Below are 56,806 nucleotides of genomic sequence, written 5' to 3'. Positions count from 1 at the left end.
CGAGAAGATCGCCAAAAATTGAGGGTTCGAGCGAATCCACGGCCGCATCGATCGCGCTGTCGGATTTCTTGTCACCAGCCGATGCGCTGGATCTGTCCGCCTCCGTCTTGGCGGCGGTTTCATCGCTTGCGGCGGGTGTTTGATCCGCCGTGTCATCGGCTGCCGCGTGGCTCGCATCGGCTTTGGAGGGTTCGGTCTCCGGCTGGCCGGTCTCTGAGGCGGCTTCGTCGTCCGCGTTAGCCTCTTCAGATTCGTTCTGAGTTGCTTCGCCTTCGGGGCGGGCCGGCCAGGTGAATTCGAATTCCTGTGCGCTGTTGGTTTCGGACAGAACGAGAGCCGTGTCGCTGGCAATTCGGGCGACCAGATCGGCTGCGATCGTAAGCGTCACGCGATCTTCGGTTCGCTCGATGATTGCTGGCAGGGCGGTCGCGTTCTTATTCCAGCCGCGACGGCTGAGATATTTGCCGCTTTCCTTGTCACGCAACTGAAAGACAGCGCCTTCCGGAATGTCGCCGGATATCTCGATTGTGGCGTTCTCGCCTTCGGGGTTACGCCTGATGCTCGCCTGGATCACGACTGATCGCCTCCGAAATTACCAAAATTTAACGAGCGTTAACGAAGCAGCTTGTCAAGAATTGGACCGCATTGGCGCAAAAATCGGGCGATGTTGACCGTCAGCCGGCCGAACTCTTCCATTTCATATATTCGGCGATCGTTGTGACGCCGATGCCCTGCATCAGTTCGGCGGGAATGGCCGACCAGGGATCGTCCCCGGAAGCCGGCACGCTTTCCTGTCCCTGGATGCGGTGAAGCCGGTTGCCGGCATCGTCCAGCACATCCCAGACATAGGTCACGGTCACATTCTTGCCATCGACGAAAGCGGAGAGATAGCCTTTCAGCACATGCTGGGCGCTGTGATCGCCCGAACTCTTGATCGTCAACCCGTTCGATCGGGCGGCATTGCCGAGCTCGCGCGACAGCGGCGTGACCGCCTGAACCGGTGCACCGATGATCGGCAGGAAGCGGATCGTTCCCTGAGCGGCGATGCGATTGGTGGAATAGATGCTGCTCGACGGTTTCGTTTCGGTGGTCTTGTAGAGATTGGCGCCCAGACCGCCATTGTCTTCGGGCGGCGTTGCAGACGGGTTCGGCTCGCCCCGTTCGAGCGCCTGCGCCTGCGCCTCGAACGTGTTTTGCGGCGGCAGACTGTTGGTGGGCGGATCCTCGCCAAGCGTCGCATTGTCTTCAGCAAGAGAAACCGGTTCCCGTGCCGGTGCGACGGGCTGGTTCTCCGTCACCTGCTTTTCGGCCTTGGTGTCCTGGCCGGGGATTTCGGCCTGCGGCGTCAGCGCGTCGGTGCTGTTGCAGGCACCCAGCACGGTCAGAGCCAGTATCGCGACGAGGTGGCGGATGCGCAGCATGGATCCCTCACTCCCCGGCGACGGATTCGCCGCCGATGACAACTTTATGAAAGCGGTGCGCGGATCCTGTCAATTCCTCAATTCTCGGTGTCAGACGGTTATCATGTCGAGGGGCAGGGCCGAGAGCCGGCGGGCAGCGTCATCGGTTGTCAGATAGGTCTGGCCAAGCGTCATCGCGGTTCCGGTTTCTGAATCCATGATGATCATATGCACGAACAGCGACATGCCGGGCAGGATCGGCTCGGGATTGCCGGCATAGAACATCTGGTGTTCCATCCATGACGGCGAGAAACGGGCGCCAAGAGAATAGCCGCAGGCATTGAGACGATGACGGGCAAGGCCGCGCTCGTCCATGATGCGGGCGTGTGTATCGAAGACCGTGCCGAACGTATTGCCGACGATCAGCACCTGTTCGATCGCCTCGATCGCGTCGCGTGCCGCAGCGTAGAGCTCCTTCTGGCGATCGGTCGGTTTGCCGATCACGATCGTGCGCATCATGGCGGCATGATAGTGCGCATAGGTTCCGGCCCATTCGAGCGTCAGCTGATCGACAGGATCGAGCTTCCGCCTTCCGGCCTTGTAGCGGCAGAGAAGCGCATCGGCTCCCGAGCCGATGATGAATTCGTTGGCGGGATAATCGCCACCGCCCGAAAAGATCGCACCCTGCATGGCGGCCAGGATATCAGCCTCGTCGGCACCGGGCTTGACGAGTGGCAGTGCTGCGGTCAGGGCCGCGTCAGCCAGTTCGGCGGCTTTGATCACATAGTCGATCTCCGCCGGGCTTTTAACCAGTCTGAGGGCGCTCACGATGTAGGATGCATCCACAGCCGTGCCGAACGAGGCCAGCTGGTGATCGAGAAGCCGCGCATTGCGGCCAGTCAAGCCGTGGGTGTCATATTCGACGCCGATGCGGCAGCCGAGAAGATCGAGATCGACCAGCAGGTTCTTGAGGTCGATGGAGGGATCGGCATTGGTGCGATCGACCCAGATACGGATATCCTCGATGATCGATGTCTGGCGCGCCTGCCGGAGATCGGCCGAGCGCGTGAGCAGCACCAGCTGCCCGTCCGCCTTGACGACGAGGGTCTGGAAGAAGCAGTAGCCGAACGTATCGTAACCGGTCAGCCAATACATGCTTTCCTGCGCGAAAAGCAGCATGGCATCAAGTTTCTCCTCCTTCATCCGTGCCGTCAGAAGGTTCAGCCGGGCCGAATATTCGTCGCGCGAGAAATGGAGTGCCATTCACGCCTCCCTGATCATGATTGCGGAGATCTGTCGTCCATAATCGGGTTCGCCCCGATGGGTGGTCCGGCGATAGGAATAGAACCGAGCTTCGTCGGCATAGGTGCAGGTATCGAGATGCTCGGCCGAAATGCCCGCCTTTTCGAGGCGCCAGATGGTGAGTGCCGGAAGATCGAACATCTTGTGGCCCTCCTTGTCCGATGGGGTGAAGAAACGTTCGAGTGACGGATCGGCTTCGATGAAGCGGGCGAAGAATTCCGGGCCGACCTCGTAATTGTGGCGAGTGATCGACGGGCCGAGCGTTGCGACGATATTGCCGCGATCGGCGCCGAGAGCCACCATGGCTTCGATCGTATTCTCCAGGACACCGCCGAAGGCGCCCTTCCAGCCGGCATGGGCGGCGCCGATGATGCCCCGTTTGGGATCGGCAAACAGAACCGGTCCGCAATCGGCAGTCAGCACACCCAGCACGATGCCGGGACGGTCGGTTACCTGGCCATCAGCCTTCGGTCTGTCTCCGGTCGGTTCCGTTACGGTCACCACATCGTTTGAATGGATCTGGTGCAGGGTTGCGAGACTGTCGAGTTCGCGACCAAACCAGCGTGCAACACGGGTGCGATTGGTTCGGATATGGTCTGGGTGGTCGTCTGAACCAAGGCCGACATTAAGGCCGGAATATATCCCTTCCGATACGCCACCCTCACGGGTGAAAAAGCCATGCGCGATGCCATTGTCGACAGTCTGTTCGAGAAGGGAGCCGCGAAGGGGCGAGAGCCCGGACGGGTTGCCGCTGTCCATAAATCCGTATCCCCATTCCATTGATTCGCGCCGAGCGGCCGGGTTCCATCGGTCCGTCACGGCAGCAGGGCGGATGATGGCAGGGCTATGCGCGCCATGTCAACCGCCGTCCCCGGTGATCAGCTTTCGAAGGGCTGCAGCTTCACAGCCGGACTGGAAACCGAAAGCACCTTGAAGAGTTCGCCCATGCCGCCATTGTCGGGAGAGACGAGCCGCATCACATCATGACGGATGGCCTCCTGTCGTTCCGCATCCTTGCCTTGCCCGAGGCGTCCGGCGCGTTCGGCGATTCCAAGCGCGATCAGGAATTCGCCCTGGCTCATGGCGCCGTTGACATGGATGGAGCGGGCAAGGGCGATTTCGGCCAGCGACTGGAAATCGACATGGCTGGTCAGGTCCGCCTCGCCGGGATGGGCAAGCGGCGGATCGAATTCATGGCGGTAGACGGCCTGTAGCGTATCGCCGAAACCGGTCTGCAGATGGCCGTAATCGATGAAGAGGGCGCTGCCGCCCGAGTTGAACAGCCGGTCGGCAATCATCTGCATGATCGCAAGCCGCGCCGGCGCCACTTCGAAGACGGTTCCGTCCGGCATATGGCGCCAGTTTTCCGGCAGGTAGGACGGATCGATGCCGGCGGCGCCAACGGCAAAGGTCAGCCGGTCGGCCTCATCGAGCCCGACGAAGCGCTCGCGGAAAGTCGCGCCGAGCTTGACGAACTGGCGGATCGGTACGGCATCGAAAAACTCGTTGGCCACCAGAAGCAGAAAGCCGTTCGGCAATTCATCGAAACTGTCGTGCCAGGTCACACGGCCCGCATGGTTCGCAAGCGTCTCGGACTGGATCTGGCGCAGGCGAGGGCTGGTCTCGACCAGATGAACGCTCGCGATTTCCAGAAGCTCGGGTGCCAACCGGGCGATGGTCCTCAGAATGTCGGCCATCATCGTGCCGCGACCCGGTCCGATCTCGGCGATCCGCACATCGCGCTTCGGCTTGAGATGCTGCTGCCAGGCATGGACGAGGTAGACGCCGATCATCTCGCCGAACAGCTGGCTGATTTCGGGAGCGGTGACGAAATCGCCGCCGCGGCCGAATGGATCGCGCGTCTTGTAATAGCCGTGATCGGGATCGGCGAGGCAGAGCGCGAAGTAATCGGTGATGCCGATCGGACCATTGGTCCGGATCAGCGCCTTGATCCGGGTTGCGAGTGGCGTCTCCTGAGCGCCGATCTCGTTTCTCGTCGCTTCACTCATGCCTGCGATACCGTCGCTCGTTTCGCCCGCCAGATTGCCCAGAGGCCGAGAAGCAGCATGGGCACCGAGAGCAGCATGCCCATGGTCAGCCAGTCGCCTAGGAGATAGCCGAGTTGCGCATCCGGTTCGCGAACGAATTCGACCAGGATGCGCGAGGCGGCATAGAGGCTGACGAAAACGCCGGTGACGAAGCCGGGTGTCTTCAGTCCGCCGCGGCGGAACACCAGCCAGGCGAGGACGAGGCCGGTCAGTAGCCCTTCCAGTCCGGCTTCGTAGAGCTGGCTCGGATGGCGGGCGAACGGGTCCTGACCCGGAAAGATCACGGCCCAGGGCAGGTCGGTGACCTTGCCCCAGAGTTCGCCATTGATGAAATTGGCAATCCGGACGAGGAAGAGGCCGGTCACGCAGACGGCCGAGACGACATCGAACAGCGACCAGACCGGCAGGCCGCGCTTGCGGGCAAACAGGATCATGGCGATGGTGGTACCGGTGATGCCGCCATGGAAGGACATGCCGCCATTCCAGATTTCGAGCGCGCGCAACGGATTGGCGGCATAGACCGGCAGATCATAGAACAGCACATAGCCGATGCGGCCGCCGAGCACGATGCCGATGGCAGCCCAGAGCACGAAATCATCGAGGTCGGTGACGCTGATGGGGGATTTGCCATCGCGCCACAGCGACGGGGCCGTGACGATGCGCCGCGCATAGAGCCAGCCGAGCGTGATCGAGACGACATAGGCAATCCCATACCAGCGGATGTCGATCGGTCCGATCGAAAAGGCGATCGGGTGAATGTCCGGGAAGGGCATCAGGGCGAGCAGGTCTGCAATAGGTGGCACGACGATCTCATCGGTTTTCAAAAGACGGGCGCTTATACCACGGAAGTCAATCGAGGACAGGGTAGAGCGTGTTTCGGGGCGGAAAATCGTCGCGGCGCGGGGATTTTTCTTGCAACCGGGCCTGCAAGCTCCTACCTCGAAAGCCATATCCAACGCATCCCCGGAGACCGTCATGACCACTGGCCCGAACCGCATTCTCGATGATTTCGCAAAACTGATGACTGACGCTGCCGGAGCCGTGCAGGGCGTCGGTCGCGAATTCGAAACAGCCTTCAAGGCGCAGGCCGAACGCTGGCTGAATGGCATGGATCTCGTCAAGCGCGAGGAATTCGAAGCCGTCCGCGAAATGGCGGTCAAGGCACGTGAGGAAAACGAAGCGCTTCAGGCAAGGCTTGCTGCGCTTGAGGAAAAACTCGCGGCTTCGGCCAAGTAACCGGCCTGCGGAATGGGGCCTGGCGTTATCCACAGCCCCATTTTCTTCGTTATGCACATGCAATGCGGGCCTGTGGAAAGGCCCGAAAAACCATTGTGGCGGAGTCATTTAACATTCGCTTTTGAATCGAATTATGAGAGGCGTCCCAGGGTCGGACACAGTTTTTTCCGTCCGCGCTACTGTTATCCTGAATCCGCCGTTATACACTGATTTTACAAGATGATTCGAAGCGGATCACGCAAGTTCCGGGCATGCTAGAGCCTCTATCATGTCCAAGTCGATACGCGGATCATTCCAGTTCAGTTCCGGGTTCGCCGGTCGCGCTCTATTTTCATGGTGCGCGATGGTGTTGGATTCCGTTTTTTAGGTGGTGCATGAGCCTTTTTGACTTGAAAGCCGAGCGACAGTCCCATCCCGTGGACATGATCGAATTCGTCGCCGACACCAACGACTGGACATTTGAACGTTCCGCGGACGATGAAATTTCCATGTCGGTCGAAGGCAAATGGGCCGATTACCATGTCTCCTTCTCCTGGATGGAAACGTTCGAGACACTTCATCTGTCCTGTGCCTTCAACCTCAAGGTTCCGGATGCGCGCCTGAATGAGGTGATCAAGCTGATCGCTCATATCAATGGCGAGATCCTGATGGGTCATTTTGATGTCTGGCCGCGTGCCGATACCGTCATTTTCCGGCAGTCGTTGCTTCTGAGTGGTGGCGTCGAACCGACTGGCCGCCAGGTCGAAGTGCTGCTGTCGTCGGCGCTTGATGCCTGCGAAGCCTATTTCCAGGCATTCCAGTTCGTTGTCTGGTCCGGCATGGATTGCGAATCCGCGGTTGGTGCCGTGATGTTCGAGACCGTGGGGGAAGCATGACGATCGTCCTGACCAATCCGATCATTCTCATCGGCGCTGGCAATATGGGTGGCGCCATGGCTCTCGGATGGATCAAGGCGGGCGTTCCTGCGGACAAGATCATCGCTATCGATCCCAACGCGTCGGGTCCGATGCAGTCGCGTCTCGTTGATGCCGGCGTGACTGTCGTCGCCGAGCTGCCCGAAAATGTGACAGCCTCGGTTCTCTTCGTTGCCGTCAAGCCGCAGATGCTCGATGCGGTGCTGCCATCCTATCGTTCGGCCGTCGGGGCGGAAACGGTTGTGGTTTCGGTCGTCGCCGGCAAGACGATTTCCTCCTTCCAGTCGCATCTCGGTCCGGTGCCGATGGTCCGGACCATTCCGAACACGCCGGCGATGGTCGGGCGCGGCATTACCGGTGCTTTTGCGAGTGCCGGTGTGGATGCGGCGCGCCGAACGCTTGTCGATACGTTGCTCAAGGTCACGGGTCCCGTCGAATGGGTTGACGACGAGGCTCTGATCGATGCTGTGACCGCCGTTTCCGGTTCGGGTCCAGCCTATGTGTTTTACCTCGTCGAGTGCATGGCGGAGGCAGGCCGAAAACTCGGTCTGCCGGCGGACCTCGCCATGCGTCTCGCACGGGCCACGGTGTCGGGCGCTGGTGAATTGCTTCACCAGTCGCCCGACGACGCCGCGCAATTGCGCAAGAATGTGACGTCGCCGGCCGGAACAACGGCGGCCGCTCTCGCTGTGCTGATGGCAGAAGACAACGGCATCCAGCCTGTCTTCGATAAGGCGATCGCTGCGGCGCGCACCCGCGCACAGGAGCTTGCGAGCTGATCCCATGGCAGAGGAGATAACCTACGCCGATTTCGAGCGCGTCGACATTCGTGTCGGTACAGTGGTGGAGGCAATGCCTTTTCCGGAAGCGCGCAAGCCGGCGATCAAGCTGGTGATCGATTTCGGGCCCGAGATCGGATTGAAGAAATCCTCGGCTCAGATCACCGTCCATTACACGCCGGAAAGCCTGGTGGGCCGTAAAGTGCTGGGTGTGGTGAACTTTCCGCCCCGGCAGATTGGGCCGTTCCGGTCCGAAGTGCTGACTCTGGGCTTTGAGGATGCCGACGGTGCCATCGTTCTGGCGCGACCGGATCAGGATGTCCCGAACGGGCGCAAGCTGATCTGACTCAATTTCGGCCAATTCGGCTGGCTATCCTGTCCCGGGATGAAGAGGGGGCTTGATCAAATGCCGATCAGAACGATTTCCGAACGCATCCGGGTATCCTGTCTGCCGCGCGCTTCCGATATTGCGACCGAATGGCGAGCGACCCACGTCGTCTCCCTGCTCGATCCGGAACTGGATGATTGCCATATTCCGGCGATCATGGGTGCCGAACATATCGTTGCGCGTCTGCGCGATCAGGAAAACCGGGAAGCGACCGGGCATTTCCCCAGCCTGATCGAAAGCCTGTTTGAAACCGTCCGCCCGGCGCTCGATCTGCAGACCTCAAGGATTCTCGTTCATTGCCATGCCGGCGTTTCGCGCTCGACGGCATTTGCCTATGCGATGGCGGCCTATCTGGCAGGTGAAGGGCGGGAAGACGAGGCTTTTTCGGCCTTCATGAGCATCGTCCGCAAACCCTGGCCCAACCGCCGGATCATCGAGATCCTCGATCAGCACTGGGAGCGAAACGGCGCTTTACTTCAGCCTCTGGACCGGATGCGGGCTCTCTATCCGCGCCGGATCGAAGCCTGGCGGCGGTTCAATGAGCGGCGACGTTTCCACGAGCTGGTTCCCTCCAGCCGGTATCAGCGCTAGCGTTTCCGATCAGATCGGGATGCGGATAATGGCGCGAAGGCCGCCGAGCGGACTGTCGGCAAGGGTGACGTTGCCGCCATGGATGCGGGCAATGTCCCGGGCGATCGCAAGGCCGAGCCCGGTTCCGGTATCATCGAGATTGCGTGCTTCGTCGAGGCGGAAGAACGGCTTGAACACTTCCTCCCGCATGGATTCCGGAATGCCGGGCCCATCGTCATCGACGGTGATCGTCAGGAAACGGTCGGTCCGCCGGGCCTCGACCCGGATATGGTCGGCATAGCGCCAGGCATTGGCAACGAGATTGGTGACCAGACGACCAAAACTGTTGGGGCGGACGATGATCTGCGTCGGTCCGTAGATCGCGCTCTCATAAGTCTTGCCGTGCAGTTCCGCGCCTTCCCTCAGCTGGTCCAGAAGGGCGGCGAGATCCAGCATACCCTGCTGTTCGTCCACCTGTCCGCGGGCAAAGGCCATATAGCCATCGAGCATCTGGTTCATGTCATCGACATCGCGGTTGAGGTTCTCGATGTCTTTGGGCGTCTCGGCGATCGCGAGCTGCAGCCGAAAGCGCGTCAGCACCGTTCGGAGATCATGGCTCACGGCCGTCAGCATCGCGGTGCGCTGCTCCATCTGGCGTTCGATCCGTTCGCGCATCTGCAGGAAGGCCAGACCCGCGCGACGAACCTCGTCGGCCCCGCGCGGAACGTAAGGCGTTTCCGGCTTCTGGCCCTTGCCGAAACTTTCCGCGGCTTTGGCCAATGCCAGAATGGGTCGGATCTGCCCGCGCAGGAAGAGAATGGCAATCGCGATCAGGACCAAAGAGGCGCCGACCATCCAGATGAGAAAGATATGGGTGTTGGAGGCATAGGTCCGGTCGCGGCGGGTGACAACCGTCATGACCCGGTTGTTGTTGAGCTGGATCCGGATCTCGACAAATTTCGATTCATCGCTGGTGTTGAGCCAGAACGGACGTTTGATCTGTTCTGTAATCTGGCGGGCCAGCGTCGTGTCGAGAATGGAAAAGGGCGGGACCGGCTTGGGGGCGGGAAGGGTTGCATTGTCGGTCAGCGTCACGGTCAGGCCCATGCGTTTCTGGGCAATCGAAATCAGTTCGGCCTCATCCACCGGCGTTGTCTTGGTGTGCAAGAGATCGATCAGGGCGCCGATGTCGCTGGTCACGGCCCAGGACAGGCGCGTGGTGACCATCTGCCAGTGGCGTTCCATGAAGACTGCTGCGACGATCGTCTGCAACAGGATCATCGGCAGGATGACGATCAGCAGCGAACGGCCGAACAGGCCGCGCGGCAGGTTGCGCCGCATGATGCGGGTGAAAACGGAATAGCGGCTGGGTCCCTGACGTTCCTCCTGGATGTCCTGGGGATCGAGGCTCATGCGCTCTGGTCCAGCGACAGTTTGTAACCGATACCGCGCACGGTCTGCAGCCAGACCGGATTGCCGGGATCGTCCTCGATCTTGCGCCGCAGCCGGTTGATCTGCACATCGATGGTCCGTTCGCCCACATCCGCGCCGCTGCCGGACAGCTCATGGCGCGGAATGGTTTCGCCGGCCTTTGCCGCGAAGATCATCATGATGTCCTGCTCGCGGCCCGTCAGCGGAATGAGCGTGGGGCCCTTGCGAAGCTCGCGCCGCACGAGGGAAAAGGTGTAGGGACCGAAAATGAGCTGGTCGATCTTCGGCTTGGACGCGTTGATCGAACGCTTGAGAATGTTGTTGATCCTGAGCACCAGTTCGCGCGGATCGAAGGGTTTCGGCAGATAATCGTCGGCGCCGGCTTCGAGCCCGGTGATGCGCGATTCCGCTTCGGCCAGTGCCGTCAGAAGAATGACGGGAATAGCGCGCACCTCACGGAGTGCGCGGGTGAGCGAGATGCCGGTTTCGCCGGGCATCATCACATCGAGTATCAGCAGGTCGAATTCCAAACCTTCGAGCTTGCGCCGCGCTTCCCCTGCATCAGCTGCGACGGTAACGCGAAACCCTTTTCCGGTCAGGAATTTCTGCAGCAGTTCGCGAATGCGTCTGTCATCATCGACGACCAGAAGGTGTGGCGCATCATCCTCCGTAGCCACGATCTCATTCATTTGTCTCCTCCATCGCGCATTCCACCCAGAAAACCGAGAACGGTTTCGCGCATATCCTTTTCGCGGCCCGACATTGCTTTTGCAATACGGCGCGATTGCGGCTTGGCGAGTTCAAGTGCGAGCGCTCGGCCGGCTTTCGTCGGATAGAGCCGTCGCTGCCGGCGGTCTTCGGGACCCTCAAGCTGGCAGATATAGCCGCTATCGATCAGTTGCTTGAGGACACGCGCCAGCGACTGTTTGGTGATCCGCAAAGTCTCCAGCAGATCCGCCACCGTCATTCCGGGATTGCGATTGACAAAGTGCACGACCCGGTGATGGGCGCGGCCAAACCCTTTCTTGAACAGAATGGCATCCGGATCGGAAATGAAGTCGCGATAGGCAAAGAACAAGAGCTCGATCAGTTCAAAATCGATCTCCTCGCCGCCGGTCATGCGGTCGCGGACGATCTCCTGTTCGCTCGATTTTCCGTCTGCCATGGCTGCCACGCGTCAAAAGCCTTCCGTTGCGGCGGAGCCTTCCGCCCATTCCGTCAATGCGTCAGTCTTGCTGACCTATCTTTAGGATAGATAGCGGCAAATGCAGTCGGAAAACAGCGTTCTCCTCAGAAATATTCCTCCCATGCCCTCTTCGCTTCCGTGGGTTAGCCGAACAGGGCTCATAATCCCATTCAGTGAACGATTTTACGGATTTCGCAACCGGGAAAGCGTTTCCGAGTTCCCTCGGGAACATCCTGGCGGGCCCATTCGTTATAGACCGGACCAATCAACACAGTTCACTCGGGGAACCATCATGCAAGCCAACGTCACCGCACATCCGCTCCGTCCCGTCGCCACGCTCGTGGTCTGCTGTTCGTTGGCTGTTGCCGGATTGCTTATCGCGACGGTCAGCGTCGGCGCCTCGCCCTCGCAGGGCCAGCAGTATGCCAGCCTCAGGTAATACCAAGCGTCAATGATAGAAACCGATTGCGTGGGACCGGACGCCGTCATCCGACGAGGAGCATACCGGAGAGCGATGCCGGGGCATCGGTCGAGGATTGCGACAAAGTCGGGGACGGATGTCCGGCCCATCCGGAGGACCGGGCGCTTTTGCCCTCCGGACATCGTCGAAAATCCGCGCCGGACCTTCTGGTCCGTCTGTGGTTTTCTCCTCGCCGGAAACCAAAATCGCTTCGGCGCAATCGGCTCCTATCATCGACGCTTGGTATAAGTGCTGCCCATAGGAAACGGTTCGTTGCCCAATGATGGCGTGACAAGGCACTCCGATTCACTATGATCCGGCCCATCTTTTGTGACAGGACCAAGGATCAGGACATGGCCAGACTGCAGGCGGGGATTATTCCCGTCACCCCTTTCCAACAGAATTGCACGGTGCTTTTCGATCCCGACACGATGGAAGGCGTCATCGTCGATCCGGGCGGGGATGTGGAAACGATCCTTCAGACCATTCGTGAAAACAACATCGTTCTCAAAGAGATCTGGATCACCCATGGTCATCTCGACCATGCCGGCGGCGCCATGGAACTCAAGGACGCTCTTGGTCTTGAGATCGTCGGACCGCACAAGGCGGATCAACCGATCATGGATCAGATCGAGGCGCGCTCGGGTGCTTTCGGCGCCAGCGGCATGCGCAACTGCACGCCAGACAAATATCTCGAAGACGGTGACCGCGTATCGTTCGGCGAGCATGTGTTCGAGGTGTACCACACGCCCGGCCATTCCCCCGGCCATGTTATCTTCTTCAACCGGGAACAGAACTTCGCCCATCTTGGCGATGTGCTGTTCAACGGTTCGATCGGCCGCACCGATCTGCCGGGCGGCAATCACCAGCAACTGCTCGATTCGATCCGCGACAAGGTGTTTCCGCTTGGCGATGAGGTCGGTTTCATCTGCGGTCATGGTCCGGGTAGTCGGATTGGCGACGAGCGCCGCACCAATCCCTTCCTGCGCGGACTTTGAAACGAAACGGCCGCCCTCGCAATGGAGGGCGGCCGTGTTCCTTGATCGATGATCAGCCGGCGGTGCAGAAATGATCGCGGCTGTCATAGCCACGATAGGTCCCAGTCGACGGGTTGAAGGAGCGATAGCGTTCCGCACACCAGGCGCGCCAGCCCGGCGTCCATGGTTCGAGCGCGTTGCTATCCGCAACATTAGTGCGGGTCATGCGTTCGCGGGCAGGGGCTTCCGGAAAGTAATCACGGGCCTGATCCTGTCTTTCGACGATCGGGGCTTCATCGCTGTCAAAATCCTCAACAGGTCCTTCAAGTCTTGCCTCCGGCTCGACATAGACCGGTTCGACCTCATCATAGACCGGTTCGACCTCATCATAGACCGGGCCTTCATCGACGATGACGGTGCGGGGTCTGTAGACCGGGCGCGGCCGGTAAACCACACGCGGTTCCGATGCAATTGCATTGCCGATAATGACGCCCGCCGTTAGGCCGATAACGCCTGCGGCAATCGCGGTATTGTTGACATGGCGGCCATGCGGGTGGCGCCAGTAGCGATCGCGGGCGGAGGCAAATTCAAAGGACGATGCCAGGACGGCAATCGATGCGGCGGACAGAATGAGGGTCTTGCCGAACGCGTTCATGATCTTTCCCTGTTCTCAGCCGGTTCCATCTGCCGAAACGGCCGGTCCGATGGTGCCGGGTTCAACTCGATAGACCTGGACTGGCCAGAATGACCGGTCTCGAGATCTGATGCCGGACGCTAAGACCGGCTGCCTGAATGTCATCTGAACGGAAGAGGGCGACAATGTGGCATGCGCCGCGGTCGCTGGTGTGTCATTCCGCGCTCCGCGCTTCGGACGCGGGCGTAGCGCAGGCTTTGGCAATGTGCAGCAAGAGAAAGCAAATAAAAAACCGCTGCTGGCAAGCCAACAGCGGCCAATACTTCAAACTGTCAAGAGATCAACCAGTGACCTGCAGATTAACAGCCTTGGGACCCTTGCCGCGACGATCCGGTTCGGTGTCGAACGAGACCTTCTGGTTTTCGGTCAGGCCGGTCAGGCCGGAAGCCTGCACAGCGGTGATATGTACGAAGATGTCGGAGCCGCCCTTGTCCGGCTTGATAAAGCCAAAGCCCTTGTCGGCATTGAAGAATTTTACGGTGCCCGTTTCGGCCATAGTCGATTCCTTTCCTTGCCGCCAACCGCGGCTCAGTGTCGTCAGTTATGCCCAATATGGGCGTAAACAGGCAGATTTCGACATGAGAGGAAAGGTCCTACTATCGTGTTTACTTTGCAGTTCCCTGCAAAGCATACACCCGGAGTTTTTCACGCCCCCGGCGCGCTATTCTCAAGGTCTTCCCGTTGTTCGCAAATTGCCCGAACGACGCTTACACTGATTGTTTTACCGCGCTTTGGCAAGCAAAACTTTCGGCGTTACTGGAAATTGTCGTTCAGGTGGCCATGTTGTTGAAAGTGCTAAAATACCCCCGCCGAATGCAATGCGATCCTGACGCGTCTAACCTGTTGTAGATACGCCATTTTTGGAATTTTTCCGCAATTCCGGGACCACTTCGACGATAATCATGGCGACGAAAATCATCCCGCAACCGACATAGCCCATCAGACCAATCCGCTCTCCCAGTAGGATCGCACCGAACAGGGCGCCGAACAGGGATTCGCTGGAAAGAAAGATCGCCGCCTGCGGTGCCGTCGTCCAACGCTGGCCGATCACCTGCAGGATGAAGGCGACGCCTGAGGAGAAAACCCCGGCATAGAGGATTTCCGGCAAAGCCTGAATGACCCCGTCGAGGCTCACCGGTTCGAACACGATCGCCATCAGCAAACCGCCGAGACCGCAAACGAGAAACTGGATCGCCGAAAGCGCCATCGGGCGACGGCTACCCGGTGCAAAAATGCCGACCAGAAGGACCTGCAAACCCCAGAAGAAGGCACAGACGACCGTCAGGAGATCGCCCGTGGTCAGGCTGGAGAGTTGACCGCCCGAGAGGAAATAAATGCCCGATACGGCCAGAATGGCGGCGGGCCAGATGATCCAGTGCGGCATTTTCCGCAGGAAGATCACGCTCATCAACGGCACGATGATGACATAGAGCCCGGTCAGGAAACTGGAATTGGTCACCGTTGTGGTCAGAAGGCCGAATTGCTGTGTGGTGGCTCCGGCGAGCAGCGCCAGACCGATTGCAAAGAAGGTCAGGGCTTCGCGACCGCGGAAAGGTTCCTGCACCCGACGGTCTTCGAAGATCGCCAGAGGCAGGGCGACGAAGAATGCCACCAGAAAGCGGGTGCCGACGAACCAGAGCGGCCCCATCGTCTCCATTGCCTGGTTCTGCGCCACGAACCCAGCCCCCCATATGGCGGCGGTCAGCAGCAACAGCATATTGGCTTGGATACGGGTCATGATGGCCTCTGGGTTTAAAAAGCAATGAGAGAGGCACTATAGACTTGCTGCCGTCTGCACAATTTTACGTTTGTGTAATTTTCGATCGATTTCGATCACGGGAATTGATGGATTGCAAATCCATGTTCTGCGATACAAATGCCCGGTCGGTGCTGTAAGCCTATCGGCTGATGCGCAGCAGTTTGCCATCGTCGTCATCGGTGAGGACGAGAAGGGAGCCGTCGAGGTCTTCGTGGATGTCACGCAGGCGACCATAATCATCCTCGAGGAAGCGTTCCTCGCCGATGATGTCGCCAGCCGGGCTGCGAATAAGCCGGGAGATGAGCGAGCCTTTGAGGGCGCTTACGAGGAGATCGCCATTCCATTCCGGAAACATGGCGCCTCGATAGACCACGAGCGCACTTGGCGTGATCGAAGGCACCCAATAATGTTTCGGCTGTTCGAAACCGTCGGCGGAGGTGCCGATGCCGACCGGCGTATCATCATAGTTGACCCCATAGGTCACGACAGGCCAGCCATAATTCTTACCGGGTTCCGGTGTGTTGATCTCATCGCCACCCTTCGGGCCATGTTCGACAGTCCAGAGCTTTCCATCCTGTGCATCGAAGGCAATGCCTTGCGGATTGCGGTGTCCGATCGACCAGAGTTCGGGTAGGGCCGCGAGATTGCTGTAGTAGGGATTGTTTGTGGGCACGCTGCCGTCGCGATTGAGGCGAATGACGGCGCCGCGGTCATCCATGAGATCCTGTGCTGCTGGTGGCACACCATGGTCGCCAATGGTGACGAACAGATAGCCATCGGGAGAAAAGGCGATGCGCGAGCCGAAATTGTAATCGGCCGGATTGGGCGCGCTGAAGCGAAACAGAATTGTCGTCTCTTCGAGCGTGTTGAGATCGTCGGCCAGCCGCGCCGAGAACAGGATGACGCCGACGCCCTTTTTCTGCGCCTGTGTGGCTGTGAAGTAGAGCAGCCGGTCTTTTTCGAAATTGGGGGAAAGTGCGACGTCCAGCAATCCGCCCTGGCCATGCACATAGAGTTTCGGCAGGCCGGGAAGTGGAGCGGAGAGCGTTCCATTCGAGAGGATCCGCACATGGCCTGAACGTTCGGTGATGATGTAGCCGAGCCGGGCGACAGGCATGACGGACCATGGATAATCGAGGCCGGAAGCGAGCGTCTCGACGGTGATGCTCACATCCCTGGTCTGGTAGGACTCATTGGCCTCAACGGAAACGGATTGCGCAAGCAGCAGCAAGGTGAAAAGGCCGGCCCGCGGCCGAAAAGGCATTGGCATATTCTCTCCCGACGACACGCAAGCTGTGAAGCGCCGGAGAGGTCGCCACTGCCCTGTCTTTTGAACTGGCCTGGCGTGCCTCCAGATGATTGGGTTTGGCCCGGCAGGTTGGCTCCCGCTCGTTCATTTGTAGCGGGTTGCCATGATTGCGATTTCACGTATCTCTTCAGCAAGAGAAGAGCGAATCTCTCAAGTTTATCCCGAACGGAGAGAGGGTGGCAACGCCAACGCTACCGACTCGCTGCCAAAGGAGGCACGTCTGAAATGATGGCGGCGTCAGGTGCGGGTGCGCTTCCCAAAAGCCGCTGTGCGTCGATTGGGGCTCGCTGGCAGGGGCGAATAGCCAGAGCGCGGCATGTGGATTTCTGGATTGTAGGGCTCCAGCGTCTGATTGCCGACCGGTTGGAACTTCGTCGGTTCCATGCCGATTTCGGGAAACTCTTCGTTGAAGCTCGTCGGGGCAATCTGCGGCCGCGCCAGCGCATAACCCTGCAGAAGCGGCACATCGAGTTCCCGACAGAGATCAACCTGGCGCAGATCCTCGAGACCTTCGAAAATGGCCGTGACACCCTGTTCGCGGAACTGCTCCACCATTACGCGCAGCAGGGCCGAGCCGGCGGAGTTTTCTAGAAAATCCTTGACCCAGGTCGCTTCGAATTTCACATAGTCCGGCTTCAGCAACCGCAGGCGTTCCGCGTCGCGTTCTTCGGCGCCATATTCGTCGATCGCGATCCTGAACCCATGCTGGCGAAGATCCCGGACGAAGAAGGACAACATGTCGGAACTGTCGTTCTGCTTCTGGGTGATCTCGCAGGCGAGCTGGTCGTTTGTCAGACCGGCTTCGCGGACTGCCAGGCGGATCTTGTCGACCTCGCGGCGAATGTCGTTGATCGTGACGAAAAGACCGGGATGGAAGTTGACAAACAACGAGACCTTGCGGCGGCCGAGCAGGCCGGTGTTGAAAATATGCAGCGTTCGGCAGAGGCTGTCGATCATCGCCTGGTCTTCAACGGCCACCTGCGGGAAAAACTGAGCCGGACGGACCTGCTCGCCATTGAGGCTCGGACGGATCAGTCCTTCGAAGGCCTGAAGCTCAAGAACGCCCTCCTGATCCTGACTGAAGATCGGCTGGAGTGCAGATTCCAGAGTAAAGTCGCGATAGGTCGCGATCCACGCGCCTGTGTGCGAACGTCGCAATTTCGAAAAGATACTGTCAGCGTTCATGACCATTCCCTGCGAAGACGAATTCCGCTCCTACCAAGACATGATAGATATTCATGTCTTACCATTGACTTAAGCCAGATCTGCAACTTTGCAGCATATGAACTAATAGGTCGGATGCGGGACTGCATGGCGTTGCGGGCGCTGCGTGGAACGCTTGATAGCGGGTGGGCATTCCCCTATAAGCGCTGCCGAAACCGCATGGCCACCATCAACCAGCAAGGATCCTGACGCATGGCCTTTCTCGCCGACGCTCTTTCCCGTGTGAAGCCCTCCGCAACCATCGCCGTCGCCCAAAAGGCACGCGAACTGAAGGCCAAGGGGCGCGATGTCATCAGCCTTGGGGCAGGGGAGCCGGATTTCGACACGCCGGACAACATCAAGGCTGCCGCTATCGAGGCCATCAACCGCGGCGAGACCAAATACACGGCCGTTGCCGGGATCGTTGAACTGCGCGAAGCCATTGCCCGCAAGTTCAAGCGCGAAAACAATCTCGATTACACAGCCAATCAGGTCATCGTCGGCACCGGTGGCAAGCAGATCCTTTTCAATGCCTTCATGGCGACGCTGAATGCCGGCGACGAGGTGGTCATCCCGGCGCCGTACTGGGTCAGCTATCCGGAAATGGTGGCGCTGTGCGGCGGCACGCCGGTTTTCGTTCCGACGACGATCGAAAACAATTTCAAGCTCCAGCCGGAAGATCTCGACAAGGCGATCACGCCGAAGACGAAATGGTTCGTCTTCAATTCTCCGTCCAATCCGTCCGGTGCAGCCTATAGCCATGATGAACTCAAGGCGCTCACGGATGTTCTGATGAAGCATCCGCAGGTCTGGATCCTGACCGACGACATGTACGAGCATCTGACCTTCGACGATTTCAAGTTCGCCACACCGGCGGAAGTTGAACCCGGCCTCTATAACCGTACGCTGACCATGAACGGGGTCTCGAAGGCCTACGCAATGACTGGCTGGCGCATCGGCTATGCTGCTGGCCCGCTCGAACTGATCAAGGCAATGGACATGATCCAGGGCCAGCAGACCTCCGGTACAAATACGATCGCGCAGTGGGCTGCCGTGGAAGCCTTGAACGGTCCGCAGGATTTCATCGTCAAGAACAAGAAGGTTTTCCAGGGGCGTCGCGATCTCGTCGTCTCGATGCTGAACCAGGCCAAGGGTCTCCATTGCCCGACGCCGGAAGGCGCCTTCTATGTCTATCCGTCCTGCGCCGGTCTCATTGGCAGGACCTCGCCCTCCGGCAAGGTGATTGCAACGGACGAGGATTTTGTGACCGAACTGCTCGAGGCAGAAGGCGTGGCGGTCGTCCACGGGTCGGCTTTCGGACTGGGTCCGAACTTCCGGATTTCCTATGCGACTTCGGAAGCGCTGCTGGAAGAGGCTTGCCGCAGAATCCAGCGTTTCTGCAACGCCTGCCAATAATTTGTCGCACCTGATTCCTGAAGCCGCGTCCGGATTGCCCGGGCGCGGTCTTTTTTTGATTTTTCCGCCCCGGTGCAGAAATTAACGGTTTGTTAAGCATTTTCCGGTTGCGGTTCAATTGCGCGTATCCAGTGTCGCATAAAATCCGTAAAAATCTTAATATGACATAAAATATACGTTCTTGAGTTGTCTGTCGCGATGATTTTCCGGTGAGAAAAGATTAAATATTCCGGATTTTTTGCCGCAAGATTCGCATGACGCAAGCTTCAGGTCGCTTTCGTGGGTTATGGCCACTCAAAGTTGGCCTTGGTCAAACCCTCGGGTGCGATGCGGCTATGTTGTGGCTGTTTCTTTGACGCAATACCAAATTAAGCGTAGTATCGAGTCGCACAAGTTCTAAGGTATGGGGTTAAGGACGAGGCAGTTGTTATAAGCCTGACAAGGGGGCTTGCATGACTACAGTATCGTCAAGTTCTGGCACTTATTCTGTTTATTACGCTTCTCGCCGCGTTGGCGTCGGTCGGACAAACCGCGACGCGGAAGATCAGCCCGCAACCGATGAATCAGGCTCGTCATGGCCGCGTGAAGCCTCAGATGATCAACGGGCGATTGTTCGCGAAAAATCGGAAGAGAAATCGACAGAAGCGGTTTCCGACGACGTTTTTCGCAGCCTGGCTCAGCCGCAGGTGGCCGGCGGTGATGCGCCCGAAAATCTAGTTCCATCCGAAGCGCTCGATGTGCTTGTGCAATTGCGTCCGCAGGCCGGCATGGTCACGAGCGTCGAAGCCGCCCTTTCCGCCAATGCGCAGCCGTCCTTGAGTGCGCGTTACGAGAATGCGGAACTGTTCGGACCCGGTCTTGTGGCTAACTACAGTGCGCCCGATGCGGATGACCGGGCGGCGCTTATCTCGCAGCCAGCTGCACCGGTCGTGGACGAAGCTCAGGTAGTCGAGGACCTGACCCTATCAGAGCCGATCTCTGATGCTGCCGATCTCCTGAACCTGCTTTCGACCTGAGTAGCGTCACTCAGGAATTGCTAATGCCCCTGCATTGCACAGTTGACCGTCGATCACATCCCATGCTCTAAAAGAGCGCCGGGCTTGTGCTGGCTTCTATTTGCCATCGACTCTATGGGGGCCAATGACATTGATCGAAGCAATGGGTCTGTCTGCCTGGACGCCTTATATCGCGCTCGGCCTCATTTTTCTTCTCATCGTTTCCTTTGCGACGGAAAAGGCGCTGCCAGTGGTGGTTGCCATTGCCGGAATGGCCCTATCGCTCATTCTCGGGCTGATCGACAGCAAGGATATGTTGGCGTCGCTATCGAACAGCGCGCCCTGGACGATCATCGCGATGTTCATCCTGAGTTCGGCGCTTGTCCGGACGGGGATCCTCGATTTCCTGACCGACAGGCTCAAGAGCATCGCAGGCTATGGCGCGACTGTTGCAATCGGCGTCTTTCTTGTGCTGGTGATCCTGGCATCGGCGGTGATGAACAACACGCCGCTGGTCGTCATGATGATGCCGCTGACAATCGGGCTTGCGCGCGTGCTCAACGTTTCGGCATCGCGGCTTTTGATGCCTCTGTCGTTTGCAGCGATCCTCGGAGGGACCATGACCCTGATCGGGACCTCGACGAACCTGCTTGTCGATGGCGTGGCGCGCGAACAGGGTCTGGCGCCGTTCGGTCTGTTCGAAATCTCCTCGGTGGGCATTCTCGTGGCCGCCACCGGCGCGATCTATCTGGCCGTTGCCGCGCGCTACTTCATTCCGGAGCGCGGCGTGGCCGCATCGGCACTTGCCAATCGGCCGAAGAGCCAGTTTCTGGTCGAGGTTCTGATCCCGCACGACAGTCCCATGATCGGACGCAGTCCCAAAGATGTCAGTCTGTTCAATGGCGACGACCGGCGCATCATCGATGTCGTGCGCGGCAACCATTCCATTCGGAACGAAATGGCCGACATTACCCTTGAGGCCGGTGATATCGTGGTAATCAAGTCGCCAGTCGCTAATGTGATGGCGATCCGCGACCGCAAGGGGGTCGAGGTGGCCTCGAGCGTCGATGCCGGCAGCGACGATGATGTCGAAGCCGTGGCATCGCGCAGTTCCTCGGTGATCGAGGCGTTGATCGGCCCGGGCTCGCGGCTGATCGGTCGCACCCTGCGCGAAGAGCGTTTCCGCCGCCGTTATGGCGTCTATCCGATGGCGCTGCACCGGGCTGACATGAATTTCAATCGCCGGCTTGAGGATGTGCGGCTGCAGATCGGCGACCGGCTTCTGCTCGAAGGGGCGCCGGAAGATATCCAGCATCTGGCAGAGACCTCCGGTATCATCAATCTCAATGCGCCGGCAGAGCGCGCGGTGCGCACCACGCATGCGCCGATCGCGCTTGGAACGCTCGTTGGCGTCATGCTCCTGAGTGCGCTGGGTGTGATGCCGATTGCAGCACTTGCCTGGATCGGCGTGGCAATCGTGTTGGTCACGCGATCGATCGATCCGGATGAGGCCTTCGAGGCCGTGGACTGGCAGATCATCATCATGATCTATGCAATGCTCGCGATCGGGAAGGGGCTGGAATCCTCCGGCAGCGTCAATCTGCTCGTGGATGCCGCCTTGCCCTACCTGCAAGGCCTGCCGGTCATTGCGGTGCTGTTGGGCGTTTATCTGCTTGCCTCGGCCCTAACGGAGATCGTTACCAACAATGCCGTTGCTGTCGTTGTGACGCCGGTCGCGATCGCGCTTGCTCAGGCACTCGGGCTGGATCCGCGCGTGTTCGTCGTTACCGTCATGTTTGCCGCCAGCGCCAGTTTCGCGACCCCGATCGGCTATCAGACCAATACGCTCGTCTATTCGGCTGGCGGCTATCGTTTCATGGATTTTGTCGTAGTCGGCCTGCCGCTCAATATTCTTGCGGGATTTGTCACGGTTTTCGGCCTCTGGCTGTTCTGGCTGTGATAGAAATCAGGGCGAAAAAAAAGGGCCACGGAAAGCCGGGCCCTTGAAGTTATGAAGGTTATCAAACCTCCAGAGGGGAACAGCTAATGCGGCGGCACTGGGAGGAAAACCGCCGTGTGCATCAGCTATGTGCGATATGGTGTTTTTTTGTGCATAGCGCAACAACCGGAGATGCATGCCAGCTATGCGCCTTGCGCAATGGTGGCTGTCGAGACATGCTAAGCGCTTATATTAATTCACGAATTAACATTTGCCAAAGCCGCTGTGCCGGCGTGAATATATGAAAAATCCTTCAACAAGCAGCCTGATCGCCCTTGAAATGGTCAAAACGTCCATTCCGTGCGCATGCATTCAAATGCATGGACATGCTGATCGGGGCGTTGTCTCTGCCGAGATTCGCGCGACTGACAGCAGATGTTTCGTAAAATCTGCGCACTGAAGTTGCGTTGAAACTCTTCCTAGAAGTTCCAGTTGCGCGCCTTGGCGACGATAAAGTCGCGGAACACTTTTAGCTTTGCGGCGTTCTTCAGTTCGTCCGGATAGCAGAAATAGGTATCGAAGGACGGCACATCGGCGCTGGTCACCAACTGTACCAGGCCCGGATCGCGGCCGACGATATAGTCCGGCAGCATCGCAATGCCGATGCCGAGCAGGGCGGCGCGCTTGATCGAGGTCAGGCTGTTGATCTGCAGGACCGGCGTGCGCGGACTGTCATCGGGCCGACCGGCGATTTCGAGCCAGTTGACGTCGAGAAGATAGTTCGGTGCCGGTTCGCCGAAGGAAATGATGCGGTGGTTGTCGAGGTCTTCGAGCGTCTGCGGTTCGCCGTGCCGGCTGATATAGGACGGGGCGGCATAGACATGCATATGCACGGTAAACAGCTTGCGCTGGATGAGATCCGACTGCTGCGGCTGGCGCAGGCGAATGGCGCAATCGGCATGGCGCATGTTGACGTCCAGTTCCTCGTTGTCGAGGATCAGCTGTACCTGCATGTCCGGATAGAGGCTGAGGAACTCCTGCACCTTGTCGGTCAGCCAGCCCTGTCCGAGGCCGACCGTGGTGGTGATGCGCAGCTTGCCCGAGGGCTTCTCGGTCGTTTCCGTCAGCTGCATCTTCACCATTTCGAGCTTCATCAGCACCTCATGAGCGGTGCGATAGAGCAGTTCGCCCTGTTCGGTGAGGATCAGGCCGCGGGCATGGCGGTGAAACAGCTTGGTGTTGATTTCCGCCTCAAGCGCGCTGACCTGGCGACTGATGGCCGATTGCGACAGATGCAGTTTGTCTGCTGCATGGGTGAAGGAACCTGCCTCTGCCGCCGCGTGGAAAATGCGCAATTTATCCCAGTCAAGCGGCATTCGGTTCCCCTCTCAATCGTGGTTGGGCTGCAGATTACTCTGCAGCCTGCGCAACATGCAAATGGCCGGCGAGATATCGTTCGGCCTCCAGCGCGGCCATGCAGCCCATGCCGGCTGCCGTGATGGCCTGACGGAACGTGTCGTCGGTGACATCGCCAGCGGCGAAGACGCCTTCGATGCTGGTGGCCGTCGAATCCGGAGCGGTCCAGAGATAGCCGTTTGGCTTCATCTTCAACTGCCCCGCGAAGAGTTCGGTCGCCGGAGCATGGCCGATGGCGACGAAGACACCATCGATCGGCCTTTCGGCGATCTCGCCCGTCTTGACATTGCGGATCTTGACCGAGGTTACGGAGGCGGGCATCGGCGGATGCAGCTGTTCACCCTGGAATTCGGCGATTTCCGAATTCCAGAGAACGTTGACATTGGCCTGGGCGAACAGGCGTTCCTGCAGGATCTTTTCAGAGCGGAACGAATCCCTCCGGTGCACCACCGTGACCGATTTTGCGATATTGGAGAGATAGAGCGCTTCTTCGACAGCCGAATTGCCGCCGCCGACCACGATCACATCCTTGTTGCGATAGAAGAAACCGTCGCAGGTCGCGCAGGCGGAGATGCCGAAGCCCTGATAGCTCTTCTCGCTTTCGATCCCCAGCCACTTGGCTTTCGCACCGGTGGCAATGACGACCGTATCGGCGGTCCAGTCCTGACCGGAATCCGTCTTGAGGCGGAAGGGACGAACGGAGAAATCCACGGACGTGACGAGATCGCTGACGATTTCGGCGCCGACATGCTTGGCCTGGTTGAGCATCTGCTCCATCAGCCACGGGCCCTGAACCGGATCGGCAAAACCGGGATAGTTTTCCACATCGGTGGTGATCATCAGCTGGCCACCCTGTTCCATGCCGGCGATCAGAACCGGGCTCAGCATCGCGCGCGCAGCATAGATCGCAGCGGTGTAGCCGGCCGGTCCGGAACCGATGATCAAGACTTTAGTATGACGCGCAGACATGGGGTTTCCCTTGCATTTCGTGTGCCAACTGCCAAACAGGCAGACTAATGACGTTATCTATGATCGGAGGGTGCGACTATTCAAGTGCATAGTCGCTTTTCCACCGATAGAGTGCAATGTCAGACGGCGGGCAAAGCCCGAAGACTATCAATCAAAGGCCTGTTCGTTTAAACAGGTTAAAAAAATCAGGGGAACTGCGCAGAAAGCGCAATGCTGGGAGGTTCAATGGAAGCTCTACTGTCTTTCAGTCGCGGCATCGATGCCGTCTCCAGGAAGCTTGGCCAATTTGCTGATTATCTTGTTCTGCTTTGCAGTCTCATCAGCGCAGGCAATGCGATCGTCCGCTATCTTTTTTCCTACAGCTCCAACGGCTGGCTGGAAATCCAGTGGTACATGTTTGCCGCGATCGTTCTTCTCGGCGCCTCCTATACGCTCAAGATGAACGAGCATGTGCGCGTCGATCTGTTTTACGGATCAGTCAGTGACCGCACGCGGCTTTTCATTGATATCTTCGGCATCATCTTCTTCCTTCTGCCGGTAACCGCCTATTTTGCCTGGGCATGCTGGCCCTTCTTCTATGGCTCTTATCTCGAGGGCGAGATGTCGCCCAACGCGTCGGGGCTTATCCGGTGGCCGGTCAAACTCGTTCTCGTCATTGGTTTCGCCTTCCTGTTTCTCCAGGGCGTTTCGGAACTGATCAAGCGGCTCGCAGCCCTGTTCGGCAAGGTTGCGATCGATACGAAATATGAAAAACCGCTGCAGTAACCGAGCGAGGAGAACCTGACATGTTTGATTTCGGTATCATCCCGCCGCTGATGTTCTTCGGCATGGTTGCCTTCATGCTCTACGGCTTTCCGGTGGCGTTCTCGCTGGCGGCAGTCGGCCTGTTTTTCGGCGTGATCGGCATTGCGACAGGGCATTTCGACGCCGTGTTCCTCGAAGCGCTGCCATTTCGCTTCTATGGCATCATTTCCAACGAGCTGCTGCTCGCCATCCCTTTCTTCACTTTCATGGGCGCCATTCTCGAACGATGCGGACTGGCGGAAGATCTTCTTGAGGGAACGGGCAAGCTGTTCGGTGGTATTCCAGGTGGCCTTGCTTTTGCCGTCATCATCGTGGGTGCCATTCTCGGTGCCATCACCGGCACGGTTGCCGCATCGGTGATCACGATGGGCATGATCTCGCTTCCGATCATGCAGCGCTACGGCTACAACATGAAGCTCGCGACCGGGGTCATCGCGGCCTCCGGCACGATCACCCAGCTCATCCCGCCTTCGCTGGTTCTGGTGGTGTTGGCAGACCAGCTCGGCAAATCTGTTGGCGACATGTATGCCGGTGCGATCGGCCCGTCGCTGCTGCAGGTCGGCATCTTCATTCTCTATGTCGCGATCCTGGCGATCGTTCGTCCGAACATGATGCCGCCGCTGCCGAAAGAGGCGCGTGGCGATCTCGACGGCAAGCTGATCATCAAGGTTCTGATGGGCATGATCCCGTCGATCGTGCTCATCTTCCTCGTGCTGGGGACGATCTTTATGGGGCTGGCGACGCCCACCGAGGCCGGTGCGCTCGGTGTCGTCGGTGCCATCGTTCTGGCTGCCATCAACCGCCGTCTCACCTGGCCGTTGATCCGCCAGGGAATGGAATCGACCATGCGCATCACGTCGATGGTGGTGTTCATCCTGATCGGTTCGACCGTATTCAGCCTCGTCTTCCAGGGAATGGATGGATCGCGCTGGATCGAACATATGCTCAGCGGCCTGCCGGGCGGGGCCATCGGCTTCCTCATCTTCGTCAATATCTTCGTCTTCATCCTCGCCTTCTTTCTCGATTTCTTCGAGATTGCCTTCATCATCATTCCGATGCTGGCACCGGTTGCTTCGGCTCTGGGCATCGATCTGGTCTGGTTCGGCGTCCTTCTCTGCGTCAACATGCAGACAAGCTTCATGCATCCGCCCTTCGGCTTTGCCCTGTTCTATCTGAGAGGCATTGCGCCGCCATCGGTCAAAAGCTCCGATATCTATCTCGGTGCGCTTCCCTGGGTCGGTTTGCAGCTGATCCTGGTGGCGATCGTGATCTTCTGGCCGGAGTCCGTGACTTACTGGCTCGACAATGGTCCGAAGGTCGATCCGAATTCGATCGAGATCAAGATCGACCTGCCGACACTTGGCGGAGACCAGAACGCACCGGGCGGATTGCCGGGAATGCCGAATCTCGGTCTCCCCCCGATCGGCAACTGATCATATTCCGGCCCGGGAGACCGGGGCGGGCAATCGTTCAACAATCGCGGGAAGGCGTCAGCTTCGGGGCTGGCGCCTTTTCAGCATGCGGGCGAAACGGCGCTTATGGCGCCAGGCGAGGATCTTGTCCTGCATCAGCCGCGATTGTTTGGCAAAACCGTAATACCACATGCGATTGTCACGGCTGCGGTTCTTGGCCGCCGATGCCTCGATCAGGCTTTCCGTATCGCTAGTGATGACCGGCGACGGCAGAAAGGCGTAGCCATGGCCCGCACGCGTCAGCCAGTGGCGGAAGTAGTTGTCGATGGGCGCGAAGATCTTCTGATGGCGATCGACAAACTGCTGTGCGCCCTTGCGTGACCAGACGATCGCGCTCGTCAGCATTGGGAAATAATGGGCAGCCACCAGAGCATGATCCGTCTTATCCTGCGTGTAGGAGGCGATGGGGGTGACGAATTTGGCACGCGGATTGCCGATATTGATCAGGATCCAGTCCGGGTCGATGGCGTTCAGATCCGGGATCGCGGCTTCCAGCAATGGGAGCGGATTGCTGAGTGGCAGTGCATCGTCTTCGAGGATCAGGGCATAGTCGGCGTCTGAGGCGAGGAAGGCGCGTGCTGCCTTGAGATGGCTATGGAAGCAGCCGATTTCGCCGCCGATCAGTGCCCGGCCCATGTACCGGCTGGCGGCCACGGAATCGTAGTCGGCGATCTTGTCGAGATCGAACTTGCGCCCATCGACGGCCGAAACGCGTTCGAAGCCGATGCCAAAGCCATCGAGAATGCCGCGCAAGGATTGAAGCCGCTCCGTGCTGCCGTCGAGGTTGATGACATAGGTGTTGAGACGAATGGTCATTGTCGTTCCTGGCCGGTCGTATCCCGGATGCTCAAAGGGTTCTGGCGATTTCGAAATCGAACCGGCGGCCAAAATGATCGGCGGCGAGATCGAGGAAGGACCGTTCCGGTACGCGGCCGCCACACTTGTCGCGCAGATGGTTGCGCAGCGCCTTGCCCCAGAGATGAACGGCGAGCGTTTCCTCCGGAAAGGATGTGAGGCTCAGATCGTCGGGCGTCGCGAAGCGTTTCGCCTGTTCGAAGGCAATCGGATAGAAGGCGTTGATGCCAAGCGCCTCCCGGATCTCCCCCGTCTTGCCGAGATGATGGGTCAGCGCGCGCGGTCCCACGGAGCCCCAGGGCCAATCGGAAATATGCAGGCCCATTCCGAGCGATTTGACGATGTACTTGAAGCGTCGGAACCCGCGCAGCGTGGCCGGATAGCCGCGCGTGTCAACATTGTAGAGCGACAGCTCCCGCAATGCTGCCGAGCTCTTGGGAAGGCGCAGGACCGCACCGTTGACCTCGTTGGCACTTTCATAGCCGAAGAGATAGGGCTTGTCGGAGGGCAGGGGGCGCAAGAGAACGATATCGAGATCGACCCAGGTGGCATCGGTCTTGTTGAGGAGCGCATAACGGAAAAGATCCGAATGAAGTGCGGCACTGCCCGTCTTGCGGTGGCGGACGATTTCGCTATCGAGGATCTCGCGGGCCGGGCGGATCTCGATGCCGGGTGGCACCCCCTTCAGCTCATCCGTCGTGTAAATCACGAGCTTGTGGCCGGCGGCGATGACGGAAAGCGCGCTGATCTGTTCGATAATGCCGAGTGGGGCACCGAACCAGAACGTCGCCAGCGTATCGGTCATGGTCTTTCCTTCTTTTGCCGGGTCGCGTGTCCTGCCCGTGTGCATATACATCAAACGAGGCTGGAATAGATCGCTCCAAGCGAGCGCGCTTCGGTTTCAATCGAAAAATTCGCCAAAACATTGCGCCGCCCGGCATTTCCCACAGTCTGGCGCAAAGGCGCGTCATCCATGTAACGGGCCGCAGCTTGCGTCATTCCGTCAAGGTCGTCGATCGCAATCAGGGTGCCGGTTTCGCCGTCTCGGTTCTGAAGCTGTTCGGAAAAGGCGCCGACATCGGTCGCCACCACCGGGACTGCGGTTGCCATGGCTTCGAGCGGCGTCAGGCCGAAGCCTTCCCAGCGCTGCGGGGCAATGAACAGATCGAGGGTTCGGTACCAGTCGTTGATGTTGGTGTGCTCGCCAACGAAGAGAATGCGATCGGAAAGGCCGGCTGCCGCGACGCGGGCCCGCAACCCATCCTCGAATGCCTGATGCTTGCCGACGGCGCGCCCGGCGATGATGGCGCTCCAGTCCGGACGATCCGGCAGCAGGCGGATCATGCTTTCGACAAAGAGATCAGTGCCCTTCTGATGGCGAACCCGGCCGAAGCAACCTGCATAATGTCGCGTGGGATCGAGCCCGAGCGTGCTCTTGGCAAGCGCCATGTCCGTCGGCGGACTAAAGCGTTCCGGGTCGATTCCATGCATGATCACGGTCGATGGCCGTTCGAGATAGGTTGCGGTCTTGGCGCTGGTGGCAATCACCGCATCCATTTTCGAGATGAGGAACTTCGTCCAGCCGGAATGCTTGCGCTGTGAGGCGGAGGTGAAGACGAGCTTCAATTTCATGCGCAGAAGATCGCGCATCACAAGACCCGGCAGCATCTCGATATTGCGGCGGGCATGCCAGACGCGGTGATGTTTTCCGGCGGGCGGGCTCCAGAGAGCCAGAAGATCCCGCCAGCGCAGTGCGGGCAGGGACGCAGGCAGACCGGGGCCGATCGTTGCAATCTTCTGCCCGAGCCGCGTCTGTACCGGCACGAGCTGAATGATTGTCGATGTGACCCCGGAAAGCCGGATCTTGAAATTGGGTACGATGACCTCGACGTTGCCTATGTCAGGCATGGTGCGCATCGGCGGGCGTTCAGCCCCACTGCACCGCGAGGACTTCGTAAGCCTTCGAACCGCCGGGTGCGTTGACCTCGATGGAATCCCCCACTTCCTTGCCGATCAGCGCACGCGCGATCGGAGAGGAGATCGAGATACGACCGGACTTTACGTCGGCTTCCTGGTCACCGACGATCTGATAGGTCTTTTCCTCTTCGGTATCTTCATCGACAAGCTTGACGGTGGCGCCAAACTTGATCTTGGAGCCGGACATCTTGGAGAGGTCGATCACTTCGGCACGGGCAATGAAATCCTCGAGCTCGCCGATGCGGCCTTCATTGTGGCTCTGGGCTTCCTTGGCGGCATGGTACTCGGCATTTTCCGACAGGTCGCCATGGGCGCGCGCTTCGGCAATCGCCTCGATGATCCGGGGACGCTCCTCCTGCTGGCGCCAGCGAAGCTCTTCGTTGAGCTTCACAAAACCGGACTGCGTCATCGGTACCTTTTCAACCATTTCCTTACCTCGGTATTCGGTGTCCCATTCGATCGGACACAAAAAGAAAACGGTCCCTGAAGCGTGAACTTCAGAACCGTTGCGAAATAGAACCACGCTTATAGCAGAGTCCCGACCTGATTTGCGAGCTTTTTTTAGTTGGAGCCGATAGGCGGCCGGAACCGGCCGCCAGGATGCTGCCGTCGCAGCAATATCGACAGTCTTCAACGCTAGAGATAACGCGTGATCCTGGGTTCGTTCCACCAGTTGTTATCGCGGCCATCGAAATAGCGGATCGGAAGTGTCGCGAGCTCTTCAGCCGAAAGATCATCGATGCAGGCGATCGCCACGCTTCTGAAGGCGCCACCCATTTCCGGAACATCGCCGCTGCCATAGGCATGCAATCCACAGGTCTTGCAGAAACGGTGGTCCACGCTGTTGGAGCCAAAACGATAGGTCGAGGTCGTCTCCACCTCATCGCAGAGCAGGCGGAAATCGTCAGGTTTTACTGATATGCTCCAGTTGCGCACCTTCTGGCAGTAGCTGCAATTGCAGCGGCCGGTCCCGGCTTCGAGATCGGCATCGACTTCAAAACGAACGCCGCCGCAATGGCAGCTTCCCCGGTAGGTCTTTTTCATGGCGGTATCTCCTTTGCGTGGGAAACCTATCATCTATGCTGCCAGAAATTGTCAGTAGTGATTGTGGCTGCTTGTGGCCCGGCAAGGCCATGTTCGCCGCTGACTGGCCGGAATGGCGCCACAAGTCTGCATGGCGGATGAACGGACCATTCAAGGCCAATTCAGAGCGGATGACCTAGAGATGTCATCACAGCGCATTTCCGCGCATCCGGAGGTTCCCATGAAGAAACTCGTTCTCGCTGCCGTCGCCGTCGTTGCCGCCACAATGTCGATAGCCGGTTCTGCAAATGCCTATGATCGCAACGGAGATGACGGCGAATGGCGCCGTCGCCCGCATGAAGAACAGCGTGACGGCGATTGGCGTGGCCGTGATCGTGATCGTGACCGTCCGGGCTTTGATGATCGCCGCGGTGACGATCATCACTGGCGCGAGGATCGCCCGCGCGACCATCATCGTCGCGATGGCTGGCGTCACGATGGTTGGCGCTACAATGGCTGGAATGGCGGCTATTGGGGCCCGCGCGTGATCATTCGCCCCGGCTATTACGAACCCGTCTGCTTTATCAAGAAGGTTCGTCGTTACGACGCCTGGGGCTACCCCTATGTGAAGCGTGTCCGGATCTGCCGCTGATCACAGGTAGAAAGCAAAAGGGCCGGTTCGCACCGGCCCTTCGTCGTTCAGGCAAAATAGGCCTGCAGCGGCTTGACCTCGAGTTGACCGTCCTTCAGTGCCCGGATCGCTTCGGCTGCCGAAAGCGCACCCGACATCGTCGTGTAATAGGGCACCTTCTGCATCAGCGCGGCGCGGCGTAGCGATTTCGAATCCGAGATCGCCTTGTTGCCGTCGGTGGTGTTGATCACCAGCTGGACCTGACGGTTGCGGATGGCATCCTCGATATGCGGACGGCCTTCCAGCACCTTGTTGATCTTGGCGGCCGGAATGCTGTTTTCCGCCAGGAAGCGCTGGGTGCCGCCGGTGGCGAGCACCTTGAAGCCGATATCGGAAAGGATGCGGATCGCCGGCAGGACGCGTGTCTTGTCATCATCGCGAACCGACACGAACACCGTTCCCGAGCGCGGCAGTTCGACATTGGCGCCAAGCTGGCTCTTGGCGAAGGCGAGCGCGAAATCGGTATCGAGACCCATGACTTCGCCGGTCGAGCGCATTTCCGGGCCGAGAAGCGTATCGACCCCCGGGAAGCGGGCGAACGGGAACACGGCTTCCTTGACCGCAATATGCTTGAGATCGCGCGAGTTCGGCTTGACCGGTGTATAGGCAGTGAAGGCCGTATCCAGAGCTTCGCCGGCCATGACACGTGCGGCGATCTTGGCGATCGGCGCGCCGATGGTCTTGGCGACGAAGGGAACTGTACGCGAGGCGCGCGGGTTGACTTCCAGAATGTAGATCACGCCGTCCTTGATGGCATATTGCACATTCATGAAGCCACCGACATTGAGCGCCTTGGCCAGCGCCTTGGTCTGGACCTCGAGTTCGTCGACAATGTCCTTCGGCAGCGTCTTCGGCGGCAGCGAGCAGGCCGAATCGCCCGAATGGATGCCGGCTTCCTCGATATGTTCCATGATGCCGCAGATATAGACATCCTTGCCGTCGGACAGGCAGTCGACGTCCACTTCGATCGCGTTGGTCAGGTAGCTGTCGAACAGAAGCGGGTTCTTGCCGAGCAGGGTGTTGATCTGGCCGGTCTTGTCGTTCGGATAGCGCGCCTTGATGTCTTCCGGAACCAGTTCCGGCACGGTGCCGAGCAGATAGTTCTGCAGCTGCGTTTCGGAATGGATGATCTGCATGGCGCGGCCGCCAAGCACGTAGGACGGACGCACGACGAGCGGGAAGCCGATCTCGGTGGCTACAAGGCGCGACTGTTCGACCGAATAGGCGATACCGTTCTTCGGCTGCGTCAGATCGAGCTTCATCAGGAGCTTCTGGAAGCGGTCGCGGTCTTCGGCAAGGTCGATCATATCCGGCGCAGTGCCGAGGATCGGAATGCCCGCGCGTTCCAGCGCATCGGCGAGCTTCAGCGGCGTCTGGCCGCCGAACTGTACGATCACGCCGAGAAGTTCGCCCTTCTCCTGCTCGATCTTGAGGATCTCGATCACGTCCTCCGCCGTCAGCGGCTCGAAATAGAGACGGTCGGACGTATCATAGTCGGTGGAAACCGTTTCCGGGTTGCAGTTGACCATGATGGCTTCGAAGCCGGCATCCTTGAGCGCGAAGGCTGCGTGGCAGCAGCAATAGTCGAACTCGATGCCCTGGCCGATACGGTTGGGGCCACCGCCAAGAATGACGACTTTCTTGCGATCGGAAATCTGCGCTTCGGACCGTGCTGCGCCGACGAAGGGCGTCTCGTAGGTCGAATACATGTAGGCGGTCGGCGAGGCGAACTCGGCAGCACAGGTATCGATGCGCTTGTAGACCGGGCGCACATTGAGTGCGTTGCGGATCTCGGCCACTTCCTTCGGCCGCTTGCCCGTCAGCGTGGCGAGGCGGGCATCCGAGAAGCCCATGGCCTTCAGCATGCGCAGGTTTTCAGCATCGTCCGGCAGGCCATGTTCGCGGATGCGGGCTTCCATGTCGACGATGCCCTTGAACTGGGCGATGAACCAGGGGTCGATCTTGCAGCCGGCATGAACTTCTTCCGGGCTCATGCCGAGGCGGAGCGCCTGGGCGACCATGCGCAGCCGGTCCGGCGTCGGGGTGCCGATTGCCGCACGGATGGCATTGTGATCGTCGCCTTCACCGAGGCCGGGGATTTCGATCTCATCGAGACCGGTGAGGCCGGTTTCAAGGCCGCGCAGCGCCTTCTGCAGGCTTTCCTGGAAGGTGCGGCCGATGGCCATGACTTCACCGACCGACTTCATGGCGGTGGTCAGCGTCGGCTCCGCGCCCGGGAATTTTTCGAATGCAAAGCGCGGGATCTTGGTGACGACATAGTCGATCGACGGTTCGAACGAAGCCGGGGTGGCGCCGCCCGTGATGTCGTTTTCGAGTTCGTCGAGCGTATAGCCGACTGCGAGCTTGGCCGCGATCTTGGCGATCGGGAAACCGGTTGCCTTCGAAGCCAGTGCCGAGGAGCGCGACACGCGCGGGTTCATTTCGATGACGATCAGGCGGCCATTTTCCGGATTGACGGCGAACTGCACGTTCGAGCCTCCGGTTTCGACGCCGATCTCACGCAGCACCGCAATCGAGGCGTTGCGCATGATCTGGTATTCCTTGTCGGTCAGCGTCAGCGCCGGCGCGACGGTGATCGAATCGCCCGTATGGACGCCCATCGGGTCGATGTTTTCGATCGAGCAGATGATGATGCAGTTGTCCGCCTTGTCGCGGACCACTTCCATTTCATATTCCTTCCAGCCCAGCACCGATTCCTCGATCAGCACTTCGGTGGTCGGCGAGGCATCGAGACCGGAATGGACGATGTCGAAGAATTCCGAACGGTTATAGGCAATGCCGCCGCCGGTGCCGCCAAGCGTGAAGGACGGACGGATGATCGCCGGCAGGCCGACGAAATCGAGCGCCTGGGCGCCGATTGCCTGCGCATGGCTCATATAACGCTGCTTGCGGTCGCTTTCGCCGAGGTTCCACTGGTTTTCGAGATCATCGAGCGCTGCGTCGAGCGCAGCACCGGAAAGCTCGGCCTTCAGCTTGGCGCGGGCGGCCTCATGGCTCTTGCGGTCGGCTTCCTTGATTTCCGTGGCATTGGCCAGCATCGAACGCGGCGTTTCCAGGCCGATCTTGGCCATGGCTTCGCGGAAGAGGGCGCGGTCTTCGGCCTTGTCGATCGCTTCCGGCTTGGCGCCGATCATCTCGACATTGTAGCGTTCCAGCACACCCATGCGCTTGAGCGATAGCGCGGTGTTGAGCGCGGTCTGGCCACCCATGGTCGGCAGCAGCGCATCGGGACGTTCCTTGGCGATGATCTTGGCCACCACTTCCGGTGTGATCGGCTCGATATAGGTCGCATCCGCCAGGTTCGGATCTGTCATGATCGTCGCCGGATTGGAATTGACGAGAATGACGCGGTAGCCTTCTTCCTTCAGCGCCTTGCAGGCCTGTGTGCCGGAATAATCGAACTCGCAGGCCTGGCCGATGACAATCGGTCCGGCGCCGATGATGAGAATTGATTTGATATCCTGGCGCTTCGGCATCGATCCATCCGTCATTTCAGCCTGCAGCAAAGCCCGGCGCGCGGTATCGTACCGGCCGGTGCTCAGGCGTTGGGTCTTTTAAGGCTAGGTGGGCCTTATAGGGAAATGTTCGGGCGAACGGAACCCCGCAAGCGAAAGTTTTTTAGCGGATCGCCAACTTTTGCCCCTCTTATTTGAGCACACGCGATGGCAAATGAAAACGGCGGGGAAAACCCCGCCGCTCGCAAATCATATGAATGCTTTCTGTCGGCTCAGAATTCTTCCCAATCGCCCGAGGGTGCCGGGTCGGAAGCCTTGGAGGCGCCGAAGGCCGATGTCAGCTTACTGGTCAGCGCATGCGCCGGCGAAGGACGGGGGCGGGCGGTCTCTGCTGCCGGTGCAACGCGCGGCTTCGGCTTGAAGGTCGAAGCGGTCGACGCGGCAGGACGGCTGGGCGCGAAGGACTGCGTCGAAACCGGACGCGACGATTCCGATGTCGACGCAGAAGCCATTCTGGATTGCTGGCCGCCGAGATTGAACTGGGCCAGGCGGTTGGAGAGCGAGGTGACTTCGCCAACCAGCGTGTGCGAGGCGGCGTTGGTCTCTTCGACCATCGCGGCGTTCTTCTGGGTTGCCTGGTCCATCTGGTTGACGGCTGTGTTGATTTCCTGCAGGCCGACCGACTGTTCACGGGCGGCCTGGACGATGGCCTGGACGTTGCGGTCGATTTCCTGCACTTCGCTGACGATGTTGGTCAGAGCCGAACCGGTCTCGTCAACCAGATCGACACCGCGCTTGACCTGCTCGCCCGACGAGGTGATCAGGGTCTTGATCTCCTTGGCGGCATTGGCCGAACGCTGGGCCAGTTCGCGCACTTCCTGGGCAACGACGGCAAAGCCCTTGCCGGCCTCACCGGCTCGTGCCGCTTCAACACCAGCATTCAGCGCCAGAAGGTTGGTCTGGAAGGCGATTTCGTCGATGACGCCGATGATGTTGGAGATCGACTGCGACGACTGTTCGATCGCGCTCATTGCTTCGACGGCCATGCGGACAACTTCGCCGGATTTTTCGGCTCCGTTCTTGGTGCGGGCCACCATTTTGCCGGCATCTTCGGCGCGCTTGGTGGAATCCTTGACCGAGGTAGTGATCTCTTCGAGAGCCGCGGCGGTTTCCTCGACGGACGCAGCCTGCTGTTCGGTCCGACGGGCAAGGTCGTCTGCCGCCGAACGGATTTCGCCCGAGCCGCTTTCGATGACCTTGGCGTTCTCAGCAAAGGAGAGCATGGCGCCCTGAAGTTTTTCGACCGAAGCGTTGAAATCGGCTCGGATGGCTTCAAGCGCACCGGTGAAGGGGCGGTCAAGCCGCACGGTCATGTTGCCTTCCGAAAGGGCGGCGAGGCCATTGGCGAGTTCGGTTACGGCGAAGCGGATTTCCTCTTCCTGCGCGTTGGCGAGGCGAAGACGTTCGGCCTGGTCGCGCGCCTGGGCCACACGGCTCTGTTCGGCTTCCTGCTCGAGTTCCATCTTGCGGCGGTTGGCATCGAGAAGCACGCCGAGCGAACGGGAAAGATCGCCCAGTTCGTCAGCCTTTTCGCGATCGGTCAGAACGACATCCATGCGGCCGTTGGCGATGGCGGTCGTCTGATCGACGATTCCAGAGATGCGGCCCACGAAGCGCCGAGCGATGAGCCAGCCAATGAGGGACAGAAGAACGGCAGCCAGGACGATCACGCCAGCGGAGATCCAGGCCATGGAGTTCAAGCTTGCCAGGACCGTTTCCGACGGAACGGCGACGACTGCGAACCATTTCGTGTCATTGGTAATCATGACCGGAACGGCAACGGCAAAGTTTTCGATGCCATCAGCATCGACGATCTTGTTGATCTTGCCTGGCGATGCCATCAGATCGTTCCAGGACTGGCCTTCCTCGCCGACATCCTTGAGGCTCTTGCCCTCGAGTTTCCGATCATGATGGGATACGATGTTTCCGGATGCGGTGACCAGGCCGACTTCACCCGTTCCCATCGGCTTCAGCTTGGCCAGTTCTTCGCTCAGGGATGCGAGAGACAGATCCATGCCGGCAACGCCGACAACCTTGTCGCCATCCTTGATCGGCATGGCAACGGAGGTCATCAGCACGTCTTTTCCATCGACCGGATAGACATAGGGTTCGATGACGACGAGTTTGCCTTCATCGTGGGGGCGGATGTAATAGTCGCCAGCGCCGGGTACGGTATAGTCGACCAGTACTTCCTGGATGACCTTGTCGCCGCTGCGAACCCAATAGGGCATATATCGGCCGGTCGCGTCGTGGCCCTTTGCCGAAACGAAATCCTTGTCCTTGCCGTCAAAGGCATCCGGGTCCCAGCCGGTCCAGACGCCCAGCGCGAAACTGTTGTCGGCGAGCAGCTTCTGGAGAAGCGCATCGGCCTTTTCGCGATCGGTAGCCTTGGTAGCCTTCATGCTGGCCAGCGAGGATTGAAGGTCGCCGACCAACTGCTCGGTGCGCCGCATCTGGGTTTCGATGTTCGACGCCGTTGTTTCGGCGATCGACCGCATTTCGCCCAGGCTTGCCTTCTCGACCGCCTGATAGGAGATCGTAAAAAGAGCGGTTGCGGTTGCAAGCGTTGCGATCATACCGCAGGCAACAATTGAAAAAATGTTCCGACTTGTCGCTGACTTGAATATCACGGACTGCCCCCTCACAATGGCTTTTCAACGGAAATTGCTTCGTTTGGTCGAAAAAACTACAAAAAAATCGGTAGTTCGAGCCAAAATCCAGCAAATTGACTCGAATTTAGGCTGGCTTCGTTAAATATGTCTTGCGTCTGATCGATAATGTCATTTTCTCCTTACCTATCGTCAGGCAAGGAAATCGCGTACGGCATCTTGGTGGGTTCGACTGACGGGGATGGAGCCGCCATCCTTCAGTTGAAGGGTCAGACGACCAGCGTCACGCGAAAGCCCGGAAATGAAGTCTTTCGCCACCCAATGCGAACGATGGACGCGCAAACCGATGGCTGGTTCGGTTTCGCGAATGGCATCGGAAAACCGCATCAGCAGCATTTCGCGGCCGCGACTGGTCGTGACGACGGTGTAATGATCTTCCACAGAAATATGCAGCAGAGCACCCCGGTTTTCCGGGCGCAGACGCGCGATGAGCGGTGGCGAGCCCGACGAAGGTGGGGCGCTATCCTGTGTTGATGCAGTCGTAGCCTCGGAGGCGACAGAGGCCTGGGCGTCATCCGGCGGACGCGTCTGCGGTTCGATAATGCCCTTGAGCGCATGCGCGTTCTTGTCCGAAGATGTCATGGCCATTGCGGTGATCGCGCAGAGGATCAGGTTCAGGGGCAGCGTATTGCCGACCGCACCGAGATAGTTTTGCCAGGTGAACGGTTCGCCGTGCCAGGAATATTCGATGAGTGCGATCGCCGCGCCCGAAGGGAGGGAGGCGACGGTGGCGCCAGCCAGCATGCGGGCAAGAAGAGATGACCAGTAGGGTCGAAGACCGACATTGAAACTGACAACAAAAAGAATGGCGAAGCTCCAGGCGCAGAAATGGACCAGGAGCCAGTAAGCCAGACGCGGACCGAACTGCAGCTTGCTTGATGTATCGAACGGGCCCGTCACCCCAAAGAGAAGCACGACGGCGGCGAATGTTATCCAGAAACGACTGGAACCCGTGAAGATTTTCAATTCACGAAGCGTGGATTGCAAGAAGCTGTCGTTCACGAATTCGATCCGGCGTTCCGCGAAATGGGATTTGAACTTCCGACAGAGATGGCGGAGACGAACGGTGAATTCAACCTGCTTTTTCGGATTGTCCCATGAACCTTGCTCCGCTGCTCGCTGCTCCTCTCGCCATTCAGGTGCATGTCCTGACCGTTGTTCCGGCTGCCTTCCTCGGCGCCGCGATATTTCTCATGCGCAAGGGAACCGCGCAGCACCGCCTGCTCGGACGCATCTGGCTTTTGCTGATGATCGCTTCCGCGCTCTCGTCCTTCTTCATCCATTCGATCAATCTCGTCTATGGGTTTAGCCCGATCCATCTGCTGTCGCTGTTCGTTCTCTTCGGCGCCTATCGTGCCTATTCGGCAGCGCGCCGCCGCCAGATCAGCGAGCATATGAAGTGGATCTTTGGCATCTATCTCGGCGGTATCGTCGGCGCCGGGCTCTTCACCTTTCTGCCAGGACGGCTGATGAACGAGATGCTACTCAACAATCTCGGTTTCGACAGTGCCCCAAATACCTCTCAGTTGATCACCCTAGCCTTCGTTCTCATGGTGTTTGCCGCGCTTGCCGTGATCGCCAGACGCGCCCTGCCGACTGGAACGCGCCTTCCCGCCCGGGCATCTTCAACAAAAGCAATCTGATCCGGGCCACTCCCGTCGCCAAGGTCCGCCATCTTTATGCTGTTGTCTTCCCATAAGCGATGTTGCAAGTATAGCGGCATTGGCAGCATGCAAGGGAGCGGATCATGGATTGGAAGGGGCGTCGCCAGTCGGACAATATCGAGGACCGGCGCGGTTCCAGCCCCGGTCCGATGGGAGACAGTCCGTTTGGTCGCCGCGGCCTCAATATCCCGATCGGCGGCGGCAAGGGCGGTATCGGATCGATCATTCTCGTCATCGTGATCTTCGTTGTTTTGCAGATGATGGGCGTCGATGTGACGTCGCTGATGAATGGCGGTTCGCCCTCCGGCTATGATCAGGGCGAGCAGACGACCAGCAATGCGCGTCCCGGCGCGAATGACGAGATGAAGGCTTTCGTAGCGACCATGCTGGCGGAAACCGAGGAAACCTGGAGCGGCATCTTCTCGGCTGCCGGAAAGTCCTATCGGGAGCCGAAGCTGGTGATGTTCTCCGGCTCCACCTCATCGCCCTGCGGCACGGCCAGTGCGGCGACCGGCCCCTTCTATTGCCCGACCGATGAGAAGGTCTATCTCGATACGGACTTCTTCAATGAAATGGCGACCCGGTTCGGCGCCTCGGGCGATTTTGCCGAAGCCTATGTGATTGCGCATGAGGTGGGCCATCACGTCCAGAACCTGATCGGTGTTCTGCCCAAGTTCAATCGCGCCCGCCAGTCGATGAGCGAAAGCGAAGCCAATGCCATGTCGGTCCGTGTCGAACTGCAGGCGGATTGCTTTGCCGGTATCTGGGGCAAGTTTACCGACCAGAAGGGCATGCTTGAGCGCGGCGATCTTGATGAGGCGCTCAATGCGGCGGCCCAGATCGGCGATGATGCGCTCCAGAAGCGTAGCCAGGGCTATGTGGTGCCCGACAGCTTCACCCATGGAACCTCCGCGCAGCGCGCCAAATGGTTCAAACGCGGCTACGAAAGCGGCAAAATGACCGCTTGCGACACATTTAGCGGCAATATCTGAGCGAATTTCCATCAGATGCGTGACATTTCGGCACCGCCCGGGCGCAAACGTGCTCGGGCGGCTTGATTCCGACCAATCGGTCGGATAGAACGGCTGTTCCTTATATGTTCCCGCGGTGGCCGTCGGGAGTAATTTCGGTGCAGTCATGATCGATGAAAAGCGCGCAAGACGCGGGCTGATGCTCGTTTTCGTTATCCAGTTGATGGATATGATGGGTATTGCGCTGATCATGCCGGTCATGCCTGCCTATCTGAAGGAATTGACCGGGGCAGACATGAGCCATGCCTCAATCGAGGGAGGCTGGCTGTTTCTCTCCTATGCCGCCATGCAATTCCTGTTCGGAACCCTGATCGGCAACCTGTCAGACAGGTTTGGCCGACGACCGGTGCTGCTCTTCTCTGTCTTCACCTTCGCGATCGACAACCTCATCTGCGCGCTGGCGGGAAGCTACTGGATGCTTTTCGTCGGTCGTGTCCTGGCCGGCATTTCTGGAGCCAGCTATGCGACTGCGGCAGCCTATATCGCCGACGTTTCGACCGACGAGAACCGGGCTCGAAATTTCGGTTTCGTCAGCATTTCTTTTGGGGTGGGCTTCACACTCGGGCCCGTTGTCGGCGGTCTTCTTGGGGAATTCGGCCCGCGCGTGCCGTTTTACGTCGCCGCCCTGATCGCCTTTGCCAATTTTGCGATCGCCTATTTCCTGCTGCCTGAACCGCTTGATCCGGCCAACCGGCGTGCATTCGACTGGCGGCGCGCCAACCCGCTCGGTGCACTACGGCAGATGCGCAACTACAAGGGCATCGGCTGGATCGTCGTCGTGATGTTCCTGTTCTGGCTGGCACATGTCTCCTATCCCGTGGTCTGGTCATTCGTCTCCGCCTATCGTTACGGCTGGGGCGAAGGCATGATCGGCTTTTCGCTCGGGATCTATGGCGTCTTTACTGCCCTTGTTCTTGGCCTGGTCCTGCCCGGAATGATCCGCCGCTTCGGAGAGTGGCGGGTCGCGGTCATCGGTCTTGTCTTCTGTATTCTGGGCTTTCTCGGTTACACCTTCGCCAGCGAAGGCTGGATGGTGTTCGTCGTGATCGTGCTCGCCTCAATCGAATGCGTGTCCGATCCCGCGCTGCGCTCGATCTCCGCCGCTGGCGTACCATCTTCCGCGCAGGGGGAGTTGCAGGGAGCGTTGACCAGCCTGTCGAGCATCACATCGATGATCGGTCCGCTCCTCTTCTCCGGCTTCTTCAGCGGGTTCAGCGGTCCGGGCGCAGTTTTCGAGATGCCGGGCATGCCCTACCTGTTTGCGGCGGTTCTCTCGGTGATTGCACTTGTGGTGTTCATCCTCAAGGTCCCGCGAACTTTGCCGGCAGTTTCGCAATAGGGCTTGGGGCAATCCATCACTCAAACCCATGGGACTCATGAATTTTTTATGATTTTTCCCGGCGTCGCTGGCCTTGCGGCATGACTTGCACTAAATGCGACGCCTTCAATCAGAGGTAAGAACGTGGCTGAACGGATAGAAACGAATGGCATTGTATCGACGAATGGCTGGATGAGCCATGTCCGCGAAACGCTGTCGCTCGGCATTCCGCTGATCGGCGCGCAGCTGGCGCAGCTCGGCATCCATGTCACCGATATCTTCATTATCGGGCGATTGGGCACGGTCGAACTTGCGGCCATGGTGCTGGCCGGACAGTATTTCTTCACCGTCTTCATTTTCGGCTCGGGTTTCGCGACCGCAGTCGTGCCGATGGCGGCACATGCCTTTGCCCAGGGCGACAAGGTGATGGTGCGTCGCTCGGTGCGCATGGGGCTCTGGGTCATCGTCGGCTATGCCGCCATTCTGTCGCCGGCGATCTGGTTTGCCGAATCCGTCCTCATTGCTGCCGGCCAGAAGCCCGAGGTGGCGGCTCTTGCCGGTCATTATGTGAACATTGCCGGCTGGGGCATGATCCCGGCGCTCGGTTTCATGGTTCTGCGCTCCTTCCTGAGCGCGGTCGGCCGTGCGAGCTTCATTCTCTATGTGACGATCATCATTCTGGTTCTCAATGCCATCTGCGCCTATGCGCTGGTGCTCGGACATTTCGGCTTGCCGGCGCTCGGAATGACCGGGGCGGCGATTGTGGCCCTATTCGTCAATATCGTCGGGTTTCTCCTGACCATTCTCTACATTGAATGGCGGCCTGACCTGCGCAGCTATGAACTCTTCGTGCGTTTCTGGCGTGCCGACTGGCATATGCTGCGGGAAGTCTTCGTGCTCGGCCTGCCGATCGGCCTGTCGATCCTGGCGGAAGTCAGCCTGTTTACCGTCGCCTCGCTTCTGATGGGCTGGATCGGAACCATTGAACTCGCCGCACATGGGATTGCGCTGCAATGGGCGTCAGTGGCCTTCATGATCCCGCTCGGGCTTGCACAGGCGGCCACTGTGCGTATCGGTGTCGCCGCGGGCGCTCGCGACCGGGTTGGCATGATCCGGGCAGCCTGGGTGGTGGTGGCGATGTCGGCTGGCTGCGCCATGCTTGGCGGACTGCTCTATGCCTTGATCCCGCGCGAACTCGCTTCCCTCTATCTCGATGCGTCGAAGCCGGATTCCGGTGCGGTGCTCGATTATGCCGCTTCGCTTGTGGTGATTGCCGGCATCTTCCAACTGGTGGATGGCCTTCAGGCGATTGGCCATGGCCTGCTGCGCGGCATCAAGGATACGACGATCCCGCTGATCCTGGCGCTGATTTCCTATTGGGCGATCGGCTTTTCGCTCGCCTATATCCTGGCATTCCCGCTCGGTTTCGGTGGTATCGGCGTCTGGATCGGTTTCCTGGCCGGCCTGGCAGCCGCCTCGGTTCTGTTGCTCTGGCGGTTTGCGCTGCTGGCGCGACGCGCGGTGCCGGAACTCTGATCCAGATATGAAAATGGCGGGCACTGCCCGCCATTTTCGTAAGTCTCAGCGCTCGGCCAAAGCCGGCTCGCCGTTACGTTCCTTGATCAGGTTCAGGAACCGGCGGAAGAGATAATGGCTGTCCTGCGGACCGGGCGATGCTTCCGGATGATGCTGCACGGAGAAGACCGGCTTGCCGACCATGCGCAGGCCGCAGTTCGAGCCGTCAAACAGCGATACGTGCGTTTCCTCGACACCGACCGGCAGCGACTTGGAGTCGACCGCAAAGCCGTGGTTCATCGAAACGATCTCGACCTTGCCGGTCGTGTGGTCCTTCACCGGATGGTTGGCGCCATGATGGCCCTGATGCATCTTCTCGGTCTTGGCACCGAGGGCGAGGCCAAGCATCTGGTGACCGAGGCAGATGCCGAACACCGGGATACCGGTTTCGATCAGCTTGCGGATTTCCGGCACGGCATATTCGCCGGTTGCGGCCGGATCTCCCGGACCGTTCGACAGGAAAATGCCGTCCGGCTTGTGGGCGAGCACGTCTTCGGCCGTCGTGCGGGCGGGCATCACCGTGACCTTGCAGTCCAGTCCGGCAAACAGGCGCAGGATGTTGCGCTTGACGCCGTAATCGAGGCAGACGACGTGATAGCGTGCATCCGAAGCGCCGAGCGTCGAATAGCCCTCGTTCCAGACCCAGGGCTTCTCGTCCCAGGTCGAGGTCTGACCGGATGTGGCGACCTTGGCGAGATCGAGGCCGACGAGGCCGGACCAGGCGGCGGCTTCCTTCTTCAGCGTCTCGATATCGAAGACGCCGACCGGATCATGGGCGATGACCGCGTTCGGCGCGCCGTTTTCGCGGATCCAGGCGGTGAGCGCGCGGGTGTCGATGCCGCACATGCCGATGATGCCGCGGGCCTTCAGCCAGGCATCAAGATGCTGGAGCGAGCGATAGTTGGACGGATCGGTAATGTCGGCTTTGAAGATGACGCCGACGGCGCCATGGCGGGCGGCGGGTGTCAGGTCTTCGATATCTTCGTTGTTGGTGCCGATATTGCCGATATGCGGGAAGGTGAAGGTGACGATCTGGCCGAGATAGGAGGGATCGGTGAGGATTTCCTCATAGCCGGTCAACGCCGTGTTGAAGCAGACCTCCGCCTGGGTTCGGCCCGTGGCGCCAATGCCCTTGCCTTCGATGACAGTGCCATCGGCAAGAACGAGAAGGGCGGTGGGCTTTTCTTTGGTCCAGGCTGGGGTCGTGCTCATGGTGCTCCGTTCCGGCGCTTGAGGGAGGATCAAGGCCTTGCTGTCGCGTCGAATTGCGCGCGGATTGTGGCCCGCCGCGTCAACGTTTATCAAACTTTGTGCTAGGAGCGGGAAAATAGTGAAGAGAAGCTGATAGGTCAATCCCGACCGGGTTTTTCCCCGATTAATAAAGTGCTTCCGGATCAAGGTGTTACGCCGGTGGATTGCATTTCTGCGGGCGAGGGGTCATAAGCGCGGTCACAGTCTAGGAGAATTTCGACATGCGCGAAAAATTGATGAGTGCTCTCAAGGAGGCAATGAAGGCCAAGGACAGCCGTCGGATGACCACCATCCGCATGGTCCAGTCGGCCATCAAGGATCTTGAAATCGCCAATCGCACCAAGCCCAATCCGGAAACGACGGACGGCGATATTGCCGCCCTTCTTTCGAAGCTGGTCAAACAGCGCGAGGAATCGGCCAAGATGTATGTCGAGGGTGGCCGGCCCGAGCTGGCGGACAACGAGCGCGCCGAAATTGCCATCATTTCCGAGTTCATGCCGAAGCAACTCTCGGAAGATGAAGTGATCGCAATCATAAAGGGCATCATCGCCGAAACCGGTGCGAGCTCGATCAAGGACATGGGCAAGTGCATGGCACTGCTCAAGGAACGCTATCCGGGCCAGCTGGATTTCTCCAAGGCATCGGGCCAGGTCAAGACGCTTCTGTCCTGATGAAAGGGGCCGGCGCGAAAGCGCCGGACCGTCCGCTGCGAACACCATTCAGTTGGTGGCTGGAAACCCGGGCGATGGGCTGGTTTGGCAGGAGCTAATGCGACGCTGTCGCTTCTCCCTTCGGGGAGAAGATGTCCGAAGGACAGATGAGGGGGAGCCCTCCCATCCAACTGTTACATCGCCGCAATCCCCCTCATCCGGCGCTATCGCGCCACCTTCTCCCCGCCGGGGAGAAGAGGCCACCGAGCTCTATCCTCGTCACAAGCCTTATGGCGGGCAGTTTTCAGCGGCTTGCTAAAGCGCGTGCGCAGCCTTCAGGCGCTCGTCATGCGCCTCGAACGCGGTCTTCAGAGCCGGATCCCAGGTCCCGTCCGTCAGAATGAAGGCCATGCGGGCAATCGTGTTGGTGCGATTGGTCCAGGCATGGATCGTCCCGCGCTGCACCACCACATCACCCGGCTTCAGCACCACTTCCGAATCATCGAGCAGCAGCACGATTTCGCCGGAAATGCAGATGCCGTAATCGACCGATTCCGTTCTGTGCATGAGCGGATGGCGACCCGGAATGTGATGATCGGCATTCTCGGCGAGGCCGACATGTTCGAACAGCTTGCGGGCCTGATCGGCATCGAGATCGGGGCCCTTCTGGCCTTCCGGCGGGATATCGACGAAACGGATCACGGTTCCGCCGGCAGGCGGCGCGGTCACACCCTTGTGGGCGAATGTCGGCTCCTCGCAGGTGGCGGTGACGAGGCAAGGTGTCGGATGGGTGTTCCAGACCTCGTAGAAGGCGAGGCCCTCCTGCATCGGATTGCGGATGATCATCGGCGGTTCGCCATCCGAAAGAACGATCGCCTTGCCGGTTTCGTCATGGCCGGTGACGATGCGCCTGAGGCTTCTTTGACCCATGATCGATTTCCTCCCTGAAATAATTGGTTGGTCGATCAATAAAATAGAGATCCATGGCTGTCAATCGACGCATCCCCTGTGAATATCTGTGGGCGGACGAGTATGATTGGCGGTGGCGGCCAACAGTGGTTATATGACCTCGACCGAGGTGAGCATGCGTTTTTCAAACAATTTCCTGGACGAACTCAGAGACCGCGTTTCGATATCGGACGTGATCGGTCGGCGTGTGACCTGGGATCGCAAGAAATCCAATCCCGGGCGGGGCGATTTCTGGGCCTGCTGCCCGTTCCATGGCGAAAAGACGCCGAGCTTTCACTGCGAGGATCGCAAGGGCCGCTACCATTGTTTCGGTTGCGGTGTCACCGGTGATCATTTCCGGTTCCTGATGGAACTGGACGGCATGAATTTTGCCGAAGCGGTTCAGCAGGTGGCCGACATTGCCGGCGTCGCACTGCCGCAGCCGGATCCCGAAGCGGAGCGGCGTGAGCGCGAACGTCATAACCTCTTTGATGTCATGGAACTGGCCACGTCCTTTTTCCAGGACCAGTTGCAGACGGCTTCCGGGGCGAAAGCGCGTGCCTATCTGAGGGAGCGCGGACTATCCGGTCGCACGATCGAAACCTTCCGGCTTGGCTATTCACCCGACAGCCGCAACGCGCTCAAGGAATATCTCGCCTCCCGCGGGGTGGCGAAGGATCAGATCGAGGCCTGCGGCCTCGTCGTGCACGGGCCCGACATTCCCGTTTCCTATGACCGTTTTCGCGACCGGATCATGTTCCCGATCCTGTCGTCGCGCGACAAGGTGATTGCCTTTGGCGGCCGCGCCCTCAATCCCGATGCGCCTGCGAAATATCTCAATTCGAACGAGACCGAACTGTTCCAGAAAGGCCATGTGCTTTTCAATTTCTCGCGTGCCCGCAAGGCCATTCAGGGTGCGGATGGTGCGGGTACGGTGATCGCGGTCGAAGGCTATATGGATGTGATCGCGCTCCATCAGGCGGGAATCGAAAATGCGGTGGCACCGCTCGGGACGGCGCTGACTGAGAACCAGCTGGCGCTTCTCTGGAAGATGACGCCGGTGCCGGTGCTCTGCTTCGATGGCGATGGTGCCGGTTTTCGTGCCGCTTCACGGGCGGTGGATCTGGCGCTACCGCATCTGAAGCCCGGCTATTCGCTCAAGATCGCGCTGCTGCCGGACGGCAAGGATCCCGACGATCTCGTGAAGATCGAGGGACGGGCGCCGTTCGACCGGGTGATCGCGGATGCGCGCCCGCTCGCCGACATGGTCTGGCTGCGCGAAACCTCCGGCACCACCTACGAGACGCCGGAACGGCGGGCCGAGCTTGAGGCGCGGCTGAAAACCGTTACGCAGGTGATTGCCGACGAAAACGTCCGCCGCCATTACCAGCAGGATATGCGTGACCGCTGCTATGCCTTTTTCCAGAAGCCGACCCAGAACGGCCAGCCGACCGGTGGTGGTCGCGCTCGCGATGGGGGACGCAGCGGCAACAAGGGGGGGCAGCGGCCCGGCAGCCGGCTGGCGCCGGTCTCTGACAAGCTGGCGAAATCGGGTCTCGTCAGCGGTTATCGCTCGGCGGCCTCGCTCCGCGAGAGCGTTCTGGCGCTGACCATCGTCAATCATCCGCAACTGTTCTTCGAGGATTATGACGAAATCGCCCTGATCGAGTTCGAGAACCGCGACATGCAGCGCTTCTGGCAGACGGTGATGGGGGTTGCCGCAGCCTCGGGTCCGGGCCTGACGCGCGACGAACTCATGCATGCGCTCGAGGTGCAGGGGTTCGAGAACCTGTTGCAGGCCCTCGAAAAGCAGATCCGCTTTGCCCGCCTCTGGACGGCAACCGAACAGGCGGCGATGGAGGATGCGCGGGAAGCCTATCAGCAGGCGCTGGCCCTCCACAATCGCGCCCGCGCCCTTACACGCCAGAAGCATGAGCTCGAGCGGGCCATTGCTGACGCGACCGAGCGGGGCGACGAGGCCGAGGTGGAGCAATTGATGCTGGCGCTCAACGAGGTGCAGATCGAGGCGGTCCGGCTCGACAAGCTCGAAGCGCTGATCGACGGTTTCGGCGTCATGTCCGGCCGCATCAAGGGGCCTGCGACCGGACATTGAGTGTCACGACAATACCGAGCGTCGATGCGCCGCGATCAAGCCAGCGTCTCGTCGTTGCCAGCGTTGGCGTACATCTTCCGCCTGGGATAGGCTTGTGGAAACCTGGGAGCTTTTCATGACCGTCAACCGCACTTTCATCACCGAACCCGCCCGCCGGGTCGAAGTCATTCACACGACGGATGTGCTGGTGGTCGGCTCAGGCCCGGGTGGTTTGGCCGCAGCCCTTGCGGCAGCGCGTGCCGGTGCAAGTGTTGCGCTTGTCGAGCGGTTCGGCTGTTTCGGTGGCAATATCACCGTTGTCGGCGTCGAGGGTTTTGCCTGGTATCGCCACGAGAAGACGATTGAAGCCGGCGGCATCGGCTGGGAATTCGAAGAACGCGCCAAGGCCATGGGGGCTGCCGTGCCCGAAAGCCAGTCGCTCTCCTATGAACTCGATTCCGAAGGGTTCAAACTGGTCGCCGACCGGCTGGTCGAAGAGGCCGATATTCACCCGATGCTGCATCGGCAGTTCGTCGCCCCGATCATGGAAGATGACCGGATCGTCGGCATCATCACCGAATCCAAGGCCGGTCGCGAGGCGATCCTGGCCACTGTCGTGATCGACGCCACAGGCGATGCCGACATTGCCGAACGGGTGGGGGCCACAACCATCAAGACGCCGGTCGAGCAGATGCAGGCGGCCAGCGTGATGTTCCACCTTGCCGGTGTCGACAAGAAGGCGTTCATGGAAGGGGTCCGCTCCGATCCGCAGACCTACGGCGACTGGTCGACCGGTGAATGGCAGATCGAGACCTCGGGCAAGGAGGACAAGATGTTCTCGCCCTTCCTCGGCAAACCCTTCGCGCAGGCCATTCGCGACGGCATCATTCCCGCCCATCTCAACACGATTGCCGGCACCTGGGGGGCGCTGCACGATACCGGTGAACTGACCTATATGAACCTCGTGCATCTGGCCGGCTGCGATGGCACCGACCCCGACAGCATGACCCGTTTCGAAATCGAAGGCCGCCGGCAGGCGATGCTGGCGATCGAGGCGCTCAAGCGATATACGCCTGGTTGCGAGGCGGCCCGGCTGCGCAATTTCGGCATGACGATCGGCATCCGCGATACGCGCAAGATCGATGCCGTCTACAACATGACCGAAGGCGATGTGCGCAACGAGGCGCGGTTTGAGGATTCGATCGGCATCTATCCGGAATTCATCGATGGTTATGGCGTCCTGATCCTGCCGACGACCGGTCGCTACATGCATATTCCCTACCGCTCCATGCTGCCGAAGGGTGTGCGCAATCTTCTGGTGGCTGGGCGCGCCATCGGCGGTGACCGGATCGCACATGCTGCCACCCGCAACATGGCCTGCTGTGCCGTTGCCGGGCAGGGGGCCGGCGTGGCTGCAGCCATCGCCGTTCGCACCGGTCGCGATGTCAGTGCGGTCGATATCGCCGCAGTCCAGGTGGAACTGCGGCGTCAGGGCGTGCGGATTCACTGAATTTCTTCTGCCTCTGCTGTCTTTGGCTTATGGGATGACGTAAGGTTAGAGTACGAGCCTGACGAACAGGCGATTGAATGTGAATGCGAGGATAGGATGAGCGAGGCAATCGTACTCGGTGCGGGCATGGTCGGCGTGAGTGCCGCCCTTTCATTGCGCGACAGGGGATGGAACGTCACGCTCATTGACCGCAAGCCGCCGGGGCAGGAGACCAGCTTCGGCAATGCCGGCATCATCCAGTCGGAATCGGTGGAACCCTATGCAATGCCGCGCGGCATCCGCGACCTGTTCGACATTGCCACTTTCCGCTCGAACGATGTCTATTATGCCTTCCGCGAGCTGCCGCTGCATGTCAGTTCCCTGCTCCGATACTGGTGGTATTCCGAAAGCGGCCGTCATCGCGAGATCGCCCGTCATTATGCGACGCTGATCGCGCGGGCGGCCGGAACCCACGAACCGATTATCAGGCGCGCCGGCGCCGACAATCTCATCCAGCGATCGGGCTACCGGACGCTCTATCGCGATGGCGCCAAGTTCGATGAGGCTCTGGCACGCGCCAAGGATATCGAGCGCGAGTTCGGAACCCGATTCCGGGCACTGGATCCGGCTGAAACGCGCAAGGAAGAGCCGGCGCTCACGAATGCCGGTCTTGGCACGATCCACTGGCTGGAACCATGGACGGCGGCCGATCCCGGCGCGCTGGTCACCGCCTATGCCGAGCTTTTCGAGCGCGAGGGTGGCCAGTTCCTGATCGGCGATGCCGAGAGCCTGAAGGCGTTGCCGTCGGGCAAGGGCTGGTCGGTGAGGACGCGTGCGGGTACTGTTGAGGCAGAACATGTGGTCGTTGCGCTCGGCGTCTGGTCGCGTGGCCTGCTCGAGCGCTTCGGCGCCCGTTTTCCGATGGTGCTCAAGCGTGGCTATCACGCTCATTATTCTTCGCCGGTGGCGCTCAACATGACGCTGATGGATTCCGATCGCGGTTACGTGATGGCGCCGATGCGGGCCGGCACCCGCATCACGACGGGTGCGCATCTGGCCCGGCCGGGCCAGGCGCCGGTCTATCGCCAGCTCGAGCGGGCGGAAGCATCCGCCAACGAGCTCCTGTCGCTCGGCAATCGGGTTGAGCAGGAACCCTGGTCGGGCACGCGCCCCTGCATGCCGGATATGTTGCCGGTCATCGGTCCGGTTGGCGGCCAGAAGGGGCTGTGGGCCAATTTCGGTCATGGCCATCAGGGTTTCACCCTTGGTCCGGCTTCGGCAGAATTACTGACGGCGATGATTCTGGGTGAAAAGCCGCCGGTCGATCCGGCTCCGTTCCGGCCCGGACGATAGCGCACGTCCGGTACCATTGTCCGTTTCGCGCTAGAATTTGTCCGGTTGCATAGAAGCGGCTGCGCCATTTCCAGAGCAAATTGCACCGATTGCAATCGGGCGCATGCGCTCACAAAAGGGATGGTACAATGACACAATTGCAGGTGGTCAGCTTTGATGTCGCGATCGGAGATCTCGGCGAAGTCAAAACATGCATCGATGCACACGCGCGCCAGATCCGTGCCAGACAAGGATGCTTGTCATATCAGCGCTATCTCGACAATTCCGGCGCGGTGCTGGTTTTCCAGACATGGGAATGCTCTGCGGATTTTGATGCCTATCGGGCAAGTGCCGAGTTTGCCGCTCTCAATGCGAGCCTCAAGCCGCTGATGATTGCGCCTCCGAGTTCGCTAACCTATGATGTTGTCGCTCGAGTATCGAAAGTGAATGGATGAGCGGACCCGCGAATGCCGATCCCGATGCTTACAGTTTCCGGGCGTCGCTCGGGCCGGAAGCGTCCGGGACTGTTCAGTTCGATCGCCATTATCTTGTTTATTGCGCGCAAGGCCTGATGCGCGTCGGCCTGTCGGATCGTCAATGGTTTCTGCCGCCCTCGATGGCGGCCTGGATACCAGCCGGTCTTCAGGTCGAGGTCGAGATCCGTGCGCCAGTCTCGACCTGCTCGATCCTGTTCGAGCGCAATTTCCTGGTCCGGCCGCCGACAGAGACCAAGGTCTTTGCGGTCACGCCTCTTGCACGTGAAATGATCCTCCATTGCGGTCGCTGGGGCCGGTCGGCAGGATCGCTCGATGCCGATGCTGTGGCCTGCTTTTCCGCTACAGCGTTCATATGTCGGGAACTTGCCGAACGGGAAAGTGCGATGTGGTTGCCTGCCATCGACGCTGGTCCGCTTCGCAAGGCGATCGATCTTGCCGAGCGGGACCTGGCGGCAGATCTGGGCGTCGAGGTGGTGGCTGCCGCTGCGGCTCTGACGCCAAAGACTTTTTCACGACGCCTGGCAGCAGAGACCGGAATGAACTGGAGCGAATTGCGCCGACGTCTTCGGATGATCCGTGCAATGGAACAGCTCGCGCAGTCGGACGAGCAGGTTGTTTCAATCGCGCTCGGTGTTGGCTATTCCAGTCTCAGCGCGTTCAACAGCAGCTTTCGGCAGCATGCCGGCGAAACGCCTTCCGGGTTCCGGTCGCGGGTTCGACGAAGCGGAACGACGCAATAATCGACGCATCAGAAAATCGATGTCATTTCGGAAGCAGGTCGAAATGCGTATGAGGAGCGCCGGATCGGCGGAGCATCAGACAGGGTTGTGTCGAGCTTTGGCAAGCCGATAGTCTCAAAGCGGCATTGTTCTGGCGTGCTTTTGGAAAGTCATGCGGGCTTGGTTCTGTTATAAGGTCCCGGATGTTCCAGTTCTCACAGTCAGGAGACACAGCCTGCGATGACCGACGCTTTTCTTACCCATCTCAGGACAGAACTCGAACTGTTGAAGACGGCCGGACTTTACAAGTCCGAGCGGGTGATCACCTCCAAACAGTCGGGCGCCATTGACGTTCAGGGCGGGGCGCATGTGCTCAATTTCTGCGCCAACAATTATCTCGGCCTTGCCGACAATGGCGAGATTGCCGAGTCTGCCAAGCAGGCGCTCGATCGCTACGGCTATGGCATGGCCTCGGTGCGGTTCATCTGCGGCACGCAGGAGGAACACAAGCAGCTTGAAGCGCGCATTTCGAGCTTCCTGGGGATGGAGGACACGATCCTCTATTCCTCCTGCTTCGATGCCAATGGCGGTCTGTTCGAAACGCTGCTTGGTGAGGAGGATGCGATCATCTCGGATGCGCTCAACCACGCCTCGATCATCGATGGCGTGCGTCTCTCCAAGGCCAGGCGCTTCCGCTATGCCAACAATGACATGGCGTCGCTCGAGGAAGAGCTGAAGAAAGCCGAGGGCAGCCGTTTCAAGCTGATTGCCACCGACGGCGTCTTTTCGATGGACGGCATCATCGCAAATCTCGGTGGTGTCTGTGATCTTGCCGAAAAATACGGTGCCATGGTGATGGTCGACGACAGCCATGCGGTCGGGTTTGTCGGCCGGCATGGTCGCGGCTCGGCAGAATATTGCGGCGTCGAAGGAAGGGTGGATATCATCACCGGCACGCTCGGCAAGGCGCTCGGTGGGGCATCCGGCGGCTATACTGCTGGCAAGGCCGAGATGGTGGACTGGCTACGCCAGCGTTCGCGGCCCTATCTCTTTTCCAACACGCTGGCGCCGGTGATTGCCGCTGCCTCGCTCAAGGTCTTCGACTTGATCGATCAGGGCGATCATTTGCGCGCGCGGCTTTTTGCCAATGCAGACCTCTTCCGGCGCGAGATGACGAAGCTCGGTTTCACGCTGGCAGGCGAGGGGCATCCGATCATTCCGGTGATGCTGGGGGATGCGCAGCTGGCGCAGGATATGGCGGCGCGCATGCTGGAAAAGGGTGTCTATGTGATCGGCTTCTCCTTTCCGGTGGTGCCGAAGGGACAGGCGCGCATCCGCACGCAGATGTCGGCGGCCCATTCGACCGCGGATGTCGAAAAGGCAATCTCGGTTTTCGCCGAGGTGGGAAGAGAACTGGGAGTGATCTGAGGGGACATTTCCAGTCCCCACAAGGGGGAGGGGTAAACGCCCCTGATAACGTCATCGAGAAGGAAGATACGCATGTCCAACATGATGCGGGCGCTCGTAAAAGCCAAGCCGGAAGTCGGTCTCTGGATGGAACATGTGCCGGTGCCGGAGCCGGGGCCCAACGATGTGCTGATCAGGGTGCGGAAATCGGCTATCTGCGGCACCGACGTCCATATCTGGAACTGGGACCAGTGGGCGCAGAAGACCATTCCGGTGCCGATGGTCGTCGGCCATGAATTTGTCGGTGAGATTGCCGAGGTCGGATCGGCGGTGACCAAGTATCACGTTGGCGAGCGGGTGGCCGGCGAAGGCCATATCGTCTGCGGCAAATGCCGCAACTGCCGGGCCGGCCGCGGCCATCTCTGCCGCAACACGTTGGGCGTCGGGGTCAACCGACCGGGCTCGTTCGGGGAATTTGTCTGCATGCCCGAGCATAATGTGGTGCCGATCCCGGATGATGTTCCCGACGAAGTGGCGGCGATCTTCGACCCGTTCGGCAATGCGGTCCATACTGCGCTTTCCTTTGATCTGGTGGGAGAGGATGTGCTGGTGACCGGTGCCGGGCCGATAGGCATTATGGGGGCAATGGTGGCGCGGCGGGCTGGCGCCCGCAAGGTCGTGATCACCGATATCAATCCGGTCCGGCTTGATCTGGCGCGCCTTTGCGGGATCGATCATGTCGTGGATGCCTCAAGCCAGGATCTTCGCGAAGTCATGTCGGAAATCGGCATGACCGAAGGGTTCGACGTCGGTCTCGAAATGTCCGGTGCTCCGCCGGCCTTCCGGTCGATGATCGAGACGATGAACAATGGCGGCAAGATCGCCATTCTCGGCATTGCGCCGGAAGGGTTCGGGATCGACTGGAACAAGGTGATCTTCAAGATGCTGACGCTCAAGGGCATCTATGGCCGCGAAATGTTCGAGACCTGGTACAAGATGATCGCCTTCGTCCAGGGCGGGCTCGACCTTTCGCAGGTTATCACCCACCGGATCCCGATCGAGGAATTCCGCGACGGGTTCGAAGCCATGCGTTCGGGCAATTCCGGCAAGGTGGTGATGGACTGGCCGTGAGGCTGCAACTCTCTGCATTTTAAGATAGAATATTGGTTGGTTGCAACTTTAAATATTGATGCTCTAATCAAGCCCTCACGGGAGGGCTTGATATGGTTGAATTCGCAGGCAAGGGGCGGACGCTTTCATCGGAAGCCGTCGAGCACGGAATCTCTCTTCTTAAAATCGAACCTGCTGCCTTCTGGGCGGTTATGGCGGTCGAAACCCGCGGCTTCGGGTTTCTCAGCGACCGGCGTCCGCTCATTCTCTACGAACGTCACGTCTTCCATAAACAGACGCATGGCGCCTATTCCAAGACCCATCCGCATATCAGCAATCCGGTGGCGGGTGGCTATGGGGCCGGCGGCGCCAACCAATATGCCCGGCTAAAGGATGCCTGCAGTCTCGATCGGGTTGCCGCGCTCAACAGCGCCTCCTGGGGGCTCGGGCAGGTGATGGGCTATAATGCCGCCAGCGCCGGCTTTGCGGATGTCGAGACGATGGTCGCCAAGATGGCCGACGACGAAGATGCGCAGGTTGCCGGCATGGTTGCCTTCATTGCCGGCCATGGTCTTGCGAAATATCTCCAGACCCAGCAGTGGGCAGAATTTGCGCTGCGCTACAATGGCTCGGGCTACAAGAAAAACCAGTACGACACCAAACTCGCCAAGGCCTTCAACCTCTATTCGGTGCATCCGACCCCGAACCTGATGGTCAGGCGCTGCCAGGCTGCCTTGCTCTATCTCGGGTTCAATCCGGGTGGTGTCGATGGCGTGTTCGGCATGGGATCGCAGAAGGCGCTGATGGCCTGGGAGAAGGCGCGCGGCCTTCCTGTCGACGGCAAGCTTTCCGACGAAAATATCCGGCAATTGACCCAGGAAGCCTTTCCCAACTGAGGAGGACGTGATGGCTATTCTGCTTGCGCGTGGTGCGAAAAACATTCCGGCCGAGGTTCAGCGATGGCAGTACTTTCTGCTGAAGCAAGGGATCAGCCAGGTCGGCGCGATCGACGCCGATTTCGGCCTCAAGACCGAACAGGCAACCAAGTTCTTCCAGGTCAAGGTCGGCATCACGACGACCGGCAAACTCGACCAGAAGACGCATGATGAAGCTGTGGCGCTTGGCTATCGTGACCTGACGCCGGCCTACTACGCGGCGGCGGCCGGCGCGAGTTGGCCACCGAAACCCGCCTTTCCGCCGCCCAGCAATGCGAGCCGCAATGCCGCCTTCGGCGCATTCGATTTCATTCTTTTGCCGGAAAAGAACCGCCCCGATCACGAAAGCATCGTCATCAAGGGAGCATCGGGTGGTGGCGCAAAAGACTGGGTGGCGGCCAACATCATCGATATCCAGATCCCGCAACTGGCCCATGTTCCGGGCTATACCGGCCGCTTTCGCTGCCACAGGCTGGTGGCGCCGAAGGTGAAGGAACTTTTCGAGGCCTGGGAGCAGGAGGATCTCCTGCATCTGCTCCTCGGTTATGCCGGCGCCTTCGTGGCCCGCTATGTGCGAGGAACGACGCTTCCTGCGGCAGGTCACGGGCTTCAGTCGAGTGCCAGTGTCGGCTCTCTAAGCAACCATGCCTTCGGATCTGCCTTCGATATCAACGTCGCCTGGAACCCGCGGGTGACCGCTCCGCCGCCACCGGATGCGCTCTCCAAAGGATCGGTGCGATTGCTGGTGCCAGCCGCCAACCGGATCGGGTTCGGCTGGGGCGGACATTATACGCCGCCGACGAAATATGACGGAATGCATTTCGAGTTCGCCGATTTCTCGAAACTCTGAGCCACCCCGGATGCGGGCTTTGCGACTACGTAAGGCCCGTTCCCGGCTTGACTTCGGTTTTGCTACCCCTTAAGAACAAATAGAGAACAAAACGACGGGGCGAAGACATGCTACATTACGGAAGTTGCCATTGCGGACGGATCGCTTTCGAGGTCGAGGGCGAATTTCGTCAGGCGATCGATTGCAATTGTTCGCTCTGCCGCCGCAGAGGCGGGCTGCTCGCCTTCGTGCCGCGTGAGAAACTGAAGCTGAAGACGCCGGTCGAAAACCTGTCGACCTATACGTTCAACAAACATGTCATCCGCCATCATTTCTGCTCGACATGTGGCACGGCCCCCTTCGGCGAGGGGCCGGAGGGGCAGATGACGGCCATCAATCTTCGCTGTTTGCCGGATTTCGATCTCGAAAGCGTCGAGATCGTCAAATATGACGGCAGGAACCATTAGAGTATCCGTTTTGATCAAGGGTGTCTTGGCTCCCATTTTTGATTTTTCCGGAGCAACGCGTTTGCGAGGACGAT

54 protein-coding genes (1 of these 54 cut by a window edge) are annotated in these 56,806 nt (G+C 59.5%); 28 read left to right on the top strand and 26 right to left on the bottom strand.

Annotated features, from left to right (window positions below; translation table 11 throughout):
* The 6 genes from Q4481_RS09605 to lgt all read right to left on the bottom strand — a co-directional run.
* Positions 1-574, bottom strand: partial view of a DUF4189 domain-containing protein gene (locus Q4481_RS09605; protein WP_304376140.1) — the start only. Its footprint begins 1,523 nt before the window's first position; 574 of the gene's 2,097 nt are visible here — the first part of the coding sequence; it begins with the start codon at positions 572-574; the stop codon falls past the left edge of the window.
* 100 nt (positions 575-674) lie between these two features.
* Positions 675-1,421, bottom strand: a complete 747-nt coding sequence (locus Q4481_RS09600) for a hypothetical protein (RefSeq protein ID WP_304376139.1) — start codon at positions 1,419-1,421, stop codon at positions 675-677.
* 90 nt (positions 1,422-1,511) lie between these two features.
* Positions 1,512-2,663 (bottom strand): M24 family metallopeptidase, encoded by a 1,152-nt coding sequence (locus tag Q4481_RS09595; protein WP_304376138.1) that lies wholly within the window; start codon positions 2,661-2,663, stop codon positions 1,512-1,514.
* Positions 2,664-3,461: a peptidoglycan editing factor PgeF gene (pgeF, locus tag Q4481_RS09590; protein WP_304376137.1), complete on the bottom strand. Its 798-nt coding sequence runs from the start codon at positions 3,459-3,461 to the stop codon at positions 2,664-2,666.
* A 119-nt stretch (positions 3,462-3,580) separates the two neighbouring features.
* A complete protein-coding gene (locus tag Q4481_RS09585) occupies positions 3,581-4,711 on the bottom strand; it encodes a class I SAM-dependent methyltransferase (RefSeq protein ID WP_304376136.1) in 1,131 nt (376 codons plus the stop codon).
* Positions 4,708-5,553, bottom strand: a complete 846-nt coding sequence (gene lgt / locus Q4481_RS09580; protein WP_304376135.1) for a prolipoprotein diacylglyceryl transferase — start codon at positions 5,551-5,553, stop codon at positions 4,708-4,710. The genes Q4481_RS09585 and lgt overlap by 4 nt, the downstream gene beginning before the upstream one ends.
* A gap of 172 nt (positions 5,554-5,725) precedes the next feature.
* Between lgt and Q4481_RS09575 the strand changes: the two genes are divergently transcribed.
* The 5 genes from Q4481_RS09575 (at position 5,726) to Q4481_RS09555 (ending at position 8,658) form a co-directional block, all read left to right on the top strand.
* Positions 5,726-5,986, top strand: a complete 261-nt coding sequence (locus Q4481_RS09575) for an accessory factor UbiK family protein (protein ID WP_304376134.1) — start codon at positions 5,726-5,728, stop codon at positions 5,984-5,986.
* Between the two features lie 374 nt (positions 5,987-6,360).
* Complete coding sequence (locus Q4481_RS09570; RefSeq protein ID WP_304376133.1) at positions 6,361-6,861, top strand: type III secretion system chaperone family protein; 501 nt, start codon at positions 6,361-6,363, stop codon at positions 6,859-6,861.
* The gene (proC, locus tag Q4481_RS09565; RefSeq protein ID WP_304376132.1) at positions 6,858-7,679 is read left to right on the top strand and encodes a pyrroline-5-carboxylate reductase; all 822 of its coding nucleotides are present in this window, start codon (positions 6,858-6,860) and stop codon (positions 7,677-7,679) included. Before Q4481_RS09570 ends, proC begins: the two co-directional genes overlap by 4 nt.
* 4 nt (positions 7,680-7,683) lie before the next feature.
* On the top strand, positions 7,684-8,025 hold the full coding sequence (locus Q4481_RS09560; protein WP_304376131.1) for a tRNA-binding protein: 342 nt from the start codon (positions 7,684-7,686) through the stop codon (positions 8,023-8,025).
* A gap of 60 nt (positions 8,026-8,085) precedes the next feature.
* A complete protein-coding gene (locus Q4481_RS09555; RefSeq protein WP_304376130.1) occupies positions 8,086-8,658 on the top strand; it encodes a protein tyrosine phosphatase in 573 nt (190 codons plus the stop codon).
* A 9-nt stretch (positions 8,659-8,667) separates the two neighbouring features.
* On the opposite strand, the gene Q4481_RS09550 is transcribed toward Q4481_RS09555, so the two are convergent.
* The 3 genes from Q4481_RS09550 to Q4481_RS09540 are packed head-to-tail and all read right to left on the bottom strand — an operon-like array spanning position 8,668 to position 11,233.
* Positions 8,668-10,050, bottom strand: coding sequence for an ATP-binding protein (locus Q4481_RS09550; protein ID WP_377353984.1), 1,383 nt, complete (start codon positions 10,048-10,050; stop codon positions 8,668-8,670).
* Positions 10,047-10,757, bottom strand: a complete 711-nt coding sequence (locus Q4481_RS09545) for a response regulator (protein ID WP_304376129.1) — start codon at positions 10,755-10,757, stop codon at positions 10,047-10,049. Before Q4481_RS09545 ends, Q4481_RS09550 begins: the two co-directional genes overlap by 4 nt.
* On the bottom strand, positions 10,754-11,233 hold the full coding sequence (locus Q4481_RS09540; RefSeq protein WP_377353986.1) for a MarR family winged helix-turn-helix transcriptional regulator: 480 nt from the start codon (positions 11,231-11,233) through the stop codon (positions 10,754-10,756). Before Q4481_RS09540 ends, Q4481_RS09545 begins: the two co-directional genes overlap by 4 nt.
* A 313-nt stretch (positions 11,234-11,546) precedes the next feature.
* Between Q4481_RS09540 and Q4481_RS09535 the strand changes: the two genes are divergently transcribed.
* Both Q4481_RS09535 and Q4481_RS09530 read left to right on the top strand, forming a co-directional pair.
* Complete coding sequence (locus Q4481_RS09535; RefSeq protein WP_304376128.1) at positions 11,547-11,693, top strand: hypothetical protein; 147 nt, start codon at positions 11,547-11,549, stop codon at positions 11,691-11,693.
* A gap of 374 nt (positions 11,694-12,067) precedes the next feature.
* Positions 12,068-12,712, top strand: a complete 645-nt coding sequence (locus Q4481_RS09530; protein ID WP_304376127.1) for an MBL fold metallo-hydrolase — start codon at positions 12,068-12,070, stop codon at positions 12,710-12,712.
* Positions 12,713-12,764: 52 nt separating this feature from the next.
* Here the strand turns inward: Q4481_RS09530 and Q4481_RS09525 are convergent, their stop codons facing one another.
* From Q4481_RS09525 to Q4481_RS09505, 5 genes are all read right to left on the bottom strand, one after another.
* Positions 12,765-13,346, bottom strand: a complete 582-nt coding sequence (locus Q4481_RS09525) for a BA14K family protein (RefSeq protein WP_304376126.1) — start codon at positions 13,344-13,346, stop codon at positions 12,765-12,767.
* A gap of 319 nt (positions 13,347-13,665) precedes the next feature.
* Positions 13,666-13,881: a cold-shock protein gene (locus Q4481_RS09520; protein ID WP_304376125.1), complete on the bottom strand. Its 216-nt coding sequence runs from the start codon at positions 13,879-13,881 to the stop codon at positions 13,666-13,668.
* Positions 13,882-14,220: 339 nt separating this feature from the next.
* The gene (locus Q4481_RS09515; protein ID WP_304376124.1) at positions 14,221-15,123 is read right to left on the bottom strand and encodes a DMT family transporter; all 903 of its coding nucleotides are present in this window, start codon (positions 15,121-15,123) and stop codon (positions 14,221-14,223) included.
* 160 nt (positions 15,124-15,283) lie between these two features.
* Positions 15,284-16,408, bottom strand: a complete 1,125-nt coding sequence (locus Q4481_RS09510; protein ID WP_304376565.1) for a PQQ-dependent sugar dehydrogenase — start codon at positions 16,406-16,408, stop codon at positions 15,284-15,286.
* A gap of 282 nt (positions 16,409-16,690) precedes the next feature.
* Entirely contained in the window at positions 16,691-17,638 is a 948-nt protein-coding gene (locus Q4481_RS09505) for an EAL domain-containing protein (protein ID WP_304376123.1), read from the bottom strand.
* Positions 17,639-17,869: 231 nt separating this feature from the next.
* Here Q4481_RS09505 and Q4481_RS09500 point away from each other — a divergent pair, with 231 nt between their 5' ends.
* From Q4481_RS09500 to Q4481_RS09490, 3 genes are all read left to right on the top strand, one after another.
* The gene (locus Q4481_RS09500) at positions 17,870-19,072 is read left to right on the top strand and encodes a pyridoxal phosphate-dependent aminotransferase (RefSeq protein WP_304376122.1); all 1,203 of its coding nucleotides are present in this window, start codon (positions 17,870-17,872) and stop codon (positions 19,070-19,072) included.
* 452 nt (positions 19,073-19,524) lie between these two features.
* Complete coding sequence (locus Q4481_RS09495; protein WP_304376121.1) at positions 19,525-20,088, top strand: hypothetical protein; 564 nt, start codon at positions 19,525-19,527, stop codon at positions 20,086-20,088.
* A gap of 124 nt (positions 20,089-20,212) precedes the next feature.
* Positions 20,213-22,027: an SLC13 family permease gene (locus Q4481_RS09490; protein ID WP_304376120.1), complete on the top strand. Its 1,815-nt coding sequence runs from the start codon at positions 20,213-20,215 to the stop codon at positions 22,025-22,027.
* Positions 22,028-22,485: 458 nt separating this feature from the next.
* Here the strand turns inward: Q4481_RS09490 and Q4481_RS09485 are convergent, their stop codons facing one another.
* Together Q4481_RS09485 and trxB are read right to left on the bottom strand one after the other, a co-directional pair.
* Positions 22,486-23,382 carry a LysR family transcriptional regulator VtlR gene (locus tag Q4481_RS09485; RefSeq protein WP_304376119.1) on the bottom strand — a complete coding sequence of 299 codons (897 nt, stop codon included), beginning with the start codon at positions 23,380-23,382 and terminating at the stop codon, positions 22,486-22,488.
* A gap of 34 nt (positions 23,383-23,416) precedes the next feature.
* A complete protein-coding gene (gene trxB / locus Q4481_RS09480; protein ID WP_304376118.1) occupies positions 23,417-24,391 on the bottom strand; it encodes a thioredoxin-disulfide reductase in 975 nt (324 codons plus the stop codon).
* Positions 24,392-24,616: 225 nt separating this feature from the next.
* Between trxB and Q4481_RS09475 the strand changes: the two genes are divergently transcribed.
* Together Q4481_RS09475 and Q4481_RS09470 are read left to right on the top strand one after the other, a co-directional pair.
* Positions 24,617-25,156, top strand: coding sequence for a TRAP transporter small permease subunit (locus Q4481_RS09475; RefSeq protein WP_304376117.1), 540 nt, complete (start codon positions 24,617-24,619; stop codon positions 25,154-25,156).
* A 20-nt stretch (positions 25,157-25,176) separates the two neighbouring features.
* Positions 25,177-26,628, top strand: a complete 1,452-nt coding sequence (locus Q4481_RS09470; protein ID WP_304376116.1) for a TRAP transporter large permease — start codon at positions 25,177-25,179, stop codon at positions 26,626-26,628.
* Between the two features lie 57 nt (positions 26,629-26,685).
* On the opposite strand, the gene Q4481_RS09465 is transcribed toward Q4481_RS09470, so the two are convergent.
* From Q4481_RS09465 to Q4481_RS09445, 5 genes are all read right to left on the bottom strand, one after another.
* Positions 26,686-27,483 (bottom strand): glycosyltransferase family 25 protein, encoded by a 798-nt coding sequence (locus tag Q4481_RS09465; RefSeq protein ID WP_304376115.1) that lies wholly within the window; start codon positions 27,481-27,483, stop codon positions 26,686-26,688.
* Positions 27,484-27,514: 31 nt separating this feature from the next.
* The gene (locus tag Q4481_RS09460) at positions 27,515-28,327 is read right to left on the bottom strand and encodes a hypothetical protein (RefSeq protein ID WP_304376114.1); all 813 of its coding nucleotides are present in this window, start codon (positions 28,325-28,327) and stop codon (positions 27,515-27,517) included.
* A 50-nt stretch (positions 28,328-28,377) separates the two neighbouring features.
* Positions 28,378-29,430, bottom strand: a complete 1,053-nt coding sequence (locus Q4481_RS09455; protein WP_304376113.1) for a glycosyltransferase family 4 protein — start codon at positions 29,428-29,430, stop codon at positions 28,378-28,380.
* Positions 29,431-29,449: 19 nt separating this feature from the next.
* Positions 29,450-29,926 (bottom strand): transcription elongation factor GreA, encoded by a 477-nt coding sequence (gene greA / locus Q4481_RS09450; RefSeq protein ID WP_304376112.1) that lies wholly within the window; start codon positions 29,924-29,926, stop codon positions 29,450-29,452.
* 209 nt (positions 29,927-30,135) lie between these two features.
* Complete coding sequence (locus Q4481_RS09445) at positions 30,136-30,543, bottom strand: GFA family protein (protein WP_304376111.1); 408 nt, start codon at positions 30,541-30,543, stop codon at positions 30,136-30,138.
* 220 nt (positions 30,544-30,763) lie between these two features.
* Here Q4481_RS09445 and Q4481_RS09440 point away from each other — a divergent pair, with 220 nt between their 5' ends.
* A complete protein-coding gene (locus Q4481_RS09440; RefSeq protein ID WP_304376110.1) occupies positions 30,764-31,174 on the top strand; it encodes a hypothetical protein in 411 nt (136 codons plus the stop codon).
* Positions 31,175-31,221: 47 nt separating this feature from the next.
* Here the strand turns inward: Q4481_RS09440 and carB are convergent, their stop codons facing one another.
* The 3 genes from carB to Q4481_RS09425 all read right to left on the bottom strand — a co-directional run bounded on the left by carB (position 31,222) and on the right by Q4481_RS09425 (position 38,420).
* Complete coding sequence (gene carB, locus Q4481_RS09435; RefSeq protein ID WP_304376109.1) at positions 31,222-34,710, bottom strand: carbamoyl-phosphate synthase large subunit; 3,489 nt, start codon at positions 34,708-34,710, stop codon at positions 31,222-31,224.
* A 251-nt stretch (positions 34,711-34,961) separates the two neighbouring features.
* Positions 34,962-37,379, bottom strand: a complete 2,418-nt coding sequence (locus Q4481_RS09430; RefSeq protein WP_304376108.1) for a methyl-accepting chemotaxis protein — start codon at positions 37,377-37,379, stop codon at positions 34,962-34,964.
* Between the two features lie 171 nt (positions 37,380-37,550).
* Complete coding sequence (locus tag Q4481_RS09425) at positions 37,551-38,420, bottom strand: LytTR family DNA-binding domain-containing protein (protein ID WP_304376107.1); 870 nt, start codon at positions 38,418-38,420, stop codon at positions 37,551-37,553.
* A 95-nt stretch (positions 38,421-38,515) separates the two neighbouring features.
* Between Q4481_RS09425 and Q4481_RS09420 the strand changes: the two genes are divergently transcribed.
* The 4 genes from Q4481_RS09420 (at position 38,516) to Q4481_RS09405 (ending at position 42,967) form a co-directional block, all read left to right on the top strand.
* Complete coding sequence (locus Q4481_RS09420) at positions 38,516-39,061, top strand: DUF2306 domain-containing protein (RefSeq protein WP_304376106.1); 546 nt, start codon at positions 38,516-38,518, stop codon at positions 39,059-39,061.
* A gap of 104 nt (positions 39,062-39,165) precedes the next feature.
* Entirely contained in the window at positions 39,166-40,074 is a 909-nt protein-coding gene (ypfJ, locus tag Q4481_RS09415) for a KPN_02809 family neutral zinc metallopeptidase (protein ID WP_304376105.1), read from the top strand.
* 145 nt (positions 40,075-40,219) lie between these two features.
* Positions 40,220-41,452 carry a TCR/Tet family MFS transporter gene (locus tag Q4481_RS09410; RefSeq protein WP_304376104.1) on the top strand — a complete coding sequence of 411 codons (1,233 nt, stop codon included), beginning with the start codon at positions 40,220-40,222 and terminating at the stop codon, positions 41,450-41,452.
* A 171-nt stretch (positions 41,453-41,623) separates the two neighbouring features.
* Complete coding sequence (locus tag Q4481_RS09405; protein ID WP_304376564.1) at positions 41,624-42,967, top strand: MATE family efflux transporter; 1,344 nt, start codon at positions 41,624-41,626, stop codon at positions 42,965-42,967.
* Positions 42,968-43,012: 45 nt separating this feature from the next.
* On the opposite strand, the gene carA is transcribed toward Q4481_RS09405, so the two are convergent.
* A complete protein-coding gene (gene carA, locus Q4481_RS09400) occupies positions 43,013-44,218 on the bottom strand; it encodes a glutamine-hydrolyzing carbamoyl-phosphate synthase small subunit (protein WP_304376103.1) in 1,206 nt (401 codons plus the stop codon).
* Between the two features lie 260 nt (positions 44,219-44,478).
* Here carA and Q4481_RS09395 point away from each other — a divergent pair, with 260 nt between their 5' ends.
* The gene (locus tag Q4481_RS09395) at positions 44,479-44,928 is read left to right on the top strand and encodes a GatB/YqeY domain-containing protein (protein ID WP_304376102.1); all 450 of its coding nucleotides are present in this window, start codon (positions 44,479-44,481) and stop codon (positions 44,926-44,928) included.
* A gap of 294 nt (positions 44,929-45,222) precedes the next feature.
* On the opposite strand, the gene Q4481_RS09390 is transcribed toward Q4481_RS09395, so the two are convergent.
* On the bottom strand, positions 45,223-45,837 hold the full coding sequence (locus tag Q4481_RS09390; RefSeq protein ID WP_304376101.1) for a cupin domain-containing protein: 615 nt from the start codon (positions 45,835-45,837) through the stop codon (positions 45,223-45,225).
* Between the two features lie 154 nt (positions 45,838-45,991).
* Between Q4481_RS09390 and dnaG the strand changes: the two genes are divergently transcribed.
* The 10 genes from dnaG to Q4481_RS09340 all read left to right on the top strand — a co-directional run bounded on the left by dnaG (position 45,992) and on the right by Q4481_RS09340 (position 56,732).
* Positions 45,992-47,968, top strand: a complete 1,977-nt coding sequence (gene dnaG / locus Q4481_RS09385) for a DNA primase (RefSeq protein WP_304376100.1) — start codon at positions 45,992-45,994, stop codon at positions 47,966-47,968.
* 115 nt (positions 47,969-48,083) lie between these two features.
* Entirely contained in the window at positions 48,084-49,457 is a 1,374-nt protein-coding gene (locus Q4481_RS09380; RefSeq protein ID WP_304376099.1) for an FAD-dependent oxidoreductase, read from the top strand.
* Positions 49,458-49,553: 96 nt separating this feature from the next.
* Positions 49,554-50,789, top strand: coding sequence for an NAD(P)/FAD-dependent oxidoreductase (locus tag Q4481_RS09375; protein ID WP_304376098.1), 1,236 nt, complete (start codon positions 49,554-49,556; stop codon positions 50,787-50,789).
* Between the two features lie 128 nt (positions 50,790-50,917).
* The gene (locus Q4481_RS09370; RefSeq protein WP_304376097.1) at positions 50,918-51,223 is read left to right on the top strand and encodes a putative quinol monooxygenase; all 306 of its coding nucleotides are present in this window, start codon (positions 50,918-50,920) and stop codon (positions 51,221-51,223) included.
* On the top strand, positions 51,220-52,005 hold the full coding sequence (locus tag Q4481_RS09365) for an AraC family transcriptional regulator (RefSeq protein WP_304376096.1): 786 nt from the start codon (positions 51,220-51,222) through the stop codon (positions 52,003-52,005). The genes Q4481_RS09370 and Q4481_RS09365 overlap by 4 nt, the downstream gene beginning before the upstream one ends.
* Before the next feature lie 219 nt (positions 52,006-52,224).
* Positions 52,225-53,412, top strand: a complete 1,188-nt coding sequence (locus Q4481_RS09360) for a glycine C-acetyltransferase (RefSeq protein WP_304376095.1) — start codon at positions 52,225-52,227, stop codon at positions 53,410-53,412.
* A gap of 72 nt (positions 53,413-53,484) precedes the next feature.
* Positions 53,485-54,522 (top strand): L-threonine 3-dehydrogenase, encoded by a 1,038-nt coding sequence (gene tdh, locus Q4481_RS09355; RefSeq protein ID WP_304376094.1) that lies wholly within the window; start codon positions 53,485-53,487, stop codon positions 54,520-54,522.
* 92 nt (positions 54,523-54,614) lie between these two features.
* Positions 54,615-55,397 (top strand): N-acetylmuramidase domain-containing protein, encoded by a 783-nt coding sequence (locus Q4481_RS09350; protein WP_304376093.1) that lies wholly within the window; start codon positions 54,615-54,617, stop codon positions 55,395-55,397.
* Positions 55,398-55,407: 10 nt separating this feature from the next.
* A complete protein-coding gene (locus Q4481_RS09345) occupies positions 55,408-56,286 on the top strand; it encodes a M15 family metallopeptidase (RefSeq protein ID WP_304376092.1) in 879 nt (292 codons plus the stop codon).
* A 107-nt stretch (positions 56,287-56,393) separates the two neighbouring features.
* Positions 56,394-56,732 (top strand): GFA family protein, encoded by a 339-nt coding sequence (locus Q4481_RS09340; protein ID WP_304376091.1) that lies wholly within the window; start codon positions 56,394-56,396, stop codon positions 56,730-56,732.
* Positions 56,733-56,806: the final 74 nt, after the last annotated feature.

It is taken from the genome of Fluviirhizobium alvei (genome assembly GCF_030551875.1).
GTDB lineage: Bacteria > Pseudomonadota > Alphaproteobacteria > Rhizobiales > Rhizobiaceae > Rhizobium_E > Rhizobium_E alvei.
This window is presented reverse-complemented; position numbering and strand designations above follow the sequence as displayed.

Excerpts from the sequence above, each read along its gene's own strand:
- carA (WP_304376103.1), bottom strand. The coding sequence starts at position 44,218 with ATGAGCACGACCCCAGCCTGGACCAAAGAAAAGCCCACCGCCCTTCTC.
- ypfJ (WP_304376105.1), top strand. The coding sequence starts at position 39,166 with ATGGATTGGAAGGGGCGTCGCCAGTCGGACAATATCGAGGACCGGCGC.
- Q4481_RS09570 (WP_304376133.1), top strand. The coding sequence starts at position 6,361 with ATGAGCCTTTTTGACTTGAAAGCCGAGCGACAGTCCCATCCCGTGGAC.
- Q4481_RS09445 (WP_304376111.1), bottom strand. The coding sequence starts at position 30,543 with ATGAAAAAGACCTACCGGGGAAGCTGCCATTGCGGCGGCGTTCGTTTT.
- Q4481_RS09525 (WP_304376126.1), bottom strand. The coding sequence starts at position 13,346 with ATGAACGCGTTCGGCAAGACCCTCATTCTGTCCGCCGCATCGATTGCC.
- Q4481_RS09455 (WP_304376113.1), bottom strand. The coding sequence starts at position 29,430 with ATGCCTGACATAGGCAACGTCGAGGTCATCGTACCCAATTTCAAGATC.
- dnaG (WP_304376100.1), top strand. The coding sequence starts at position 45,992 with ATGCGTTTTTCAAACAATTTCCTGGACGAACTCAGAGACCGCGTTTCG.
- proC (WP_304376132.1), top strand. The coding sequence starts at position 6,858 with ATGACGATCGTCCTGACCAATCCGATCATTCTCATCGGCGCTGGCAAT.
- Q4481_RS09595 (WP_304376138.1), bottom strand. The coding sequence starts at position 2,663 with ATGGCACTCCATTTCTCGCGCGACGAATATTCGGCCCGGCTGAACCTT.
- Q4481_RS09360 (WP_304376095.1), top strand. The coding sequence starts at position 52,225 with ATGACCGACGCTTTTCTTACCCATCTCAGGACAGAACTCGAACTGTTG.
- Q4481_RS09390 (WP_304376101.1), bottom strand. The coding sequence starts at position 45,837 with ATGGGTCAAAGAAGCCTCAGGCGCATCGTCACCGGCCATGACGAAACC.
- Q4481_RS09440 (WP_304376110.1), top strand. The coding sequence starts at position 30,764 with ATGAAGAAACTCGTTCTCGCTGCCGTCGCCGTCGTTGCCGCCACAATG.
- trxB (WP_304376118.1), bottom strand. The coding sequence starts at position 24,391 with ATGTCTGCGCGTCATACTAAAGTCTTGATCATCGGTTCCGGACCGGCC.
- Q4481_RS09485 (WP_304376119.1), bottom strand. The coding sequence starts at position 23,382 with ATGCCGCTTGACTGGGATAAATTGCGCATTTTCCACGCGGCGGCAGAG.
- Q4481_RS09410 (WP_304376104.1), top strand. The coding sequence starts at position 40,220 with ATGATCGATGAAAAGCGCGCAAGACGCGGGCTGATGCTCGTTTTCGTT.
- Q4481_RS09520 (WP_304376125.1), bottom strand. The coding sequence starts at position 13,881 with ATGGCCGAAACGGGCACCGTAAAATTCTTCAATGCCGACAAGGGCTTT.
- Q4481_RS09560 (WP_304376131.1), top strand. The coding sequence starts at position 7,684 with ATGGCAGAGGAGATAACCTACGCCGATTTCGAGCGCGTCGACATTCGT.
- Q4481_RS09535 (WP_304376128.1), top strand. The coding sequence starts at position 11,547 with ATGCAAGCCAACGTCACCGCACATCCGCTCCGTCCCGTCGCCACGCTC.
- Q4481_RS09375 (WP_304376098.1), top strand. The coding sequence starts at position 49,554 with ATGAGCGAGGCAATCGTACTCGGTGCGGGCATGGTCGGCGTGAGTGCC.
- Q4481_RS09470 (WP_304376116.1), top strand. The coding sequence starts at position 25,177 with ATGTTTGATTTCGGTATCATCCCGCCGCTGATGTTCTTCGGCATGGTT.
- Q4481_RS09405 (WP_304376564.1), top strand. The coding sequence starts at position 41,624 with ATGAGCCATGTCCGCGAAACGCTGTCGCTCGGCATTCCGCTGATCGGC.
- Q4481_RS09505 (WP_304376123.1), bottom strand. The coding sequence starts at position 17,638 with ATGAACGCTGACAGTATCTTTTCGAAATTGCGACGTTCGCACACAGGC.
- Q4481_RS09365 (WP_304376096.1), top strand. The coding sequence starts at position 51,220 with ATGAGCGGACCCGCGAATGCCGATCCCGATGCTTACAGTTTCCGGGCG.
- Q4481_RS09545 (WP_304376129.1), bottom strand. The coding sequence starts at position 10,757 with ATGAATGAGATCGTGGCTACGGAGGATGATGCGCCACACCTTCTGGTC.
- Q4481_RS09380 (WP_304376099.1), top strand. The coding sequence starts at position 48,084 with ATGACCGTCAACCGCACTTTCATCACCGAACCCGCCCGCCGGGTCGAA.
- greA (WP_304376112.1), bottom strand. The coding sequence starts at position 29,926 with ATGGTTGAAAAGGTACCGATGACGCAGTCCGGTTTTGTGAAGCTCAAC.
- Q4481_RS09350 (WP_304376093.1), top strand. The coding sequence starts at position 54,615 with ATGGTTGAATTCGCAGGCAAGGGGCGGACGCTTTCATCGGAAGCCGTC.
- Q4481_RS09510 (WP_304376565.1), bottom strand. The coding sequence starts at position 16,408 with ATGCCTTTTCGGCCGCGGGCCGGCCTTTTCACCTTGCTGCTGCTTGCG.
- Q4481_RS09395 (WP_304376102.1), top strand. The coding sequence starts at position 44,479 with ATGCGCGAAAAATTGATGAGTGCTCTCAAGGAGGCAATGAAGGCCAAG.
- Q4481_RS09550 (WP_377353984.1), bottom strand. The coding sequence starts at position 10,050 with ATGAGCCTCGATCCCCAGGACATCCAGGAGGAACGTCAGGGACCCAGC.
- Q4481_RS09530 (WP_304376127.1), top strand. The coding sequence starts at position 12,068 with ATGGCCAGACTGCAGGCGGGGATTATTCCCGTCACCCCTTTCCAACAG.
- Q4481_RS09420 (WP_304376106.1), top strand. The coding sequence starts at position 38,516 with ATGAACCTTGCTCCGCTGCTCGCTGCTCCTCTCGCCATTCAGGTGCAT.
- Q4481_RS09465 (WP_304376115.1), bottom strand. The coding sequence starts at position 27,483 with ATGACCATTCGTCTCAACACCTATGTCATCAACCTCGACGGCAGCACG.
- Q4481_RS09340 (WP_304376091.1), top strand. The coding sequence starts at position 56,394 with ATGCTACATTACGGAAGTTGCCATTGCGGACGGATCGCTTTCGAGGTC.
- carB (WP_304376109.1), bottom strand. The coding sequence starts at position 34,710 with ATGCCGAAGCGCCAGGATATCAAATCAATTCTCATCATCGGCGCCGGA.
- Q4481_RS09600 (WP_304376139.1), bottom strand. The coding sequence starts at position 1,421 with ATGCTGCGCATCCGCCACCTCGTCGCGATACTGGCTCTGACCGTGCTG.
- Q4481_RS09370 (WP_304376097.1), top strand. The coding sequence starts at position 50,918 with ATGACACAATTGCAGGTGGTCAGCTTTGATGTCGCGATCGGAGATCTC.
- Q4481_RS09490 (WP_304376120.1), top strand. The coding sequence starts at position 20,213 with ATGACATTGATCGAAGCAATGGGTCTGTCTGCCTGGACGCCTTATATC.
- Q4481_RS09345 (WP_304376092.1), top strand. The coding sequence starts at position 55,408 with ATGGCTATTCTGCTTGCGCGTGGTGCGAAAAACATTCCGGCCGAGGTT.
- Q4481_RS09500 (WP_304376122.1), top strand. The coding sequence starts at position 17,870 with ATGGCCTTTCTCGCCGACGCTCTTTCCCGTGTGAAGCCCTCCGCAACC.
- Q4481_RS09585 (WP_304376136.1), bottom strand. The coding sequence starts at position 4,711 with ATGAGTGAAGCGACGAGAAACGAGATCGGCGCTCAGGAGACGCCACTC.
- pgeF (WP_304376137.1), bottom strand. The coding sequence starts at position 3,461 with ATGGACAGCGGCAACCCGTCCGGGCTCTCGCCCCTTCGCGGCTCCCTT.
- Q4481_RS09575 (WP_304376134.1), top strand. The coding sequence starts at position 5,726 with ATGACCACTGGCCCGAACCGCATTCTCGATGATTTCGCAAAACTGATG.
- Q4481_RS09495 (WP_304376121.1), top strand. The coding sequence starts at position 19,525 with ATGACTACAGTATCGTCAAGTTCTGGCACTTATTCTGTTTATTACGCT.
- Q4481_RS09555 (WP_304376130.1), top strand. The coding sequence starts at position 8,086 with ATGCCGATCAGAACGATTTCCGAACGCATCCGGGTATCCTGTCTGCCG.
- tdh (WP_304376094.1), top strand. The coding sequence starts at position 53,485 with ATGTCCAACATGATGCGGGCGCTCGTAAAAGCCAAGCCGGAAGTCGGT.
- Q4481_RS09540 (WP_377353986.1), bottom strand. The coding sequence starts at position 11,233 with ATGGCAGACGGAAAATCGAGCGAACAGGAGATCGTCCGCGACCGCATG.
- Q4481_RS09515 (WP_304376124.1), bottom strand. The coding sequence starts at position 15,123 with ATGACCCGTATCCAAGCCAATATGCTGTTGCTGCTGACCGCCGCCATA.
- Q4481_RS09460 (WP_304376114.1), bottom strand. The coding sequence starts at position 28,327 with ATGACCGATACGCTGGCGACGTTCTGGTTCGGTGCCCCACTCGGCATT.
- Q4481_RS09475 (WP_304376117.1), top strand. The coding sequence starts at position 24,617 with ATGGAAGCTCTACTGTCTTTCAGTCGCGGCATCGATGCCGTCTCCAGG.